Below are 57,671 nucleotides of genomic sequence, written 5' to 3'. Positions count from 1 at the left end.
CGAAGCCAGCGATAGGCCCAGGCTTCCGGTATAGGCAGGCGCGCGCTCAGATATTCCGGAAAGCGCGTGTGATAGCTTGTCGTGAACGGCCGGCCTGCCTTGCGGCAATAGCGCCGCGCCATGATACCGAGCGGGCCTTCGGTGACGATATGGATATGATCGACGTTGCGCGCTTCGATCAGGCGCTCGACGCGGCCTGGCGTCGTCAGCGCCAGCCGGATGTCCGGGTAGGTCGGCAGCGGCAAGGTGCGAAAGATATTCGGGGTCAGGAAGTCGGTCTCGACGTCGAAGGATTTCAGGGTTTCTGAAAGCCGTTCCAGCGTATGGACAACGCCGTTGACTTGCGGGCGCCAGGCGTCGGTGACCATCAGGATGCGCATAGCAGGCCTTTGCTTGAAAGGTCGTCGGTTTCCTTGATGCGAGGCCGCAAAGCCGAATCAATCAGGATCACGCGCTTCATGCGCGCTCTTCAGCATGGTTTCGTGACGGGCCGATGAAGGCATAGCCGATGGCCGTCTACAACCACCTGAAAAGCACGATGCGTAGGTTCAAAGTGTTAGAGCGTCTAATTGGACGCACGTCGCTATAATCAGGCCGGAACCTTGATGATGGCGCGCAAGCCGCCGAGCGGGCTCTTGTCGAGCATGATGTCGCCGCCATGGCTGCGGGCGATGTCGCGTGCGATGGCAAGGCCAAGGCCGGTGCCGCTGGCGTCGAGGTTGCGGGCCTCATCAAGCCGCACGAAAGGCTTGAACACGTGCTCGCGCTTTTCGGGCGGAATGCCCGGACCGTCGTCGTCGATGGTGACGAGCAGCGTGCCGCGGCCGTGGTTGGCGTTGATCTCAACCGTCTTGGCATAACGGAAGGCGTTGCCGACGACATTGGACAACAGCCGGGCAAAGGCGTGCGGCCGCACATGCACATTTGGATCGCCGGCGAGCGAGGTCGACAGTTTGCGCTTGCGCAGCGTCGCCTCCTCGCCGAGCTTGTCGAAATAGGCTTCAAGGTTGAAACGGCCGGCGTCTTCCGTCGCCTCGCCGCGGGCGAAGGCGAGATAGCCTTCCAGCATGGACTGCATGTCGTCGATGTCCTGGCCGAGCGCCTCGGTGTCGGCCTTGGTCCCGGTCAGCGCAAGCTGCAGCTTGAAGCGGGTGAGGATTGTCCTCAAGTCGTGACTGACGCCGCTCAGCATGGCGGTGCGCTGTTCGAGCTGGCGTTCGATGCGTTCGCGCATCTGGATGAAGGCAAAGCCGGCGCGGCGAACCTCCTCGGCGCCGCGCGGACGGAAATCGAGCGGCATCGGCCGGCCCTTGCCGAAACTTTCGGCGGCCTCGGCCAGCGTCAGGATCGGCCGGATCTGGTTGCGCAGGAACGGGATGGCGATCATCAGCAGCACCAGCGAGGTGCCGACCATCCAAATCAGGAAAATGTGCGTGTTCGAGGCGTAGGCCTGGCTGCGGCGGACGAAGGCGCGCAGCACCTTGCCCTCAAGCTGGACGCGGACCTCGATGATGTTGGAATTGCCGACCGTATCGATCCAGAACGGACGGTTGATCTGATGGGTGATCTCGGACGAGAGAATTTCGTCGAGGATCGAGAAGAACGGCTTTGGACCCGGCGCCGGCAGCGGATCGGGCGGCAGCAGGTCGATCTTCAGCTGCATGCGATCCTGCGCGATGCGGATGATGTTGGCGTAGTCGGCGTCGTTTGGATAAGTTTCCACCAGGTCGACAATCGCCGCAATGTCGCGGACCGTGGCCTGCGACAGGCGCTGCGTCACGGTCTGCCAGTGGCGTTCCATGAAGACAAAGGCGAGCACCGATTGCAGCAGGATCATCGGCGCGATGACGATGATCAGCGAGCGGGCATAGAGCCGCTTCGGCATGTAAAGCGAAACGAGGCGCCAGAACCGTTTCCAGGCAAGCGGCACGGCCTTCAGCGCCCGCCTGGCGCGAGCGCTCAAGCCGCGATCTCCCGGCCGTTCCAGTTGCGTGGTCGCCATTCGCCCTTTTTGCTCATCTGCAGCCACTCGACAAGGGGCTGCGGGCGGCAGTCTATTCCACGCTGAGCCGATACCCAATACCGCGCACGGTCTGCAGCCAGACCGGATTGGACGGATCGCGCTCGATCTTGCGGCGCAGTCTGTTGATCTGGACGTCGATGGTGCGCTCGCCGACTTCGGACTCGTCGCCGACAAGTTCATGACGCGGAATCGTTTCGCCGGCCCGCGCCGCAAAGATCGCCAGGATCTCCTGCTCGCGGTCGGTCAGCTTCAGAGCCTCGCCGCCGCGCTTGAGCTCCCGCCTGGCGATCTGGAACGTGTAAGGCCCGAAAACCAGTTGCTCGACCTTGGGCGTCGTCGTCGGACCGCCGCGGCGCAGGATGTTGTTGATGCGCAGGATCAATTCGCGGGGATCGAAAGGCTTCGGCAGATAGTCGTCGGCGCCGGCCTCGAGCCCGGTGATCCGGCTGTCGGTCTCGGAGAGCGCGGTAAGCATCAGGATCGGCACGTTCTTGGTTGCCCGCAGCGCCTTGGCGAGATCGACGCCGGTTTCGCCCGGCATCATGATATCGAGCACCAGCAGATCGAAATCGAGGCCGGCGAGCTTGCGCCGCGCTTCGCCGGAATTTCCGGCAACGGTGACGCGAAAGCCGTTTTCGGTCAGATATTGTTTGAGAAGATTGCGGATACGGGTATCGTCATCGATCACCAGCAGATGCGGCGCGTCGTCGTCCGGTGCTGCCGGCTGATCAACCCTGTCAATGGTCTCCATGGCTTTTCCCTGACGTTTTTGCGGGCACAATGTCGATCTGCGCCCTTAGTTCCGGATTGACCATCGCTTCCAGGAAGCGCTCGATCAAGGCGCGTTCGGTGGCTCCGGAATCTTCCAATGCAGCATGGATGCGGCGTGACTGTGGCCGTGCCAGCGCCAGCGCCAGGGCGCGGCCCCTGGCTGTCGGATAGAGCTCGCGCTGGCGGCGGTCGCGCGGACCCTGCAACTGGACGATGTGGTCGGTGTCGATCAGCTGCTTGAGCACGCGCGCCAGGCTCTGCTTGGTGATCTTCAGCACGTCGAGGAGTTCGGCGACCGTCAGGCCCGGCCTGCGATTGACGAAATGCAGAACCCGGTGATGGGCGCGGCCGAAGCCATAGTCGGACAGGATCTGGTCGGGATCGGAGGTAAAATCGCGATAGGCGAAGAAGAACAGTTCGATGATGGCAAAGTCGATGCCGTCCTCGTCAGTGATCGCCGTCCTGATCGGTTTGCCGGCTGGGTGGCTGCGATCCGTCATCTTTTCTCCGTGCGAAAGGGAATTATGTCAGTACTATTGACGTAATTTCCCGGCAATGGTAATTTTTGACAAGCTTTTCGGCGGATTGCGAACGAAAAGGCAAGGGGAAGCCGTTTTTCCGGAACTTCCTGAGTTTGCCAGACCTTATATATCCGCCTACGCTTCGAGATACCCGCCGCCCGGTGCGGCGGACAAGAAACGCAACGACACAATAATGTGCGGGCGGCCGCCCGCGGGAGGTTACCATGGCATCCGTTCCCTTTGACCAAATGGACGGCTTTATCTGGACGAACGGCGAGTTCGTCCAATGGGCCGACGCCAAGATCCACGTGCTGACCCATGGCCTGCACTACGCCAGCGCGGTGTTCGAGGGCGAACGCGCCTATGGCGGCGAGATTTTCAAGCTGACCGAACACAGCGAGCGCCTGCACGAATCGGCACGCCTGCTCGGCTTCAAGATTCCCTATTCGGTTGCCGAGATCGACGACGCCTGCCGCACGCTGTTGAAGAAGCAGGGTTTTCAGGATGCCTATGTCCGGCCGATCGCCTGGCGCGGCAGCGAACAGATGGGCGTCTCGGCGCAAAACAGCCGGATCAACTGCGCCATCGCCATCTGGCAGTGGCCCAGCTATTTCGATCCGGCACAGAAGCTGAAGGGCATCCGCCTCGATCTGGCCGAATGGCGCCGCCCCGACCCGCGCACCGCGCCGTCGAAATCGAAGGCTGCCGGCCTCTACATGATCTGCACCATGTCCAAGCATGCCGCCGAAGCCAAGGGCTATGCCGACGCCATGATGCTCGACTGGCGCGGCCAGGTTGCGGAAGCGACCGGCGCCAACATCTTCTTCGTCAAGGACGGCAAGATCCACACACCCACCCCCGATTGCTTCCTCGACGGCATCACCCGCCGTACAGTCATTGGTCTTGCCAAGGATCGCGGCTTCGAGGTGATCGAGCGCACCATCATGCCGGAAGAGCTCGAAGGCTTCCAGCAGTGCTTCCTCACCGGAACGGCGGCCGAGGTGACGCCCGTTTCTGAAATCGGTCCCTACCGATTCGAGGTGGGCGAAATCGCCAAGACTCTGATGAACGACTATTCTGCGGCCGTTCAACCCAAGCATGCGATTGCTGCAGAATAACGAAAGTCACAACTTTTTTAACAAGTAGGGGCGGTTTTCGGACTGCCCCTTTTATTTAAGCCCTTCTGCATTTGACTTTCGCCCAGTTCGGCGTCTCATGATGCTGTCGGCCCGGGAGGCTGGCAGCTATGGAGGGACTGGTAATATGGACATGAACACGCTTCTTCAGATCATTGTTCAGGTGATTATGGGTGTCATTGGTGGCCAGGCGGTGGGCGCGGCGCTCAAAACAGCGGCAATGGGGCAGCTTACCAAAATCCTCGGCGGCGCCCTTGGCGGCGTCGGCGGCGCGGCCATCCTGGGCAGCCTGCTCGGCGGCGGCACGATCGATCCGGCTGCGGCCGCAGCGGTAACGGGCGGATTGGGCAGCGCGCTGAATGTGCAGAACATCCTCGGCGGTGCCGGTGGTGGCGCCATTCTGACAGCCATCATCGGCGCGGTGATGAATGCGACGAAGAAGTAAGCCTGGCGGTTTCGGGCTTTAGCGTGGGCGGCTTCGGCCGCCCATTTCATTTTTGCGTTGTCGCGACAGCCGGATGCGGTGGACGATGTTCGCGTGTGTCTCTAAATCAGAAGCGACACAGCGAAAGGACGATCATGGGTCAGCTCAACGCCGGCATCGTGCCGGTCACGGCGTTCCAGCAAAACTGCACCATCCTCTTCGACATGGACGACAGGCAAGGCGTCGTCGTCGATCCCGGCGGCGACATCGACAAGGTGCTGGCAGTGCTCAAGGACAATGCGATCGATGCCGGCGCGATCTGGATCACGCATGGTCACATCGACCACGCCGGCGGCGCCATGGGGCTAAAGGAGGCGCTCGGCATCGAGATCATCGGTCCGCATGAGGCCGACCGCCCGTTGCTTGCCAATCTCGAGAAGCAGGCGAAACACTACGGCATCACCGATCCGGTGCGCAACTGCGTGCCCGACCGCTTTCTCAGCGAAGGCGATACCGTCTCGTTCGGCCAGCACGTGTTCGAAGTCTTTCATTGCCCGGGCCACGCGCCCGGCCATGTCGTCTACTACAATCGTGCTGCGAAGTTCGCCCATGTCGGCGACGTATTGTTCCGCGGCTCGGTCGGGCGCACCGATCTTCCGGGCGGCGACCACGCCGCGTTGATCGCCTCTATCAAGGACAAGCTTCTGCCGCTCGGCGACGACATCGGCTTCATCTGCGGCCATGGTCCCGGTGGCCGCTTCGGCGAGGAGCGCCGGAGCAATCCATTCCTGATTTAAACGCGTCGTGGCTGCGGAGCCTCACGCGATGCGCGCATCAGTCTCTTGCCTTACAGTAAATCGTGTCGCGATTTAAAATGGCCTCGTATCCGGCAGCTTTGAAGCAGTTTCTGCATTCGGTTGGCTCGAACAGGTGGCAGAGATCGCCAAGAGCTGCGCAGAGCGCGTCGCGCCCCTTAGCGAACCAGTTGAGCGGCGCGCTCGTTCTTGTGGAATTTAGCTGCACAACGAGGAGAAATCTAAATGCCTAGGGCCTTGATCGTATGGGGCGGCTGGAGTGGTCACCAGCCGCAGGAGTGCGCCGATATCGTAAGGAACATGCTCACGGAAGACGGTTTCGATGTTCGCGTCGAGGACACGACTGCCGCGTTCACAGATGATAAGCTCGCGGATATCGATCTTATCGTGCCAATCGTCACGATGTCGACGATCCAGCAGGACGAGGTCAAGGCCCTGTGCAGGACCGTTGAAAACGGAGCGGGCCTCGCAGGCTTCCACGGCCAGATGGGAGATTCCTTCAGAGACGCAGTCGAATATCAGTTCATGGTCGGCGGGCAATGGGTTGCGCACCCAGGCGACATTATCGATTACAAGGTCGATGTCGTGTGTTCCCAGGATGCTATTATGGAAGGCATCGAGAGCTTCCCGTACCGATCAGAACAATACTACATGCACGTCGATCCATCCAATGAGGTCCTTGCGACCACGACCTTCTCTGGCGAACATGCAAGCTGGATCAAAGGTGTGGTCATGCCTGTCGTCTGGAAACGCCGCCATGGAAAGGGTCGGGTTTTCTATTCGTCACTCGGCCATGCAGCTAGTGAATTCGAAAACGCCTCTATGCGCACCATCATGCGCAGGGGCTTGAATTGGGCCAGCAGATAGCGGCCGGATCTCATCAATCCACACCAGTGTGACCGAAGTTGAAACCGAGGTTTGATCGGGTTCGGAATGTTTCGATCCCAGGTCGGACGCATGCTCCGCGCAAGGGTCCCCTTGTTGACGATGATAAACAGCGGCCCAATCCTCGGCCCTTCAAGTTATCGTCACCAGAGAACATTAATCCCGCCGGCGGTGTGCCCTAGATGTTCGATCCCGTCCATGGCTCGGTGGCCTGACATCGCGGGACAAAGCATCGCTAATCCGCTGACAGGCATCTGGGGGACGCGCAATCGCGACGCTTTAATTCATGCCGACAACAAAAAAGCGCTGCCTTGCGGACAGCGCTTTTGTTCGCGGGCAGGGAAGCCTCAGTTCGCGGTGCAGAAATGCTGTTCGCCGTCATAGCCGGTGAACGTGCCGGTGTGGGCGTTGAAAGAGCGATAGCGATCCGAACAATATTCATACCAGCCGCGGGTCCATGGCTCGGCATAGCCGTCATTGTAGACGACCCGCGGTTGCGCGTAGTAGCGGCGCACCGGGGCGGGCCGTCGATAACGACCATAATCGTCATAGCCAGAGTCGTAATAGCTGGGCTGCGGGTTGTTGAGCGCACCAACGATCAGGGCGCCGGCCGCGAGGCCAAGGACGCCTGCCGCGATCGCATCGCCATTGCCACGATGATGGTGCCGGTGGCGCCAGTCACCAGCGCTGGCCGCTGGCAAGGTCGCGAGCGTGGTTGCAACGATCGCGGCGGACAGGACGGCGGTCTTGAAAATTCGGTTCATCTCGGTCTCCTTCATGCCGGCCCGGGTAATCTGCGGCCCGGGTAATCTGGGGGATGCGGTCCGGCTTTACCGAAGATTAGTAGGCGACCGTGGCTGAACGGGGACTGAACGAAGTTGGCGGGCTGGGACCAGTCGATTCATCGATCAGGCATGGCGCAAGGCACAAATATCGTGTGCTCAACAAGGAGCGGAACTGCGCCAGCGGATCGCCCGACGCTGTCTCGAACTCGGCTCAGCCGATCGACAGGTTGACGGCTTTCGGACCCTTGCCGCGCTTGTCCGGCTCAGTGTCGAATGTTACCTTCTGCCCATCCTCAAGACCGGGAAGACCCGACGCCTGCACGGCCGAAATATGGACGAAGACATCCTTCGCGCCATCATCCGGCGTTATGAAGCCGAAGCCTTTGGCATGATTGAAGAATTTGACGATGCCGGTCTGCGGCATGGGAAGCTCCTTTGATCCCATCAAGTCCAGTCTCGGGCCGGCAAATGCCCGAGTGGAAATTTGTCGTTTATTTTAGCGCCATCGGCAAGAGAAAGTTTTGCGAGCAGTGGCTTGCCGCCGTGCCACGAAAAAAGGCGCGACGAAACCGCCGCGCCTTCGAAACTCGGGTCCGGCGCTGAAAGCCGGGTCAAGGCCTTTGGAGGGGCCTCGGGCTCATTCCTGGCACCCCCGGGCGGACATGCGTTCCTGGCATGTCCGGCCTGGCATGCGCGGCGACGGTTCAGTCCGCGCGGAGATTGACCGCCTTCGGTCCCTTGCCCATGCGGTCGGGCTCGACATCGAACGTGACCTTCTGGCCATCGACGAGCGTGCGCAGGCCCGAAGCCTCGATCGCGGAGATGTGGACGAACACATCCTTGGCGCCGTCATCTGGCGTGATGAATCCGAAGCCTTTGGTAGCGTTGAAGAATTTAACGGTGCCGGTCTGGGCCATTGGGGAAACTCCTTCACCCGTGTCAGTCTTTGTGGTTTGCCCGCCGCCTGACGCCGTGGGCAAGTCCCGGTGGTTGCTTCGGCAGTCATGCATGGCGCATGATTAGAACCCCCGCCGAAAAACGGGGCCGTCAGAGATTCACAGTATCGGGGAAAGGTCGTCCAAAACGTTCCGCTCTCCGGGTCGCAAATGCCCGAACACAAAATTTATCGCACGGAAACGCGATGGTTGCAAGGTAGCGCCAACGGCCGCTCATGGACGCATTCGCACACATGGCATCGACAAAGCGGGGATGCTCGCCCGGTGGTCATAAGCCATAGCCCGGCCACGCATGGTCCAGCCGGCTGGGAACCTGCAAACAGGGGTTGCATTCGGCGGGTGGAATGGCGAGGATCGGCTGGGCGTATTTTGCATTTTTTGCGCATATGTCCCAAACCGCCCGCACCCTCGGGTCGGGGCCCCGCGGGCATGCCTTTGGGTGACGTGCATTGGAGCGGGGGCTCGAGGGAGGTCTGGTGATGAAGTTTCTTGCGGCAATCTTCTCGCGGCAGGGTTTTGCCATCCTGTTGCTGTCGGCAGTTCTTGCAGCCTGTACCGCGGTGGTGGTGGAGGAGGACGGACCGGGGTACCGCCCGCCTCGGCCCGAGCCGCAATTTTGCACCAGACAATATGATCCGGTCTGCGCCCGGCGCGGTGGCGACCGCCAGACCTTCGCCAATGCCTGCCTTGCCGAGCGGGCCGGATATCGGATCATCAGCGGCGGCCAGTGCCGCGACGGTGGCGGTGATGGAGAACAGACGTTCTGCACCCGCGAATACCGCCCGGTCTGCGCCCGCCGCGGCAGCGCGTTGCGCACCTTCCCCAACGCCTGCGAGGCTCGCGTCGCCGACTATCGCATCGTTGACGACGGTCCCTGCTGAGAGGCTGGTTTTATCCCCGCCTCCAGGCGGGGAGGGGCTCATCCATCAACTGGTGAACATGGTGGCGACGGTTGATGGGTGGCTAGCTGTTTGGATCGTCGGCCACTTCGAGATTGTCTTCCGTGGTGACCCGCTCATGGGTCTCCTCGTCGCTGCGGATGCGGTATTGCGGCGAGCCGTCCTTGACCGGCAGCTTGCTTTTGATCTGGAACAGCTCGGCGGTCTTCTGAACAAGGCCGGTGCGGCTCTTCATGCGAACGATCTGGCCGATCGCGAAAAGATGCGCAGGCGTGTCGGTGCGCGGGCGTGCGTTCTGCTGGAAGCGGATCATGCGGCATTCTCCTGGTCGCGCCTCAGCGCGGTTTCGAGTTCGGCGAAGTCGATTGCGACCAATTGGCTGGTCTGGCTTTTCACCGTCCTTGCCGGCAGATGGATGAATGTGGCGACACGGCGCCAGGCAAGCCACGAGATGCCATCGACAAGCTCCTCATCGTGGTCGATGTCGTAGTCGCCGGCCGGCAATTGTCCGTCCAGGCCGCCAATCATGAAGGGTGCCTCGAAATGCGCGATGGAATGGGTAGTTCGGCCAGACATTCTCGTGCCTCGAAGTGTCGTCCCGGCTTGAATCCGATAAGGTGGTGCCCGCTTCGCGGCACCGGGACTTAAGGTCGTGGGTCCCTGTTCGGCAATTTGGATATCGGCAATTTGGGTATCGGCGATCTGGAATGAGTTTGGCGGGTCGAGAACTTCTGACGCCGCGAGATGCCAAGCTTGGCCCAAAAAACGATCTCAATTCACTAATCCCAAATTGCGGTTTATTCAAGAAGATTCCCGCCTGTCGCCGACCTTGCCGTAAAATTACTTTTCTAGGGCTATTTGGGAAATGGTGATACGATCCGGAAACTTCACAAGAATTGTTTGAAATTGTGCCGGAAAAATTCATCCTGGCATCGATTTTTATTTACATCTGAAAGGAAAAACCATGGTTTCCGTGAAAACACCTGATGGTTCGGCCGTAACAATCAAGCCGATTGTCAAGCAGGTCGCCGGGCCTGCGAAAGTCATGTCGGCACGGCTGACGATACGAAGTGACGAGGCAGCAAGGCGCAAGATCGCCGATACTGACGGCACGCTGCGGCGGGCCAGACAGGTTGCGGAGACCAACCGCCTGATTTGACATGGTCGGGCCATGAACCCTAGGATTTCCGGTAAGCTGGCCTGCGAACCCTTGAACCTGCCGCGCCGATGGCCTAGATCGCGACAGGCGGACAAAACACGGCAGGTTTCCCATCAACAGAGATCCGAGAAGACCGGCAGGCGCGGGCGCCAATTTCAGCTCAGGCGGACAGCCGCCGCTGGGGCTCGACCAGCGCGTGCAGCAGGCACTGCAATTGCATCAGGCGGGGCGCCGGCAGGAAGCCGAGATGCTCTACCGGCAGGTGCTGGTGCAAAAGCCCAATCATGCGGCGGCAGCCCATTTCCTCGGTTTGCTGCTGCATCAGACCGGGCGCAGCGCCGAAGGACTTGATCTGCTCGAACAGTCGGTGCGCCTGCAACCCAAGAATCCAGATTTCCTCAACAATCTCGGCACGGTGATGCGCGACCTCGGCCGTGTCGGTGCAGCCGTCGATTTCTTCCGTGGCGCGGTGGCAATCCGGCCGGACCAACTCGCGGCGCGCGACAATCTCGGCTCCTCGCTGAAGCAACTCGGCCAGTTCGAGGGCGCGGAGGAGATTTATCGCGGCACCATCGGTCGCAACCCGTTCCATGTCCGCGCCCGCATCGGGCTTGCCGAAACGCTGCAGGAGGCTGGGCGGCTCGACGAGGCGCTCGCCGTCTTCCGCGAAGCATTGGCAATTCGGCCGAAGGACGCCGATCTGCTGCACGGTCTCGGCGTCGGGCTGATGGAAAAGGGCAGCCTCGCAGAGGCAGCGGAGCATTTCCGGCAGGCGCTGGCGGTCGATCCCGGCATGGCCAGGGCCTGGCTGATGCTCACCCAGGTCAAGCGCCAGCAGGAGCGCGACGCCGAGCTTGCCGGGATGGAGGCGCAGCACGCCAAGGCGCCGGAAGGCAGCCTGGCGCGTATGCAGCTTTCGTTCGGCCTCGGCAAGGCCAATGACGATCTGAAGGATTATGGCCGTGCCTTCGATTATTTCGCCGAAGGCAATGCCATCCGCCGCACGGGCATCGACTATGATGCGGACAGGACACGCGCCGAATTCGCAACGATGAAGGCGGTGTTCGACAAGGCCTTCTTCGACAAGCACAGACCGAGCGGGATTGCCGACGCCACGCCGATCTTCGTCGTCGGCATGCCGCGCTCCGGCACCACGCTGGTCGAGCAGATCATCGCCAGCCATCCGCAGGTCTATGGCGCGGGCGAGCTCAGCATATTGAAGACAGCGGTGGGAAAACAGTTTCCGCCTGGTATGAAGGGCGGGTTCCCCAGCGGGATCGCCGACATGCCCGACAAAGCCTTTGCCGAGGCAGGCCAGGCCTATCTAGACCTGCTGCACGCCCGCTATCCGGGTTTCCGGCATGTCACCGACAAGATGCCCGGCAATTTCCTTTTGGTCGGCTTCATCCATCTGATGCTGCCCAAGGCCAAGATCATCCATTGCGCGCGAGATGCGGCGGCGACCTGCCTGTCGATCTACAAGGTGCATTTCCGCGGCGACAGCCACCGCTACGGCTACGACCTCGGTGAGCTCGCCGATTTCCACAATCTCTACACCGACATGATGGCGCATTGGCGCACTGTTCTGCCTGGTGTCGTGCATGATGTGCGCTACGAGGATTTCGTCGCCGACCAGGAAGGGCAGACGCGGGCGCTGATCGCCCATCTCGGCCTGCCATGGGACGATGCGGTGCTGTCGTTCCACGAGACCGACCGGCCGGTGCGCACAGCGTCAGCGGCGCAGGTGCGCCAGCCGATGTACCAGGGCTCGGTCGATCTGTGGAAGCGCTATGGCGACCGGCTCAAGCCACTGCTCGACCGGCTGGCGTAATGCGTTGCGGGCCTACAGCTCGACGAAGGGCTGAAAGCCGCCGAAGATCATGCGCTTGCCGTCGAACGGCATCGCCGACCAGTCGGATTTCAAGCGTGGGTCGGCCATCACCTTGGCCATGACCGCATCGCGGCTCTGCCGCGATTCATAGACGGCCCATGAGAAGACGACGACTTCGTCGTCCTTGGCCTGCACGGCGCGCGGGAACGAGGTGACCTCGCCATAGGGCACGTCGTCGCCCAGGCATTCGACAAAGGCGAGCGCGCCATGCTCCTTCCAGACGGCGCCGGCTGTTTCTGCCAGCTCCTTGTAGGCGTCGAGATTTGCCTTGGGCACGGCAAGTACGAAACCATCGACATAGGACATTTTGTTTCTCCTTGTTGGATTTTTCCTTCTCCCACAAGGGGAGAGGGAAGAAGGCGCTAGGCGGCCTTCACGGGCGCGTTCATTGCCCACTCGACACCGAACGGATCGCGCATGTTACCCCAGCGATCACCCCAGAACATCACTTGCAAAGGCATCACTTCCTGGCAACCAGCATCGATGGCGCGCTTCCACCAGGCGTCGATGTCGTCGCTGCCGAGATGCAGCTGCATGGTGAACCCCTGCGGCTTCACCGGGGCCATTCCGTGCTCGGGATAGAAGTCGGAAATCATCAAGGTCGAACCGTTGATGTGGAGATGGATGTGCATCGTCCGGCCCTGCTCGTCCGGTGGATAGAAGAAGACCTGCTCGGCGCCGAAGGCCTTCTTATAGAATTCCGAAGCCTTGAAGGCGCCGTCCAGCTGAAGGTAGGGCGTCAATCCGCCGAGGACTTTCGCTGCAGGCTGGGTTTGGGGCTGGTCGTTCATCTTTTTGCTCCTCTCTGCGTTTGGTTTTGACCTGCGGACCACAGGACGAATGAAGCGGCGGCGATCCTACACGTCAGATGCATTTTTTAATGCCGGGACCAGATGCGCCGGGCCGTCGGCGGTTGGAGTGACCCTGGGCGACGCGCAAGGCTGATGACGGCGCCGCTGCGGCCGGTTGGTCTCTTCAACTTGCCTCGGATCATCTTGCCTCGGACAGAGAGATTGCAATCCGGCGGCTGTTTTGCGCGTCGATGACGATCTCCGGCCAGCCGATGTCCTTGCGCAGTTCGATCGGCAATGAAAGCAGGGCGCGCTCGCTGCGGTAACGGGCGCGAGCCGCCGAGTAACGGGTCGCGATGCGACCAACGGATAACAGAATGGACATGATGCTCTCTCCTCGATTGGCGCCGGCATCACCGTGTCGGCATCCCAAGGACGTGGCGCGCGGCCATGATCCGACAGGACTGGCGAAATTTTTTGGCGCAAAGCTTCAACCGCCCGTTTCTGCCACCGATCGGAAGAAATCCTCCGGGCTGTCGACCTCGGCCAGCCGCCGCTTCTCGATCAGCCAGAAGCGGTTGCCGATCGCCCTGATGAAGGAGCGGTCGTGCGAGGCCAGCACGCAGCTTGCCTGATGAGCGAGCAGTTCCGCTTCCAGCGCCTCCTGGCCATCGATGTCGAGATGATTGGTCGGCTCGTCGAGCAGGTAGAAATTGGGATTGGCGAGCCTGAGCCCCAGCATCATCAGCCGCGCCTTCTGTCCACCCGACAGCACGCCGATCCTGCGCTCCTGCATGTCGATGCCGACGCCTGCACCCGCCAGCAGCGAACGGGCGCGCTGCTCGCCGACATCGAATCTGCGCGAGAGCATCGCCAGGGGCGTGTCGTCGCCACTGATGCCCGACAATGCCTGGTCGCTGTAGCCGAGCACCGTCGACGGCGTCACCTTCACGCCTTGCGCTGCCGTCTCCGGCTCGATGATGGCGTTCCTGATCAGGCTGATCAGCCGCGACTTGCCGACACCGTTGCGGCCGAGCAGCACGATGCGGTCGCCCTGGCAGATGTGGCGCTTGCCGGTCCTGAACAGCAGCGTGACGTCAGGAGTCTCGACCGCCACGTCGTCGAGCGTGATCAGCACCTTGGCATGGGTCCCGCGATTGGCGAGCCTTATCGCGCCCGCCGATCTTTCGCGGTGCGCCGGCGCTGCGACCTCCTCGAGGCGCTGGGCGCGCTGGTCGAGCTGCTTGGTCTTGACCGTCAGCAGGTCGCTGCCCGAATTGATGCCGATATTGTTGAGCTTGGCCGCCTGCCGGCGCAGTTGCTGCGCCACCTTCATGTCACGCTGGAATTTGCGCTCGGTCGAGGCGTCGACTTCGCTCAACGCGTGGCGCGCCCGCGAATAGGGCAACGAAAATACCGGCGACTGTTCGGGGCGCAGGAACAGCGTCCGGTTGGTCGTTGCGTCGAGGAAAGCCCGGTCGTGGCTGGCGATCACCACCGGCACCTCGCGCGACAGTGCGTTCAGCCAGGTTTCGAGCTGGCTGATCTTGGCGAGGTCGAGATGGTTGGTCGGCTCGTCGAGAAGCAGGACGTCGGGATCGGTGACCCAGACGCGGGCGATCAGCGCCAGCCTTTGCCAACCGCCGCTCAAGGCCCGCATCGGCCGCTCGCGCATCGGTTGCGGTACGTCGAGTGAATCGAGAACCACGTCGACGCGCCATTGCTCGCTTTCAGCCTGCTCGGCCGGCAAGGCGTCGGCCACCACCTGCTGAAAGCCGTGCTCGGCCAGCGCCGCAGGAACGGCTTGCTCGACAAAGCCGACGCGCAGGCCGCGCGTGCGGGTGATGTCGCCTGATGTCGGCTCCATCTCGCCGGTCAGGCATTTCAGCAAGGTGGACTTGCCGCGGCCGTTGGCGGCGACGATGCCGAGCCGGTCGCCGGTGCCGATGGTGAGATCGAGGTTGGAAAAGAGCGGCGCACTCATGGTGACGCCGAGGGACTTGAGGCTGATCAGGGCCATGTTGGTTTCTCTGGTCTGCGCGGAGTGAAACTCCGGTTCGATGCACTTTGACGGTGCGCAGGCAGGCCATCAGGCTCGGCGTTGCAGCACCACGAAGGGCAGACCAAGAAAATCGAAGCGGGAGAACCCGGACCGTCCCTGGTCAGCCCTGCAAGCAAGCTCGCAGGGCAGGGACAGGGCCGCGCTGACGGTGGTGGGAAAATAACACGCAGCCCTCCTTTCAAGACGTTTGGGTTGTAGTGAGACTGGCTACACCAGGGGAGGGGCGGATGGCAAGTGGGCGTGTAAAAGTGAGCTAAGCGCTGAAGTTGCCAATCTCCCCCACTTGGGGGGAGATCGGCTGTGGCTTGGTCGGCACTTTTCCCTCAATCGGCTTTTCGGTCCGGCGCACCGTCATCTCATCCAGCGAGTTCTTCTTGAACAGCGGCTTGGTTGGCTCGCCGGGGATGCCGAAATCGGGGCCGTGCGCCTCTTCGGCCGACTGTTTCTTGAACAGCGAGCGCGACACCGCACCGGCGGGAGTCGGCATATCGGTGCCCGGGCCCATGGCGTCGAGCGAGGGTTTTGCGAAGAGCAGCTTCTTGACCGGCACGGCGCCGTCGGCGCCCATCTCGTCGAGCGCGGGCTTGCGGAACAGACCCTTGCCGTCTTCGTCGACCGTGCGGTGGATGGCGCGGCCCTTGTTGTGCTTGCCCTTTTCGCGGCCCGAAACCGGGCTTTCCATGTCGGCATATTTGGCAAGCGGATCGTCGGAGATGGACAACTCCATCTCGCGCAGCCGCTTGATCTCGTCGCGGATGCGGGCCGCCTTCTCGAAATCGAGATTGGCGGCTGTGTCGCGCATCTGCTTGTCCATCGCGTCGAGATGGGCTTTAAGATTGTTGCCCATCATCGCGCCGGCGCTGTCGGTGAACTGCGAGATGTCGGCGCGGACGTGGTCCTTCTCGTAGACCGAGTCGAGGATGTCGGAGATGCGCGACTTGACCGATTCCGGGGTGATGCCGTTGGCCGCGTTCCACTCCATCTGCTTTTCGCGACGGCGGTTGGTCTCGGCCATCGCCCGCTCCATCGAGCCGGTGATCTGGTCGGCGTAGAGGATGACCTTGCCGTCGACATTGCGGGCGGCGCGGCCGATGGTCTGGATCAGCGAGGTTTCGGAGCGCAGAAAACCCTCCTTGTCGGCATCGAGAATGGCGACGAAGCCGCATTCGGGAATGTCGAGGCCTTCGCGCAAAAGGTTGATGCCGACCAGCACGTCGAAGGCGCCGAGGCGCAGGTCGCGCAGGATCTCGATGCGCTCCAGCGTGTCGATGTCGGAGTGCATGTAGCGGACGCGAATGCCCTGCTCGTGCAGATATTCGGTCAGGTCCTCGGCCATGCGCTTGGTCAGCACTGTGACCAGCGTGCGGTAGCCGGCCTTGGTGGTTTCGCGGATTTCGCCGACGACGTCGTCGACCTGGGTCTTGGCCGGACGCACCTCGACCGGCGGATCGATCAGGCCGGTCGGGCGGATGACCTGCTCGGCAAAGACGCCGCCGGACTGCTCCATCTCCCAAGCGCCGGGCGTCGCCGAAACCGCGACCGAAAGCGGGCGCATCGCGTCCCATTCCTCGAAACGCAGCGGCCGGTTGTCCATGCAGGACGGCAGACGGAAACCGTACTCGGCCAGCGTCGCCTTGCGGCGAAAGTCGCCGCGATACATGCCGCCGATCTGCGGCACGGTAACGTGGCTTTCGTCGATGAAGACCAGCGCATTGTCGGGGATGTACTCGAACAGGGTCGGCGGCGGATCGCCCGGCTGGCGGCCGGTGAGATAGCGCGAATAGTTCTCGATGCCGGCGCAGGAGCCGGTGGCTTCCAGCATCTCGAGGTCGAATCGGCAGCGCTGCTCCAGCCGCTGCGCCTCGAGCAGGCGTCCTGCCCGTTCGAGTTCGACCAGCCGCTGCTTGAGCTCTTCCTTGATCGACTTGATGGCCTGATTCAATGTCGGGCGTGGCGTCACATAGTGCGAATTGGCGTAGATCTTGACGCTCTTCAATTCGCCGGTCTTCTGGCCGGTCAGCGGGTCGAACTCGGTGATCGCCTCGATCTCGTCGCCGAACAGCGAAATGCGCCAGGCGCGGTCCTCAAGGTGAGCCGGAAAAATCTCGATCGTGTCGCCGCGGACGCGGAACGAGCCGCGGACGAAGTTGATGTCCTGCCGCTTGTACTGCTGGGCGACGAGATCGGCGAGCAGCGCGCGCTGGTCGAGCCGGTCGCCGATCTGCATCTGGAAGGTCATCGCCGTGTAGGTCTCGACCGAGCCGATACCGTAGATGCAGGACACCGAGGCGACGATGATGACATCGTCGCGCTCCAGCAGCGAGCGCGTCGCCGAATGACGCATGCGATCGATCTGCTCGTTGATCGATGATTCCTTCTCGATGAAGGTATCCGTCCGGGGCACATAGGCTTCCGGCTGGTAGTAGTCGTAATAGGAGACGAAATACTCGACGGCGTTTTCCGGGAAGAATTTCTTGAATTCGGAATAAAGCTGGGCGGCCAGCGTCTTGTTGGGGGCGAGGATCAAGGCAGGGCGCTGCGTCTCCTCGATCACCTTGGCCATGGTGAAGGTTTTTCCCGAGCCGGTGACGCCGAGCAGCACCTGGGTGCGGTCGCTGTCGTTGACGCCTTCGACCAAATCCTTGATCGCCGTCGGCTGGTCGCCGGCCGGCTCGAAATCCGACACCATCTTGATGGCGATGCCGCCTTCGGATTTTTCGGGCCGGGCCGGGCGATGCGGCGTCCACAGCACGCCGTCCTTGTGCAGCGGGTTGCCGGATTCGATCAGCGCCGACAGCGCCGCAACGGTGGCGGTGACGCCGCCGGAGGCCATGGTCTCGGCTTCCTCCAGCGAAACATCGAGGCCGGCGACCGGATTGAGGCCGGCCGCGGTTCGCTCCCGCGCCGAAGCCGCGCCACCCATCGAAGTGCCGCGTGCCGTGCGGCCGGGGGAGGAGGAGCGTTCGGGGATTTTTTTCGCCTTGGCGCCTTCCCTCCCCCTTGAAGGGAGGGTGGCGGCGGAGCCGCCGGGTGGGGTCGGTGCGGCAGCGCTCGGCGTGCCCTTATGTTGAGCGCTTCCTTTGCCGATCCCCTCTGTCGCCTTAGGCGACATCTCCCCCTCAAGGGGGGAGATTTGGCGCCCTTCCTTTTCGGCCTCCTGCTCGATCTGCTCGGCCCAATCGACGATCGAGCCGGTCACCGGCGTGCCTGACAATTCAGCCTGCGGCGCCTCGGCAAAACCGCGCTTGTGCAGCGGCTCCGACGCATCGAGGAAATCGGTCAGCGGGCTGCGCCGCTTGGGCGGCGAAGCGCGATCGTCACGCGCCGGCGGCGGCGTTTTTTTGTCAGGAAGTTTGGCCATGCCCCAAATATGGGAGGTATCGGCCAAAATGGAAAGAGCGGAGTGGCGCGCGGTGCGAGACGAAACCAGGCTCCTGACACAAGGGTGTCAAGAGCGATGTTGAACGCGCCATCAGTTGAACCACAGCGCAAAGGTCAAAAACCCGGCGCCGCCGAACTGGCGCCGGATCTGATCGAACTCTTCGCTGGTGAGGATCTTTCCGCTCTCGAGATAGGGCGCGATGGCCGGGCCGGTGATCGACAGCACCAGATCGAAGGGCTTTGGCTCGTCGAAAAAGCGCTTCATGTTGATGCCTTTGTCGGCGAAGCGGAAATGCGACAGCAGGATGCGGCCTTCGAGCAGGTCCTCGGCCATATCAAGCGCGGCGTGCCAGGCCTGGACCTGCTCCTCGCCGACCTCCAGGCCGGTGAGCGGGCTGGCGCCTTTCTGTTGCGGGCCGGGCAGCCATTCACGGTCGTTGTCGGTCTCGGCGCGGATCGCCTTCCAGTCTTCGCGGGACAGCCGGATCATCTCCATGAGATGGCGACGCGCCGCCTGCCGGCGCTCCGGTTCGACCACCGGCCAGTTGACCAGATGCACCAGCGAGATGAAATCGGCGATGCGCCATTCGGACGACAACATGCCGCCGCTCATGCCGCCGTCCAGCGGCACGAGCGTGTCCTGCAGCGGCAGTTTGGCGCGCGGAAACAACATGTGGAACGAGCCGTCGAAGGCGTTGCTGAAGTCATGCGCCAGCCAGAAATCCGCCTGCGCCATCAGGAATTCGGCATAGCCCTGCAGCCAATAGCCGTCAGCGCGGTCGAAGCGGAAGGTGAGGGCGGGTGCGGCCGGGTCTGGCGCACCGCCGCCGCGTGACAGCCACGCCATGATCGCGGCGGCACTTTCGTCCGGCGCGATCTGGCCGTCCTCGTTGAGATCGATGCCGAGGCGGGTGAGGTCGACCTCGATGCCGATGTCGGCATCAGCAGGCACGGATCCAAGCGTGGCGGCGGACTTTTCCAGACGATCGCGGAAGGCGATCAGGATGGCGCGGAAGCCGTCGTAGGTCAGCGGCGCGGGATTGGGATTGTCCGGCACCGGCAGCCGCATCAGCGGCAGTATGAAGGATTGCGGGCTTTCGAAACCGTGGCGGTGCAGGCCGCCGGCCAGCATCTCCAGCGCGGTGAAGAATTGGCCGGCGCCGGCGGCGTAGGCCGACGCAGGATCAGTGGGCGCAGCGGCTTCCAGCGCGGTAAGCGTGCTGTCGCGGTCGGCTACGGTTTTTGCCTCGAACAGGGCGGCCGGTTCGCGGGCCGCGGCACCGGCGGAAGCAACCGGCAGCAGCAGAAGAAGGGCGGATGCCAGCAGGCTCGGAAATCGCGTCATCTTTGTCCTCCGGTATGCCGTTCGGCGGCAACCATATACGCATCTTGTGTGTTGCGCCTACTGCGGGGCATCTGGCCGCACGATTGCGAACGGAGGCGCTTCGCTATATCGGGCGCATCGTCTACCGTGGCCGTTCATCCCGGTGCAGGCTGCGCGTGTCGAATTATCCGCTTTCCTACAAATTGTCCTGGCTGCCACGCTTCTTGAAGCCGTCGCTCAGCGGCGATCGACAAGGCTTTGCGCCGGCGGCAGGAATCATGATCGAGCCGCCACCGGCGCGGACGGTGCGGCTCGCCTTTGTCGGCGATATCTCGGCGGTGGCCAATCGCAGCGCGCCGCAATGCGACCCGGCGATCGCCACGCTGCTCGCCTCCGCCGATCTGGTGGTCGGCAATTGCGAAAGCCCGGTGGTGGAGCGGCCGAGCGCGGCGATGGGCACGAAGCTTGGCACCCATCATGCCATGACCGAGCGGTTCCTTGCCGAGGCGTTGGCCGCCGTCGGCATCTCGCGCGATAAACTGGTGCTGTCGCTCGCCAACAACCATGTGCTCGACCAAGGCGTCGAGGGCTTCGACGAGACCGTGGCAGCGCTAGAACGGCTTGGCATCCGCAACATCGGTACCGCAGCCGCCGGTCCGGTCGAATGCCTCGCAGTCGGGCCGCTGACAATAGGCTTTGCCGCTTTCACGCTGTGGCGCAACGCCGGCGCGGCGGTGTTCGCCGGCCGTGTGTCGATGCAGGGCGAGCCGGCACGATGGCCGTGCCGCGACGCCGTCGACCTTACCTGCGCCGTGCCACATTGGGATTGGGAATTCCGGCATTTTCCACAGGCTGAAACTCGGACATTGGCACGCCATTTGGCCGCGCAAGGCGCCGGGCTGATCGCTGGCCATCATGCCCATGTCGTGCAGCCGGTGGAGCGGATCGGCAAGGCGCTGGTCGCCTATGGGCTCGGCGATTTTCTTGGCACCGCCTTTGCGCGCCAGCCATGGCCCGGCCGCATCGGGGCCATCCTGACCGTCGATATCAGCGCTGACGGGGGCACGCGTGGCGCCGTTGCCGCCTATCGGCTGCATCCCTTCATGCGGCTGCGCGCCGGCGACCATGAGCGGCTGGTTCCGGTTGAGGCGCTGGAGGGCGCATTGAGGCAAAACGTTACGGACCGTTTCGTGGCGGTTTTTGGTAACCGGAATTGATGGCCACAGTTGACTGGCGGCTCGGATAAATCGTGTGGGCTCACCACCACCCCAACGCTGTGGTCGCGCGACTTTCCGCAAAATCGGCTATTGTCCGAGCTGGGTGTTCGGTCTCTCGACGGTGGGATGGCGATGGAAGCAGCGGATTTCTTGCCTGATGAAGCTGACATCGCCGGCATCAAGAGCAATCTCGCGGCCTACGAGGCCGAAAGGGCTTCGGCCTACCGGCAAGTCCGCTGGCGGGTGCCGCTGTTCATCGGACTGGTGCTGTTGTTCGTGGCACTCGTCGCCTGGCTTTTCAACAGGATCGCCGATCCATACGAGCGATGGTTCTCGACACCGCATGTGTTGCTCTATGTCGTCGGGTTGGTGGCGGCGATCCTGCTCTATTTCCAGGCGACCAAGCCGACGAGCAGGTTGCAGCACCGCAAGACACTGCTGCCGATCATCTTCGGTTTTATCAGGGATATGCGCTACCAGCATGAGGTGACGCCGAATTCGTTCGACCGGCTGCCGCGCGAGACGATCGGCACGTTCAACACCAAACGCTTCGACGACATCGTCTCCGGCCGCTACGAGGGATTTCCGTTCGAGCTTTACGAAGCCGATCTCCGGCAAGGCACGGGCGGCACGATAGCATTCAAGGGGATCGTCGTCGCCTTCGAGACTATGGTGCCGTTCCCCGGCATATTGGTGGCGGCGCGCCGGACTGACATGGCCGTCGGGTTCTTCCGCGGCATGTTCGCCAGCAAGATGCAGGAATTGTCATGCGGGGTGCCCGAACTCGATGCTGCCTACGACTTCCGCAGCGACAACATCGAGGCGGCGCAGCCGCTGGTGAGCGGCAGGCTGGCGCAGGCACTGACATGGCTCAAGGAGACATGGCCTGATGATCCGGCGCGGGTCGCGCTCAATGGCAGCGACGGCTTTTTACTCCTGCCGCAGACGAGGAATTTCTTCGAGCTGCCTGATATCTCGGTGCCCCTCGACTACGCCAAGCATGTCGCGCCTATCATCGCCGACATCGGGGCGATGCTGGCGACGGCGGCGCTGGTGCGCAAGATCGGCGCAAAGGACGCGGCGGCGGGTTAGCCCGAACGTGAGGTCTGCTGCCAGTTTCTGAACCAACACCAGGAAGCTTCCCTCCGGGCGAACCGCGTGAGACAGGCGGTCAAATCGCGAGAGCAGCCCAAAAAACAGTCGGCGCCGGGATTGCTCCCAGCGCCTCCCTGTCAGATCAGGACACGGCCGCGGCAGCAACTTCCGTAAAGACGTCGCGCCGTGCCGGCCTTGATGTTAACGGTCCTGCCAGTCACCGCCCGAGCGCAGCGTCCGTTCGGGACCTCGCCAGTCTCCACCCTTGCAAGCTTCGTCCAGCGCGCCATCGAAGGCTTTTGCCGTCCTTCATGGCAGCATCGGTCCGCCGTAGGCGTTCGCACGCTTTCCGCGGCCCCGTAGGTCTCGGTCCTCAAAACAGGCAAGCCTGCCTTCGTTCGGGGCCGTACGGGCCTCAGGAAATCCGCCGTTTCGCTTCGCCTTTCGACTTGGCAATCGGTAGCCGCCTGAGATGGGTTTAATGTACGCCGAGTAAGGGTTTGGCGAAACGGCTGCGAGCCTGTGGATAGCGGGATTATCGGGGACCAAGGCCTGCATTGGCGCGTTTATTTTGCCGGGATGCGGGGCGGGACACGCCCATCCTGCGGCGAGCTGCAGGATTCTGCCCTTGCCCCACACTGCGGCGCGGGCTTCAATGCCGGCGAAGGATTTTAGGACAGCAGTGTCGTTGCTGACCTTTGGGGAGGGCTATCTTGAAGGTCGGGGTGGTTCTCAATCCGATTGCCGGCGGCGGCTGGCTCAAGCGGCATTGGCCCGAGGTCAGCGCTTCGCTCAGGAAACATTTCGGCGATTTCGAGATGCGCGAGACGCAGGCGACCGGCGACGCCGAACGGCTGGCGCTGGTCCTTGCGGCAAGCGGCTTCGACCTGGTGATCGCGGCGGGCGGCGACGGCACCGCCAGCGAAGTCGCCGACGGGCTGCTGCAGGCGTTTGCGGAAAGCGGCCGGACGGCCGAGCTCGGCCTGCTGCCTTGCGGCGCCGGCATCGATTTCGCCCGCGGGCTCGGTCTTTCGGACGAGGTCGACTTGACGCTGAAGCGCATCGCCGAGGCCAAGGCCCGTAAGGTCGATGCCGGCCGCATCTCCTATGTCGACGACCATGGCGCCCTGGCCAGCCGCCATTTCATCAACATCGCCAGCCTCGGTCTGTCGGGCGCCACCGACCGCGCGGTCAACGCCGACAAGCGCAAGGGCAATGTGTCGGCCAAGGCGCTGTTCTACTGGCGCACCGTGTGGGAATTCATGCGCTACCGGTTCCAGGACGTCGTGATCACCGTCGACGATGGCGTCCCGGTCGAGGCGCGTGTCGCGCTGGTGGCGGTGGCCAACGGAAAGTTCTTCGGCGCCGGCATGATGATCGCGCCAGATGCCGAACTGGACGACGGTCAGTTCGACATCGTCATCCTGCGCGCGGCTGGCAAGCTGAAGCTGATCTGGGACATCCGTCTGCTCTACGGCGGCCGGCATCGCAACCATCCGGCGATCACCATTTTGCGCGGCAAGAAAGTGGTTGTCGAACCATTGGGCGATGTGCAGAAGAACGGCGCGCTGGTCGACGTAGACGGTGAATCGCCAGGGCGCATACCGGCGACCTTCGAGATCCTGCCGAGCGCGCTTACGCTGAGGTATTGAATCAACGCGCTGAGAGACTGATTCGGGTCGTTACGGGCGTGATTTCGGCGATCCAGTCAATGTACTGAAATCGCGTGACAATTACTTGATGTCAGACGTCGAGCTTGGCGGGGAAACCAGGCGCACGAAGGTCGGTCCCGACCGCATCTTCCAGAAGCTTGACGATCATGGTCGACCAGGCGCTGCCGCCGTAGGTGTCCCTGCCTTGTTCGAATATGGCGTTGACGCGCGAGGCAAGCTCGAGCGGCGCGCCGAATTTCTCGGCCATGCCCAGTGCGAAGCCCAGGTCCTTCAATGCGAGGTCCATGGTGAAACCGATGTCGTAGGAGCCGTTCAGCACCAGCTGGCTCTCGGTCTCGTGGACGAAGCTGTTGCCGGACGAGGCTGATATGGCGTGGTAGGACTGGGCAAGATCCAGCCCGCCCTTCCTGGCCAGCATGAGCGCTTCGCCGGCGGCGATAAGATGGATGAAGGCCAGCATGTTGGTGATGACCTTGATCACCGCCGCCGAACCGATCGGCCCCATCAGGAAAGACCTTGCGCACATCGCCTCGATGGCCGGACGGTGGCGCTTATAGAGTGCCGGATCACCGCCGACCAGTGCGGTGATCTTGCCGACGGCCGCCAGATGCACGCCGCCAGTAACTGGACATTCGAGCGTCTCGACGCCGCATGCCGAAGCCATGGATGCAAGGCGCACTATCTCGTCTTGGCCATTGGTCGACATCTCGATCCAGCTTCCGCCCTTGCGCAGGCCTTCGAGCAATCCGCCGGGACCGGCCAGCACGGCCTCGCTGATATCAGGCGACGGCAGGCATGTGATGGCGTTGCCGGCCAGGGCGGCTGCCTCGGCTGGGCTCTTTGCGGCGGTCGCGCCGAGCGTCAAGAGGCGCTCGACAGCCGCGGGATCGCGGTCGAAGACGGTGATGGTGAACCCATTGCGGATCAGGCTGGCGGCGAGGTGACCGCCGAGATGGCCAAGGCCGATGAAGGCGTAACGCTCGCGCGCGCTCACGGCGTCAACGGCGTCTGCATCATCTGCAAATGCAGCTCCGTGCCGGTCCAGGGATGCGCTTCGCAGACGGCTTCGTCGAGCTCGACGCCAAGGCCCGGTTCCTTCGACGGAATGACGTTGCCGTCCTGCCACTCGATCTTCTTCTTCAGCAGCTTCTCGTGAAAACCGTCCCACTGCTTTAGCGACTCCAGGATGAGGAAGTTGGGCAAGGTCACGGCAAGCTGGATGTTGGCCGCGCCGACGATCGGCCCGCAATAGCAGTGCGGGGCGATCTGGATGTGATAGGCCTCGGCCATCGCGGCGATCTTCTTGGTTTCGAGAATGCCGCCGGAGCGGCCAAGGTCGGGCTGCAGAATGGTCGCGGCGCGGTTCTCGATGACACGGGCAAACTCGAACTTGGTCGTCAGCCGTTCGCCCGTGGCGATCGGGATCGACGTGCCGCGCGCCACCTGCGCCATCACTTCGGGCATGTCGGGCGGCACCGGCTCCTCGAACCACAGCGGGTCGTAAGGTTCGATGGCGCGGGCCATGCGCAGCGCGCCCGATGCGGTGAACTGGCCATGCGTGCCGAACAGGATGTCGGCCCTTGTGCCGACCGCCGCGCGGATCGCCTTGATCATGCGGGCGGAGAGATCGATGTCGACGAGGCGCGGCTGGTGGCCGTCAAAGGCGGTGTAGGGGCCGGCCGGATCGAGCTTGACGGCACTAAAACCCTGCTCGACATATTCGAGCGCGCATTCGGCCGCCAGGTCGGGGTCGTTGTAGACGTTGTTGCCGCGGGCATCTTCCGAATGGACGCTGCCGCTGTGCGGATAGAGGTATGTATAGGAACGAAGCGTTTCGTTCACCTGCCCGCCGAGCAGCTTGTAGACCGGCTTGCCGGCCTCCTTGCCGATGACGTCCCAGCAGGCGATTTCGAGCGCCGAAAAACAGCCCATGCCGGACACGTCAGGGCGCTGGGTGAAGCCCGACGAATAGGCGCGGCGGAAGAAGTTTTCGATGTCGTGCGGATCGCGGCCGATGAGATAGCGCTCGGCCATGTCCTCGACCATCCTCGCGGTGACATCAGCCGAGAAGGTGGCATTGTAGGCCTCGCCATAGCCGACGACGCCGCCGTCGGTGGTGAGCTTGACGAAGATGAAATACTTGCCGCCGATGCCGGGCGGCGGATTGCCGACAACCCAGGTTTTTACGTCGGTGATTTTCATTTTTGATCCTCCAGAACCAGTTCGGCGCCCTTCCATCCGGTCATGATCGAGGCGGCGTTGGTGTTGCCGGCGATGTTATCGGGAAAGATCGAGGCGTCGATGACCCGCAAGCCTTCGAGGCCGTGAGCTCGCAGGCGCGGATCGACGACGGCGCGGGCAGCGTCCGGCCCCATGCGGCAGGTCGAGACCGGGTGGTAGACGGTGCCCGAACGTTTCCTGAAATCCTGCATCAGATCCGCGTCGGAGGTGATCGACGGGCCCGGCAACACCTCTTCCTCGATGATCTCGGCCATCGCCGGCATGGCGGCTATCTTCCTGACGAATTTCACCGCCGCCAGCATCTCGGCGACATCAGCCTCGGTCGAAAAGGCGTTGGCGATGATCCTCGGATAATCGCGCGGATTGGCGGAGCGGATCATGATCTCGCCACGGCTCGACGGGCGGCAATTGGACAGACCGATGGAAAAGCCCGGCCACGGGTCGGGCGTTAGAATCGGGCGCTCGCCGCTCTTCGGAATGACGGTCGAGAATGCCTGGAAATAAAGCTGCATGTTGGGCCGTGCCGCTGCCGGGTCGGTGCGGAAGAAGCCACCGGCATTGTTCATCGACAGCGACAGCGGGCCGGAGCGCAAGAGGACATATTGCATGCCGACCATGAGCTTGCCCCACCACGGGCGTAGAATCTGGTTGAGCGTCGGCAGCCTGCCCCTGAAGGTGTAGTTGATGCCGACATGGTCCTGCAGGTTTGCCCCGACATTCTCGTTGGCGTGGACGACGGCAATGCCGAGCGCGCCGAGCAGGGCCGACGGGCCGACCCCGGAAAGCTGCAGCAATTGCGGCGAGTTGATCGAGCCGCCCGACAGGATGACCTCGCGGCCGGCGCGGGTGGTTTTCGTCTCACCATTTTGGAGATACTCGATGCCGACGGCGCGCTTGCCCTCGAACAGGATCCTGGTCGCCAGCGCGTTGATCTCGACGCGGAGGTTTTTGCGCTTCATCGCCGGGCGCAGGAAGGCGCGGGCGGCCGACATGCGGCGGCCGTTTTTGGTGGTGATCTGATAGATGCCGGCGCCTTCCTGGGAGGCGCCGTTGAAATCCGGGTTGAACGGCAGGCCGGCCTGACTGGCGGCCGCCAGATAGCGTTTTGTGAGCGGATGGACCAAGGTCGAGCAGTCGGTGATATGCAGCGGGCCGCCAACGCCGCGCCATTGGTCGGCGCCGGCCTGATTGTCCTCGAGCGCCTTGAAGACGGGCAGCAGGTCATCGAAGCCCCAGCCGGGATTGCCGGCCGCCGCCCAAGCGTCGAAATCCTCGCGCGCGCCCCTGATCCAGACCATGGCGTTGATCGAGCTCGAGCCGCCGAGCAGCCTGCCGCGCGGCCAGTGGTCGACATTGCCGGCGAGGCCGGGCTCCGGCTCGGTCTTGTAGTTCCAGTTGACCGCAGGGTCGAAGAAGGTCTTGCCGTAGCCGAGCGGCATCTGGACGTAGAAACGCCGGTCGCTGCCGCCGGCCTCGAGCACCAGAACCGAGAAGCGGCCCGAGGCCGAAAGTCTTTCGGCCACGACCGAGCCGGCCGAGCCGGAGCCAACGATGATGAAATCATAGGTCTGCATGATGGCTGCGGTCGGCTCCGAAATTTCGCTCAACCTAGACGCCGCAAGCCGCCGCGATCACCGGTGCTTCCGGCATCGCCTGTGAAAAAAGCGACCGGTACCTTCGTTTGCATTTGGTGCCCTGCCCGAAGCGGCCTTTGCCTCACGGATAAGCGTCGGAGCATCATACGCCATCATCAGCATTTTGCTTGAAATCATAACGCATGATCGGGCGGGCTGGCACCCTGCGAGCGACGACCCTGAACCTGGCGCGAGCGAAGGTGGAGGCGTATCCACTGCCGGATGCGCTCGGCGATACGTCGGCATCAAAAGGATAGGCCTCAAGTGCAGGGGCGTTAGCCCGCCTTGCAGCTTCCAGCGCCGCTGCGATCAGGTGAGATGTGATGCCTTGCCGGCGGTATTTTTTTCGTACGTAGAGGCAGGACAAGGACCAGACCGGCACGTCATCCACTCGCTTCAACTGCCACAGCCGATCGAGCCAGGGCACGGCATCGCGGGGCATCACCTGGCACCAGCCGACAGCAGTACCGCCGTCGAAAGCGAGTACGCCTGGAGGCGGACCATGCTCGATGGCTTGCCGGAACGCAGCCTTGTTTTCCTCGCCTGGTCGCTTTCGATAAGAACTGCCGATACGCCCGTACATACACCAACAGCGACTGCAGACGGCGCTCTCACCGAACAGTTCCTCGAGCGCGGGCCATAGATCTGATGTCAGAGGCGAGAGCTAAGTTTCATGTCTGCCTTTCTCAACGCACTGTGCGCAGTCTAGCACCTGGCTGTGCGCGTTGACGCATCGGTGCCATCCCGATACGGGAGAAGATCGATATCGAGGGGATTTGTCGCATGGTGCATTACGCGGACGGGCGGCCGATTGGCGATCTGACGCTGAGGACCTTGGCCATGCCTTCGGACGCCAATGCGGCGGGCGACATTTTTGGCGGCTGGGTGATGGCGCAGATGGACCTGGCCTGCGGTATCCGCGCCGCCGAGCGCGCCAAGGGCCGCGTGGTGACGGCAGCGGTGAAGGAAATGTCGTTCGCCAAGGCGATGAAGATCGGCGACACGCTGTGCATCTATACGCATGTCGAGCGCGTCGGCCGCACCTCGATGACGCTCAAGGTCGAGGCATGGGCGCAGCGCTACCTCTCCGACCTGATGGAAAAGGTCACCCACGCCGACTTCGTCATGGTGGCGCTGGACGGCGAAGGCAAGCCGAAGGCGGTTCCGGCGGAGGCCTGAGTTAACCTTCTCCCCTTGTGGGAGAAGGTGGATTGGCGCGCAGCGCCAAGACGGTTGAGGGGTGTTGGAAGGATCGTCGTTGGTGCCAAGCTGGAACACCCCTCATCCGACCTCGCTTCGCGAGGTCACCTTCTCCCACAAGGGGAGAAGGACGGCGAGACAAACGGCTCGCTGCCGCAAAGCCTTGCAGCGCAAGAGTTTCAGGCATGGATCTCATCGAACTTTTCGCGCGCGGCCTTGACCCGCTCGGTGTTCTTGCGCGCCCATTCGCCAAGCGCGCCGACCGGCACAAGCAACTCGTAGCCAAGGTCGGTCAGCTCATAATCGACGCGAGGCGGAATTGTCGGAAACACGGTGCGGGTGACGAAGCCGTCGCGCTCCAGCCCGCGCAATGTGGTGGTCAGCATCTTCTGCGAAATGCCGCCGACGGCGCTGCGCAATTCGTTGAAGCGCAGCGGCCCGTCACCGAGCTTGCCGACGACGAGTACGGTCCATTTGTCGCCGACGCGCTGCAGGATTTCCGAGATGGCGCGGCAGTCCTCGGTGCGGTGCGGGTGCCTTGGTATCAAAAAGGTGCCTCCTTGCGCCTCGTCGGCACAGTCACTCATATAGCTCAGGTATCTAAACGATACCAGAAATTCGCCTGAAGGAGAGCCCCTCTATGTCCAAACCCAAAATCGCCATTGTCGTCGGATCGACCCGCGCCGCACGCTTCGCCGACGTTCCGACCCAGTGGATCGCCAAGATCGCCAGGTCGCATGCCGACATCGACGTGGAAGTGGTCGATCTGCGCGACTTCCCGCTGCCGTTCTTCGACGAGGTCGCCTCGTCCGCCTGGGCGCCGTCGCAGAATGAAGTGGCAAAGCGCTGGCAGAAGAAGGTCGCCGAGTTCGATGGCTTCATCTTCACAGCCGCCGAATACAACCATGGCCCGACCGCCGTGCTGAAGAACGCGATCGACTACGCCGCCAATGAATGGAACAAGAAGCCGGCCGGCTTCGTCGGCTATGGCAGCGTCGGCGGCGCGCGTGCCGTCGAGCAGCTCAGATTGCATGCGGTCGAGCTGCAGATGGCGCCGGTCAAGTCCGCCGTCCATATCGCCTGGGGCGATTTCCTTGCCGTCCGGCAAGGTGAAAAGAAGCTCGAGGAGCTCGAGCACCTGAACCAGGCGGCGACCGCGCTGGTCAACGACGTTGCATGGTGGGCCAAAGTGCTGAAGGCGGCGCGCCAGGCCGACGCGGTGGCCGAGGAAGTCAAGGCGGCCTGAACCGCAGACCAGAACAATCCTCCCAAAGATTCATACCTAGAAGGATTCCGGGGGCGGCGCTTGCGTCGCCCTTTTGGTTCAGGCGATGGCTGGTATTCAGGCGATGGCTGGCGGGCGCGCCTGCCGAGGCCTGATGATACAGTCGGCGAGGCGGTCCATCTCGTTCAGCTCATCCGCATGGTGCTGGCCCCACTCACAGAGCGCCAGAAGGATAGGCTCGAGGCTGAGGCCGAGGCGCGTCGCCGAATATTCGACGCGTGAGGGAATCTCGGCAAAGATCTCGCGTCTGGCAAGGCCGTGTTCCTCCATTTCGCGAAGCTGCTGGATCAGCACTTTCTGGGTGATATCAGGCACCAGCGTCTTCAGCGCCGACAGCCGCCGGGGGCCGTCGAAGAGATGATAGAGAATGACAGCCTTCCATCGGCCCGAGATCACTTTCAGCGCGCGTTCCGCCGGCAGCAGAGGCAGTCTCTTGAGCAGCCTTTTGGTCGGCCCCCTTTTGGTCGGCATTGTCATGGTCACCTCCTGGTCAGCAGGGGACAAATGAGTGTGTAGTCGCGATCAGGCAGATAGTGGCAAACAGCAGCCGATGCCATAGCGATGGGTGCATGCCATGAGAGCCATTCAGCTGAACCGTTTCGGCGGTCCCGAGGTCCTGGACGTCGTCGAGATGCCGAAGCCAGAGCCGCAAGCAGGCGAGGTGCTGATCCGCGTTCATGCGGCCGGCGTGAATTTCTTCGAAGTGTTGATGCGCGGGGATCGCTACGCGGTGACGCCGGACTTGCCTGTCATCCTCGGCGTCGAGGCTGCCGGCACAGTAGAGGCGCTTGGTCAAGGCGTGGACACCTCGCTGACCGGGAGACGCGTGGCGGCGCCGCTGTTCGCTTCGAAGCGCCCGTTTGGCGGCTATGCCGACTATGTGACGATCGACGCATCGCTGGCCGTGCCTTTGCCCGACGCGCTCTCATTCGAAGACGCGACGGCGTTGATGGTGCAGGGACTGACGGCTTTTCATCTGCTGCGGCAAAGCCCGCCAGCCGGCAAATCGGTGCTGGTCACTGCAGCCGCGGGCGGTGTCGGCTCGTTGCTTGTCCAACTTGCCAAACGCCAGGGCGCCAGCACCGTGATCGCGGCCGCCGGCAGCAGGGCCAAGCTCGATCTTGCCCTGTCGCTTGGCGCCGATGCCGCGGTCGACTACAGCGCGTCGGATTGGCCGATGCGTGTGCGGGAGGCGGCTGGCGGCGCCGGCGTCGATGTCGTCTACGACATTGTCGGCGGCTCGATGACTGCGGCATCGCTGCAAGCTCTCGCGCCTTGCGGAGAGCTGGTCTTTGCGGCGCTGGGCAGATACGCGATCGGCGCCTCGGACCTGGAAGCGGTGATTACCCGAAACCAGTCCCTGCGAGGTTTTGCCCTGCTTCCGCTGCTCTCTGCCGATGGCCTCAGGGCCAGCCTGTCGGAGCTTTTCGAGCTGGCCGCCAGCGGCCAGCTTGCCGTGACGCAAGGCGGCCGCTACCCGCTCGACCAGGCCAACGAAGCGCACCGCTCGCTGGAGGAGCGCCGCTCGACCGGCAAGGTCGTGCTGATTCCTTGAGTGGTGGTCGATTAACTGCGCACTGGCCGATCGTGGAACCTGTCCGCTTTGCGCCACCTCCCGGTCGTAGAAGTCAGCCTCCGTCTCCGACCCCGGGAAGTGCTGAGTACGCTCGAATGTTCAGCTTCCTGAATGCATTCCGCCGCCCGGATGGGTCGTTGCTTCGCGGACGGTCCGATCATCCATGCCGCTTGCGCGACGACAATCGGTCGGATCTTTCAGAACGCGATTAAGCGGCCTTCAGTGGACTTTCGCGTAGGCGATGTTCCTGGCCAGCCAGCAGCCAACGACGAGGCCGCGAATGCCTTCTGCAGAGTCCTGTACGATCTGGATGGTCCAGTCGCCTGGCGCGGGAGCGTCCATCGAACGCTGGCAAGACAGGACGAAGACATCCCGCCCTACCGGGTAGATCGTGTGCATGGGGCCGCGACCCAACAGGCCTTCGAAGCGGCCAAACAGCGCGGTGCCGGCCCTGTCGATCTCCAGCCAAGCGTCCAGTTCGCTGGAGAAGTATTTTCCTTCAAGCCCTGGGCTGGCCTCCCCAGTGACGCGGACCGCACGAGCGCTGAGATTTTCACCTGCGCGGTTCAACCGGACGGCGTCGCCATCACGCGTCAGCGTCATCGAGGGCGCCTCGGCACTGTTCTTGGAGTTGAGACGCAGTCGGTCGGACGCGGTGGCATAGTGTGCATCGAGCATGGCGCCATCCGTCTTTACACTGAGCAGAAGGCCGTTCGTCTTGTCCAGATAGTGGCCGTTCCAGGTCGGATCGGCTGGGTGGTCGGAAGCCGGGATCTCATCATGACCAAGGACCGCGCGGAGCACCATGCGCGCCGCCCCATGGGCATCGGCCTCATGGTTGAACAGGACGACCACCGACAACCGCTTCGACGCCGCATGCATGCGCTGCAGGCGGAAGCCGCGCAAGGCACCCCCGTGCCCCGTCACGGCGACGCCGTCCACCGTCTCGTGCGCAAGGCCATTGCCATAGAGCGCAGGTGCGCCGTCGCTGAACGTCTGCGGCAGCGACAAACGCCGATAGAGGCCGTCATCCTCGTCGCGGGTGTCATCGATATGGCGCTCCCACGCCAGCATGTCGTCCAGCGAAGCCGAGATGCCGGCATCGCCGGTCCAGAAGATGCGATTCGTGGCGGGAAAGAAGCCGACCTGGTCGGTGCCTTCGTAGCCAATCACGCCATCCACAGGCTTGCTGGTGTCGGCAGTCAGAAGCGCGGTTTCCATGCCCGCAGGTCCAAACAACCGGTCGGCGTAAAGCTCAGCCAGCGAACGGCCCGCGAAATCTTCCAGCAGGTCGGACAGGATGCGGAAATTGCTGTTGGAATAGGAATAGCTGCTGCGGGGCTCGAAGTGGGTGGTACGCATGCGGGCGAGAAGCGGCTTGGCGTCGTCGCGGCCGAAGACGCCTTCGGGCTGCGCGCCATGCACGACGGTCAGCGCCCAGTAGTCCCGCAGGCCCGATTGCATGTTGCAGAAGTCCGCCACACGCGGCAACCGGCCCTCGAGGCGCGGCAGGAACTCCTCCACACGGTCGTCGAAGCGAGCAGGGTCGCCCACAAGATCCAGAAGCACGCCGCACGTGAACTGCTTGCTGATCGAGCAGATCGGCAGCCGGGTGGCGGTCGTCATTGCTTGGCCGCTCGCCAGGTCGGCATATCCCCATGCCTGCCGGGCCAGCACCTCGCCGTCGGCCACGACGCCCACGACGCCGCCCGGACCCTTGAACCTTTCAGGCAGGGCGTCGAGCGACCGCTTCAGGGATGAAAGATGGACCTTGCTCGCCACCGCGGGACTCCCGATGCTGTTGCCTGAGACGGAGCGTATAGTCGATACCGGGCGCCGGAAGTCAATTTCTCATCTTGGCGACCGTCGCGTAGTCGCTAGCGGCCCGGGGCTCATCGTCAATGGCGAGGAGTTGACACCCGCCTGCGCTTTGCGCATGAAAACTGCCATGCCCAAAGCGGAAGTGAGCATCATGCGCAATTCCAGCCACATGCCCTTCTATGAGAACCCTGAGGACTACTACCGCGTGCTGATCGACTTCCTGTCGCGTCACGGGGCGAAGACATGAAGCACTGAACATTGGAACGGTGAGACATGCATCGGTACAAGTTTGTCCTCTATCGCCCGATCCAGCTTGTTCCGGTCCTGTTCGGCGTCAGCGTCGTTACCTTTGTCCTGGTCCGGCTCATTCCTGGCGACCCCGCCCGCGTTCTGCTCGGCGCCCGCGCCACCCCCGAAGCGATCGCCCGCATCCGCGCGCAGTACGGCCTCGATGAGCCCATGCTCGCCCAGTATTTCTACTTCCTGCGCAACCTCGCGGACGGCGAGATGGGGCGCTCGATCCTCTACAAGATCGATGTGCTGAAGCTGATCACCACGCGCATCGAGCCCACTATGACGCTGGTGCTTTGCAGCGTTGTGCTGTCGGTATTGATCGCCGTGCCAGTGGCGGCGATCGCGGCGCGCAATCAGGGCAGGCTGGCCGACCAAGTAATCCGCATCGTTTCCACCTTCGGCATCGGCTTCCCGCCCTTCTGGCTCGGCCTGATGCTGATCATCCTGTTCAGCGTCGAACTCGCCATTCTCCCGGTGTCCGGTTACGGCAACACGCTTTCTGAAAAGCTTGCACATCTCGTGCTGCCGAGCCTCACTGTCTCGCTGTCGCTGTCGACCGTTCTGGCGCGCAGCTTGCGTGCGGCGATGGTCGAAGGCTTGAAGTCCGACGTGGCCACTGCCGCGCGCGCGCGCGGCATGCCGGAGAGCATCGTGTTCTGGCGCCACGTGCTGCCAAATTCGTTGGTGCCGACCGTCAACCTTCTCGCCGTAAACATAGGTTGGCTGCTAGGCGGCACCGTCGTGGTGGAGACCGTTTTCGCGCTGCCCGGCATGGGCCAGCTGCTGGTGCGCGCCATCTTCTCGCGCGACTACATGGTCGTGCAGGGCGTGGCGATGGTCTTCGCCTGCGCCACCGTGCTGATCAACTTCCTGGCTGACATCGTCACGGTGGCTCTCGATCCGAGGGTGAAGCTGTGAGCGACCCCTTGGCCGCGCCCGCGCTCGGCAGGCAGGGCCGCTTTCGCCGCCGCGGTACGCTGGCGGCCGGCGTCTTCCTGCTTGGGGCGTTCGTCGTCCTCGCGCTCGGCGCGCCGCTGATCGCGCCCTACGATCCGATCGCCCAGGATGCGACAGCACGGCTCCAGGGGCCGTCCTGGCTGCACCCGTTCGGGACCGACAATTTCGGCCGCGACATCCTCTCGCGCGTCATCTGGGGCACGCGCATCGACCTCAAGATCGCCGTCATCGGCGTTGTCTTTCCCTTTCTCATCGGCACCACGCTGGGCACGGTAGCCGGGTTCTTCGGCGGGATAGTCGACGCCATCTTCATGCGGCTGGTCGACGTCATCTTGGCCTTCCCGTTCCTGGTATTGATGCTGTCGATCATTGCGATCCTCGGGCCTGGCCTGGCCAGTTTTTACATCGCCATGGCCCTCGTCGGCTGGGTTTCCTACGCGCGGCTCATCCGCGCCCAGATGCTCGTGCTCAAGAACCACGACTACGCGGTTGCGGCGGTCAGCCTCGGCTTCAGCCGCATGCGCATCATGTTCCGTCACCTCCTGCCCAATGCCGCTGCCGGCTCGGTCGTCTTCGCGATGTCCGACGCGGTCCTCGTCCTGCTGAGTGGCGCGGCCATTAGCTATCTCGGGCTGGGCGTGCAGCCGCCAGTCGCTGAGTGGGGCGTGATGGTGGCGGAAGGCCAAGCCTTCGTCACCACCGCCTGGTGGATTACACTGTTCCCGGGGCTTGCGATCGTGACGCTCGCCTTCGCCTTCAGCATGATCGGCGACGGGCTGGCCGATTTGTTCGGGCTTCACGAGTGATCGCGGCGCTGCTCAAGGTCACCGACCTGACGGTCGTCCATGACGGTGACGGCGGGGAGCGTACCCTGCTTGATGCCGTGTCGCTCGATCTCGCCCCGGGAGAAGTGCTCGGGCTGGTCGGCGAGAGCGGGTCGGGCAAGAGCCTGCTCTGCCGCTCACTTGTTAGGCTGCTGCCATCGAGCAGGCTCAGGATCAGCGGTGGCTCGATCACACTTTCCGGGCGTGAGCTGACGACCGCGCCGGAAGCCGAGATGCTCGCGGTGCGCGGCGGTGAAATCGGCATGATCTTTCAGAATCCGAGCAGCCATCTCGACCCGGTCATGAGGATCGGCGACCAGATCACCGAGGGCATCCGCTTTCACCAGCGGCTGGACCCCAAGGCGGCGCGCGCCGCGGCGGTGGATATCCTCGCCCAGGTCGGGTTTCCGGATCCGGATCGGCAATACGATAGCTACCCGCACGAATTCTCCGGCGGCATGCGCCAGCGCGCCATGATCGGCGCGGCGCTATCGAGCAATCCCAGGATCCTAATCGCCGACGAGCCGACGACGGCACTCGACGTGACGATACAGGCTCAGATCCTGCGGCTTCTGATGGACATCCGCGCCAGGCGCGGACTCTCGGTGATCCTGGTCACCCACGATCTCGGCATCGTCGCCCAAGTCTGCGACCGCATCGCGGTGATGTGGCAAGGTCGACTGGTGGAGATTGGAGAGAAGCGCGGTCTGCTTGCGGCGCCGGCGCATGCCTACACCCGTTCGCTGATCGCCAGTCATCCCTCGCTGCCGGAGGAGGACATGCCGGCAAAGGCTGAGAAGCTCCGGGCACCCGGAGCGGTCCCGGTGGTCGACATCGAGAAGCTGCACGTGCGCTTCGCTACGGGCCGCCTGTTCTGGCGAGGCGCGGTTGATGCCGTCAATGGGGTCACACTCCGTGTCATGCCGGGCGAAACGGTCGGCATTGTCGGCGAATCCGGAAGCGGCAAGAGCACTCTGGCGCGCGCCGTCCTTGGACTTACGCCGGTCTCGTCAGGCACGATACGGTTCGATGGGACGGACATCGCATCGGGTCGCGCAGTCCTCGGCATGCTGCGACGTCAAACCGCCATGGTTTTCCAGGACCCCTACAACGCCCTCAATCCTCATCTCACCGTTGGCAAGATGCTGGCCGAGGTCCTGCGGGTACAGGGCAAGATCGGGACCGCGCAAATTCCGGCACGCTGCGGCGAACTGCTCGACCTGGTCGGCTTGGGGCGCGCGTTCCTCGACCGCAAGCCGCGCTCGATGAGCGGCGGCCAATGCCAGCGGGCCGGGATAGCTCGCGCGCTCGCCGTCGACCCGAAACTTATCATTGCGGACGAGTGCGTGGCCGCCCTCGACGTCACCATCCAGGCGCAGATCGTGGAGTTGTTCCGCGAACTGGTGGAACGTATGTCGCTCACGCTGATATTTATCGCCCATGATCTCGCAATCGTTCGCAATCTCTGCCAGCGTGTTGTGGTGATGCACCGCGGCGTGATCGTCGAGGAAGGTCGTTCGGAGGAAGTGTTCTCCCGGCCGAAGCATGCCTACACCGCCGCGCTGATTGCCGCCGTTCCGCATATCGATCCGGACAAGCCGCTGCTTGTTCCCTCGAAGATGGCGACCCCGCAGGCCGACGGGATCGCGAACTGAAACCAAAGGCAAACCAGAAGGGGAATACCGATGTTAAGAAGCAAATGGATGTGCATCGGCTTGGTCACCGTTATGACCAGCCTGTCCCTGGGGGCGACGCTCGCAGAAGCCGCCGGCGTACTCACGATTGGCCGGCGCGAAGACTCGACCACCTTCGATCCGATCAAGACCGCCCAGAACATCGACCTGTGGGTGTTCGCCAACGTCTATGACGTGCTGATCCGCGTCGACAAGACGGGCAAAAAGCTGGAGCCCGGTCTCGCCGAGAGTTGGGAGGTCAGCCCGGACGGCCTCACCTATACGCTCAAGCTGCGCGACGCCAAGTTCTCGGACGGCTCCGACCTGACGGCCGACGACGTGGTGTTCAGCCTCACCCGCATCAGGGATGACGAGGGCTCGCTGTGGGCGGATCCTTTCAAGGTGATGGATACGGTCGAGGCAACCGATCCAAAGACCGTCACGATCAAACTCAAGCAGGCGACCGCGCCGTTCCTGGCGACGCTGGCCTTCCCGATCGCCTCGGTTCTTTCCAAGAAGGGCTTTGAGGCGCTCGGTCCGGAGAAATATGCTGAAACACCCATCGGCTCTGGCGCCTTCACCATCACGGAATGGAGGCGCGGCGATCGTGTCATCCTGGCGAAAAACCCGCATTTCTGGGAGGCCGATCGTGTCAGCCTCGACGGCGTCGAGTGGATCTCCGTGCCGGACGATAACACCCGCATGCTGAACGTGCAGGCCGGCCAGCTCGACACCGCGATCTTTGTGCCGTTCTCTCGCGTCGCCGAACTGCAGAAGGATTCCAACCTCACCGTCCATCTCGACCCGTCGACCCGCGAGGATCACCTGCTGATCAACCACGAGCATGGCGCGCTGGCGAAGAAGGAGGTGCGGCAGGCCCTCGACATGGCCATCGACGAGCAGGCTGTGGTCGACACGGTGACGTTCGGCTACGGCGAGGTCGCAAACTCCTACGTCCCGAAGGGCGCGCTCTATCACTACGCCGACAATCTGAAGCGGCCCTACGATCCGGAAAAGGCCAAGCAGATGCTGGCAGATGCTGGCGCCGCCGACCTGACGCTGAACTATGTCGTGAACGCCGGCAACGAGGTCGACGAGCAGATCGCGGTCCTGTTGCAGCAGCAGCTTGCCAAGGCCGGAGTCACCGTCAACATCCAGAAGGTCGACCCGAGCCAGGAATGGGACATGCTGGTGGCCGGCGATTATGACGTCTGTGTCAACTACTGGACCAACGACATCCTCGACCCAGACCAGAAGACCACCTTCGTTCTCGGCCACGACGCGAACATGAATTACATGACCCGCTACAACAACGAGAAGGTCAAGGAGCTGGTCGCGGCGGCGCGCATCGAGATGGATCCGGCCAAGCGCGAGCAAATGTACACCGATCTGCAGAAGATGGCCAAAGAGGACGTCAACTGGATCGATCTGTATTACAGCCCGTTCATCAACGTCTCGCGTAATAACATCGAGAACTTCTACCAGAATCCGCTCGGCCGCTTCTTCTTGGAAGACACGGTCAAGAACTGAGATTGCACCCTGCTGCGCGGCGGTTCCATTCCGCGCCGCAGGGCCTTGGCCAGAGGCGGTAGAAATTGCAGCGGACCTTTAGCCTGCCATTGGTCCGTACAAGCGTGAGCTTTTCAAGGCTGCGTGACGCCTGCAAAGATAAGCAAGTCGGCGAACGTAAACGTCCCTGACACCTTCGACGGCAGGATTGGCGTGAATCCGCCATTCACATTCAGGAACGAGTTGCCGTCGCGCTTGAGCATACGGACGAATGTCCGGGCAACGATGCGGCCGCCGACTGGTCCGAGGCGGTCGCCGCCGCCAAGCACTGCGGCCTCACGCAGGACGTAGTACCAGAGCGGCGTCTTCTTGAGCAGCACTTGGCCGCCCGCGTTCAACGCGGCGATTTCGTTGGCCGGTAGACCTTGCGTGAGCTGCGCCGATGTCATTGGTTGAACTCGGAAGTGCTTCGCCATGCCCTGACCGCTCGGCAAGCCGAGCGCTAGTCCGCGCTGCAGGTTGCGACGCGCGAGGACCTTCATGATCCCGGTAAAGCTGGGCAGGTTCTCGAGTTCGGACGCCAGCACGCTGTCGATGCGGCGGGCCTTATTGTTGAGGGTGGCGATGGTCTCGCGGATGTCTTCCGGCAACTTGGCGATCGGACCGCCGCGTCGCTGATGCGGTTCACCGCGTCATACAGTTGCGCATCGCTGACCGTCGGCTTCAGGTTGAACTCGCGGACGCGTGCCGACACTTCCTCGGGCGACATCGCGGCCTTTCTCGCGGCGCCGGACGGAGTGGCTGAGTCCGAGAGCTGAGCCGCGAGAAACGGCTGCGGACTCTCGATGCCGTTCACCGTAAAGGCCTGAACACCCTTTGGTTTTGCAGCGCGCGGTGTTTTGCTGGGGACTCGAGACTTGTTCGCTATCTGACCCTCCTGTCCGACGGAGCGACGTATCAAGCGTGCGGTCGTAAGCCAACCCAGTTAGCTTCGACAGCGCCTGGGACGAGACTGCATCTTCGATAGCCGATGCCCCGGAACTCCTCCAAGCTCATGTCGCAGCCGACGCATGAGCAACTGCCTCTCAACTAAGATACCACAATTAGCGTGCCGAGCCATCTTCCGCGGCTCTCCTGAAAATAGAGGCGGCTTTCCTCCGAATGGAGGATGCGTGGGCCTCTGAATATGCACCGGAGTGCCTCCGGCACCGTGCGAACGCGGCCCCTGTTTGAGCCACCCGGCAGAGGCAGGTGTGCCATTTGCCAAACTGCGGACTGAACTAGGGTTCCTTGGGGCACTAGGTCGCGGAGAACGACGGTGATCAGAATCCCTATGTCAGCCTGCGCTCGATCAGATACCAGGTGACCATCCGGCCTTTCCTTTGATTTCGAGCGTTCCGCGCAGTTCGAGAACAAACCCGTCCTTGAGCCGCTCATAGAGTCCTGTGACACCTGGATCCTGCCCCCTTCACCGGTCGATCACCAGCGGCCTTCTGCAATGTCCCTCTCAAAACGCCGGAACAGGTCGACGGCTTCGAAGGAGAGGGCGTCGGTTGCCTTCTGAGCCGCCTCCGCCTGCAGCTCGGCAACACGGGTCATTACTATGGTATTCGTTGCCAAGCGAGACGCGTGCGCCACTGATGGCTTGTAGCCCGGCGTAGGCTTTGGCCTGTGACTTACCCTTACTAAGCGCTTGGGCAAACACCTCGTGTCGCGCGTTTTCAAGACGATTCCTTACCACCTGACAAACAGTGCTGAGTACGCATGAAGCATGCAGTTGTGTTGCCATGACGTTGCCAGGAATGGCATCATGTGACTGCGTATGCGAAGAATCCTTTAATAACTGCACACAGCAGAGCTAGCCCAAGCGGTTTACTAGGCGAGTTGGACAAGATGAGACATAGTTAGCGAGCGGTGAGATCTGCTGCCGCCCATTGAACCGTGAGCCGCGGGCAGCGATTGGAGGGATATCATGGCAGGAGGCAATTGGGACCCCATACAGAATATAACTAGTGGACGCGTGGACTTTTCAACAGGGCCGTTGGATCTTACTGGCCTTCCTGGCAACCCGACGCCGAGGTGGGTCGACGCTTGGATTGTCCAGTCGAGCACGGGTAGCGCCCAGACCTACCACGGATCGAGAGGCAGCGGCGCTTTTGCGGTGGCGGGCCACTGGATTGCGAACGTCCGACTCTACAACCGGGGAACATTCCTGCCGGGACCAGCAGTGGGAATAGCTCTTGTTTATTGGAAAGACACCAATAGCAGTAGTAAAGGGTACCTCTGGTGGTCTGAAGATCCAATTGAACTGCAGTAGGCACATGTGTCGGTGTAGGACGAGTCGCGGCTTCGGATAGGCGGCTCAGTGACTTTAATCCGCTCGTCACCAGCCGCGTGTCTGCCCAGTCTCCGACATGGAAGAGGAGGATGCAGAATGAAAGATGTAACGATTACAATGGTGAAGTCGGAAAAAGGCGGCTATCGTATGATAGTCAACGATGACACTGAGACCGAGGAAAATGCCAAGGGGTCGAAAGGCAATGAATCCTTCTTTACTTTCGACAACAAGAACGACGTCAAAGAGAAGCTCGACGAAATCTTCGGAAATCTCGAATAGCTGGCTCGCGGCAATCGTTCTAACGAGAACGATACGCCGAGGGCGGTCGAATGGTGCTTTCCGAAGGCTCCAGCCTGAGCAATTATCCCTCTAACCATAACCGAGTCGCGGATGCGGAGACGAGGTTTCTCTTGAGTTGGTAGAGACGCAGCGCCTCGGAGGCGGAATTGACCGCCTCGTCCCCGCGTCCTGAAGCCCTGAACACATGCGACAGGTCCATCAGCGCGTCCGCCCGGTGGTTGATGAAGTCGGTCGCTTCGGCGAGCACCACAGCCTCGCTAGCGAGCGCCTCGGCCTCCTCGATCTGCGCACGCCTCGCAAGCACCCGAGCACGAACGCCGCGCCAAAGGATCTGCGAGAGCAGGTCGCCCTTCGCGGCCAGTTCAGCGCTCTGCTTCGCCAGGTCCTCGGCCTCCTCGTCGCGCCCCTGTTCCAGGACGGCCCGCGCGAGGAACGCAGCGGTTGTCGGCAGAAACATGCGGTCGCCCATCTCCTGAAGCGCCAGATATCCCTTGCGCAGGCTCTCCTCGGCCGCAGCTGGATTCCCGGCGAGCAGCTCGACGACGGCTTCGTTCTGGGATGTTGCCGCGTCGAGCGTGACCTCGAGGTCAGCGTAAACGGCATTGCTCGTTGCAAGCAGCTGCCGGGCGAGGTCGAAGCGGCCAACCATCGCTTGCAGACCACCCAGGTGACGGAGGATCGCTGCCTCGAACTCTGGGCTCTCACGGACGTCCTCGCGTATTAGCTCGCAGCGCCGAATTCCTTCGTCGGCCGGTGTCGGACCGAACCACAGCGAGGACGCGATCCACGTCAGGATCTCGTTGTAGAGATGCCTATTGCCTGCGACCAAAGCGTGCACGGCCGCGCGTTTCCACGCTTCCGCTGCCGCCTCGGCGCGTGCCTCGTTCCAATAGAACAACGCTTCGAGCCGCCGCGCGTGGCACAAGCCAAGGCTGTCCTTGAAGCGCTCGAATTCCGGAATCACCAAGCCCGTTGCCCGCGCAGCTTCCTCTATCCCGCCCTTCTCGACGTGGAGGAGCCGGAGTAAGTGCTGCTGGACGAGCACGTGCGACGCTGCGCGCTCATCGTTTGCGACAGCAGCCAGCTTCTCCGCCTTCCCGAGCACGTCCTCAGCGTCGGCGAGCCGCCCGCACTCGATCAGTGCTGCGGCTAGTTCGGGAAGAACCATTCTTTGCCGTGAATCCTCGCTGAGCAGTTCGCACACTCGCTGCAGTAGGGCAATCGCGGCGGACCGGTGGCCGCGGGCGAATGCCCGCCGGGCCGCGGCCTCGAACCGCGCGGCTGCCTGGGCCCGGAGCGAAGCAACGCGCGAGTCGCGCGGTTTAAGCGCGGAGCGGCACTCAATGGCCTTCTCGAGGTGATAGCCAACAATCTCGTCAGATTCCCGCAGATGCTCCCTTGGCTTCATCTCAAGCCAGGCGGCGAAGCGTTCGTGCAGGTCGGCCCTCACGTTCTTCGACAGTGAGTTATACGCAGCATCACGTATCAGAACATGACGGAAGCGGTAGGCCTCCTCACCGGAGGGGTCCGAAGCGTCTTGGCGGATTAAATCGCGATGTACAAGCGCGAGCAAGCCATCATCAAGCACCGAATCGAGAGCCGGGCGAGCGAGCTCGGCGACTGCACTCCGATGAAACACCGCGCCTTCGACGGCTGCCGTCGTCAAGATCGCTCGTTCATCGACTGGGAGGCCCTCGAGACGGACGGCTAAGAGCGCGCTAATTGTCGACGGGACTGGCAGCTCGGAGAGATCCGAGCGAGCGACCCAGCCGTTCTCCTTGCGCGTGATCAGCTCCTCATCAACGAGCATTGCCACGAGCTCTTCTACAAAGAACGGGTTACCCGCGGCGGCGCTTGTGATCTTCAACTCGACTGCGGGTGATAGCGGCACATGGTCGAGTAGATTTGAGATCATTTCGCGGCATTCCGCTTCACTCAACGGTTCAAGCTTGATTGTCGTCGCGTTCGGCTTCCCGGCACCCCAACCTTTGCGCTTTTTGCCGTTGCGCTTTTTGAGCAATTCTTCTCGTGCCATGCCGACGATCATTATGGGGAAATCGAGTGAGATATCGACGAGATACTCGATCAAGTCTAGGAACGTCGACTCGGCCCAGTGGAGGTCGTCCACCACGATCACCAGCGGTCGTTCTCCCGCTAGCACCTCGAATAGTCGTCGGACGGCCCAGAAAGTCTCCTCACTGAACGCTGGTTCTTTGCCGCCGAACCCCAGCAACTCAGCTACGCGCTCGGCGATGAGCTCGGCCTCGTCGCCCCCACCGAGGCTCTCTGCAATCCTCGCTGCAGACTGCTTGCGAGGGTCCATACCCTCAGCTCCCGTGATATCCCGAATAATATCTGCAAGCGGCCAATAGGTAATGCCCTCGCCGTAGGGCAGGCAGCGGCCGCGCGCGACAATCACATCGTCCGAAAGACTTCCGGCGAATTCCGAAACAAGCCGCGACTTTCCTACGCCCTTCTCGCCCAGCACGGTCAACAGGCGGCAGGTTTTATTTTCGAACACGTCCCGACGAAAAATGGTGTCGATCCTCGCACGCTGGCGCTTGCGTCCGACGAACGGCGCCTCGAAGCGGCGTTGAAAGCCGGCGGCGCGGGCGATGACGTTTACCACGACAATGGCAGGGAACTTCTCGCCGTGCTTGAGCGCGCGCGGGCTGCTAGGCTCTACGACAACGGCGTGGCCTACCAGCTTATGGGTTGCCTCTCCAATCAGGATTTCGTTGGGCGCCGCGGCCTCCTGCAGACGCTTGGCAATACGCACAGCCTCGCCAGCGAGAAATCGATGTCCCTGCCTGTCGTCGCCAGTAAAGACCTCCCCGGTGTTGAGGCCAATCCGATGAGCCAGCTGAACGCCCCAAACCGTCTCAAGCTCGTGGTTGAGTGTCGCAAGTGTGTCGCGCATCTCGACAGCGGCGGATACCGCCCGTAGGGCGTCATCCTCGTGAAGCATCGGCACGCCGAACACGGCCATGATCTCGTCACCGACGTACCGCTCCACGATTCCACCGTGCCGCTGGATAATGGAGCTCATCTCGTCAAAGTATCGGGCGAGCAGGTTCTGGAGCGCCTCCGGATCGAGGGTGAGGCTAAGGCGTGACGAATCTACGATGTCGGCGAAGAGAATTGTTATCGTCTTCCGAACGTCTTGTGCCGGCTTTCGCTCAGGCTCAGGCCCGGCCATCACTATGGCCCTCGGCTCGGTAAGATTTCGCGCTCGGCTGTCTGATCGCTAGCCATTCCACCAACTCGCGCGCTTCCGCCTCGGCGGATTTCAAGCTTATCATAAGCTCCGGGATGTTAAACTCCATGTGAGCCTTCGATCTGTTCGAGGGCTCCGGGGGTACGCTAGCACCCGTTCTCCTAGCATTCCAGCGGCGTGTGCCTGGTGAGCGCTGGGCAGATACGCGATCGGCACTACGGAACTGGAAGCGGTGATCACCCGAAACCAGTCCTTGCGAGGTTTTGCCGCTGCCGCTGCTCTCCGCCGATGACCTCAGGGCCAACCTGTCGGAGCATTTCCAACTGGCCGCAGGCGGCCGGCTTGCCGTGCCGCAAGGCGGCCGCTAGTCCGCTCGACTAGGCCAACGAAGCGCATCGCCTGCTGGAGGAGCGCCGCTCGACCGGCAAGGTCGTGCTGATACCTTGAGTGGTGGTCGATTACTGCGCACAGGCCAATCGTGGGACCCGTCCGCTTTGCGCCAAAGATCGGACGTCGAGATCAGCTTTGACGCCTCCTGAAAGCCAATGTCCGAGTGACCGAGTTGACGGTGTCTCTGGCGCTAAAAGCAGCCATCAAAGGGTGACAGGTCAGCGCTATTTGTCATCTGTCCAAAATCTGCCCCTGCTGATAACCGGCGCTTGCATACATGCCAGTGGTCCTGAATTCTGTCGGACTGACCCCGAAGCCACGTCGGAATACCTTGGCGAAGTAGTTGGGATCCTCGAAGCCGCACATGCCGGAAATATCCTTCACCGGAAGGTCGGCGGACATGGTCAGCAGCTTTGCGGCGCGGTCGAGGCGTCTGTTGAGGACGAACTCAGCCGGAGGAATACCTTCATGCGCCGCGAACACACGCGAGAAATGCGCGCGACTGAGACCGGAAAGCCGCGCCAACTCATCGACCGGCAACGGCAGATGCAGATGCGCGTCGATATAGTCAGTCACCTGACGCACTACCGAATTCTCCGCCACGTCATTTCCGTGCAGTTCGAACACGTCGTCATAGAGTGCCATGGCCGCCTCGTAGGAAATTGCCGAGGCGCGTGCCGGCGTTGAGCCGTCGCCTTTGACCAGCCGGTAGGCGCAGTCGGCCAGATTGTCGACGGTCGCTGCCCGCAGCCTGAACACCGGTCCTTTCGTTGCCAGGACCTCTCTATGGATGCGCAACGCTTCCGCCCCATGCATCGATATCCAGAAAAACTCCCAGCGCTCGCCCTTTTCGACCCAGTAGCGGTGCGAATGCGGAACAACCAACAGCATCGTCTCGCCCGCAGCGATGCGGTAGGACCTGGTTCCGTAACGCAGGTTTCCGGTGCCGCTGATGGTGTGCTGCATCACTGTGAACGGCGTCTGCCCGCGCCTGCGGCCATCCCAACTGTAGCCGGCATCCGATCTCACGTCGTAGCCGGTGCTGGTCGGCATGGTGTGCAATCGCTGCCGAGCGCGCGGCAGAGAAATCATCTTCATCACAGGTCCAAGGTCGACGAGTTTTTGCAGCACAAAATTACCCTACAAAGCACATCTACGCCCTACCGGAGGGACGTGATTTTACGCATACTGACCAAAAAGCAAAAGAGATGAGGATGAAATCGCGGTTGCACGCCGCTTGGTTGCGTGTCTTCCGAATAACACGCCTAGACCGGATTTCCACGAACCGATTTTACCTATCGGTCCAATCCGTTTGCGGAGAAGGTTCGAATGAGCAGATTAAAGATCGCAATCATTGGCGCGGGCAGCGTCGGTTTCACCAAGAAGCTGTTCACGGACATTTTGTGTGTGCCGGAGCTACGCGACATCGAGTTCGCACTGACCGACATCAGCGAGCACAATCTCAAGATGATCGAGTCCATTCTCCTGCGGATCGTCAAGTCGAGCCAGTTTCCTGCACAGGTGACCGCGACGACGGACCGCCGCAAGGCGATCGAGGGCGCGCGCTACATCATTAGCTGTGTGCGCGTCGGAGGTCTCGCCGCCTATGCCGACGATATCCGCATCCCCTTGAAATATGGCGTCGACCAGTGCGTCGGCGATACGATCTGCGCCGGTGGCATTCTCTATGGCCAGCGCAACATCCCGGTCATTCTGGATTTCTGCAAGGACATTCGCGAACTGGCCGAGCCAGGCGCGAAATTCCTGAACTATGCCAACCCGATGGCGATGAACACCTGGGCGGCGATCGAATTCGGCAAGGTCGATACGGTCGGTCTCTGCCATGGGGTCCAGCATGGGGCCGAGCAGATTGCCGAGATCCTCGGCGCCGGGGAAGGCGAGCTCGACTATGTCTGCTCCGGCATCAACCACCAGACCTGGTTCGTCGACGTTCGCGTCAAGGGCCGCAAGATCGGCAAGGATGAGCTCGTCGCCGCCTTCGAGGCGCATCCGGTCTTCTCACGGCAGGAGAAACTCAGGATCGACGTGTTGAAGCGCTTCGGCGTCTATTCGACCGAAAGTAACGGCCACCTGTCGGAATATCTGCCCTGGTACCGCAAACGGCCTGAGGAGACTGCCAAGTGGATCGACATGTCGGACTGGATCCACGGCGAAACCGGTGGTTATCTGCGCTATTCGACCGAAACCCGGAACTGGTTCGAAACCGAATTCCCGCAATTCCTCGAAGATGCCGGAAAGCCCTTCGATCCCGGGCGCCGCTCGAACGAGCACGCCAGCCACATACTGGAGGCGCTCGAGACCGGTCGGGTCTATCGCGGGCACTTCAACGTCAAGAACGAAGGCGTCATCACCAATCTTCCGTCCGATGCAATCATCGAATCGCCTGGTTTCGTCGATCGCTTCGGCATCAACATGGTGGCCGGCATCACGCTTCCGGAAGCCTGCGCCGCGACCTGCATTTCGTCGATTAATGTCCAGCGCATGTCCGTCCATGCGGCAATCTCCGGCGACATCGACCTCCTGAAACTGGCCGTGCTGCACGATCCGCTGGTTGGCGCCATCTGCACGCCGGAAGAGGTCTGGCAGATGGTCGACGAGATGGTTGTGGCGCAAGCGCAATGGCTGCCGCAATTCGCCCATGCGATCGACGGCGCCAAGCAGCGGCTGAGCCGCGCGACGGTGAAAACGCGGGAGTGGAAGGGCGTCGCCCGCCGCGAGGTTCGCTCGATGGAAGAGATCAGGGCCGAAAAGGAAGCCATGAAATTGCGCGCGGCCGGCTGAGACATTGGTTGCGATAAGCCAATGTTCCGGAAAACCGGGCGGACAGGATCGTGCCTCGGCGAATGCGCCCGGGCAGCACGGCACTGTCATCTGAGAAAGCGGAATACCGCTTCTGAGAAAGCGGAATACCGCTTCGTTCGATGCTTGTAGGAGGAGAGCCATGCCATCGCGGCAGGCCCGAAGCATAAGGGAGAAACCAGGACAATGAGCATTTTTGGCTGCATGAAAACCGCCGCGCTTCTGTTTGGCGTATCGGCGTTCGCGATCCAGGCCGTGGCCTCCGAGCCGACGATCGTGCCGGAACAGCCGCCGTTTCCGGCGCAAGGCAACATCAATTACGTGCCGCGCGACTCGATCCTCGAGTTCAAGACGTTGCCGGAATATCGCGAGCCGGAGTGGGTCACCGAAAAATTCGTCAAGACCGGGAAACTGCCTCCGTTGGCCGAGCGGCTGCCGAAGGAGCCGATGGTCTTCAAGACAGGCAACATGCCCGACGGGACAGGCGTCTATGGCGACACGATGCGCCACGTCGTCGGCGGCCGGCCGGAAGGCTGGAACTACAGCGCCGGGCAGACGCAAGGCTGGGGCGGCATTGACATTGCCATGTTCGAATGCCTGACACGCACCGCGCCGCTCTTCCAGGTCGATGCCAAAGACGTCGAGCCGCTGCCCAATCTTGCCCAGAGCTGGGGGTGGTCGGAAGACGGCCACACACTGACGATGAAGTTGATCGAAGGCGCAAAGTGGTCCGACGGAGATCCCTTCGACGCCGATGACGTGATGTTCTATTGGGACGACAATGTCGTCGATCCGAACGTCTCGCCGCTGAACGGTGCAACACCGGAAACGTTCGGAGAAGGCACCACCCTGAAGGCGATAGACAAATATACGATCGAATGGACTTTTAAGGACGCGTTCCCGCGCCAGCATCTCTATGCGATGGCCTATGGAACCTTCTGCCCCGGCCCCTCGCACATTTTGAAGACCAAGCATCCGAAATATGCAGGCACCACCTATGACGAGTACAAGAACGGCTTTCCGCCGGAATACTTGAATATGCCCGTCATGGGCGCCTGGGTGCCTATCGAATACCGTTCGGACGACGTCATCGTGCTTCGCCGCAATCCTTACTATTGGAAGGTGGACGAAGAGGGCAATCAGCTGCCCTATCTCAACGAACTGCACTACAAGCTTTCGACTTGGGCCGATCGCGACGTGCAGGCGATCGCCGGGTCCGGCGATATCTCGAACCTGGAGCAACCGGAAAATTTCGTGGAATCGCTGAAGCGCGCCGCACAGGAAACGGCTCCCGCGCGGCTGGCCTTTGGCGCCCGGCTGATCGGCTACAATCTGCGCATGAACTTTTCAGCCAATGGCTGGGGCGAGCCGGACGAGCGGGCGCAAGCCGTACGCGAGCTCAACCGCAACGTCGATTTCCGTAAGGCCGTGACCATGGCCATCGATCGCAAGAAACTCGGCGAATCCCTCGTCAAAGGACCCTTCACCGCGATCTATCCCGGCGGCATTTCCTCTGGCACGAGCTTCTATGATCGCGCCTCGACGGTGTACTACCCGTTCGATCTGGAAGGCGCCAAGGCGCTGCTGGAGAAGGTCGGGTTGAAGGACACGGACGGCAACGGCGCCGTCAACTTCCCGGCCGGTACAGCTGGCGGCTCGGACGTACAGATCGTGCTTCTCGTGAATTCCGACTACAGCACCGATCGCAATCTCGCGGAAGGTCTGGTCGGCCAGATGGAACAGTTTGGCCTCAAGGTCGTGCTGAACACAATCGATGGCGCGAAGCGCGACGCAACGCAGTACGCCGGCCGCTTCGACTGGCTTGTTCGCCGCAACGAGCAGGAACAGACCTCGGTCGTGCAGAACACGACCCAGCTTGCCCCGACCGGTCCGCGCACGAGTTGGCATCACAGGGCAGGAACGGACGGCACGGTCGATCTGATGCCGTTCGAGCAGGAGATGGTGAACATCGTCAACAAGTTCATTTCCAGCAACGACAATGACGAGCGGGCTGATCTGATGAAGCAGTTCCAGAAGATCTCGACGACGAATCTCGATACGATCGGCCTGACAGAATATCCGGGTGCGCTCATCATCAACAAGCGCTTCTCCAACATTCCGGAAGGCGTGCCGATCTTCATGTTCAATTGGGCGGAGGACACGATCATCCGTGAACGGGTCTTCGTCGCCGCCGACAAGCAGGGCGACTACGAGCTGTTCCCCGAGCAGCTTCCCGGCAAGCCCGGTGAAGGCGGCCCGATCAACTGACGGCAGTCGATTTCTCCTCCGGTGGGCATCCGCCGGGGGAGAGGTTCCGAATTGAACCGTGGAGATACCGCGCCTCGTGAAGGAGCAGATCGCCACGCGCCACAAGAGAAGCAAACACGATCATGTTCAGATTTCTGCTTGTGCGTATCGCCTCGGCGGTTCCTGTCCTGTTCGTCCTGAGCGTCGTGACGTTCGCGATCATCCAGGCACCCCCCGGCGACTACAGCGACTATATCCGGTCGCAAATGATCAACCAGGGCGGCGCGTCCTTCGAGGAGGCTGACGCCCAGGCGCAGGTCTACAAGATCGCGCACGGCCTCGATAAGCCCTTGCCTGTCCAGTACGTCAACTGGATCACCGGCATCGTCACCCGCGGCGATTTTGGTCACAGTCTCTTCTATAACAAGCCTGTCGCCGATGTGGTCGGCGAACGTCTGCCCCGCACGCTGGCGCTGGCGCTCGTCTGCCATATCCTGGCATCGGTGATCGGCATCACCTTCGGCGTCTTGGCGGCAACCCGGCAATATTCCTGGGTGGACAGCGTGCTGTCGGGGATCTCGTTTCTCGGCATGACGGTACCGCGATTCCTGATGGCGCTGATCATCGTCTATATCCTGGTGTTCCACTTCAATGTCACTGAGATCAACAGCTTCCATTCCGCCCGCTATGGCGCAGTCCCCTGGTCGTGGGGCAAGTTCGTCGATCTGGTCAAGCATGTCTGGCCGGTCATCGCGATCGCCACCTTGGGCGGACTCGCCTACAACATGCGCGTCATGCGGGGCAATCTTCTCGATACGCTGAACGCCCAATATGTCGAAACGGCTCGGGCCAAGGGCCTGAGCGAGGGCGCGGTGGTCATGCGCCACGCCGTGCCGAACGCGCTGCATCCGCTCGTCATGTATCAGGGCGTCGTGATGCCCTACATGCTGACCGGCGAGATCGAAACCGCGATCATCTTCGCCCTGCCGACGGTCGGCCCGGCCATCGTCGGCTCGATGTGGGTCGGCGACGTCTATGTCACGGCGACCTTCATGCTGGTTCTGTCGGTGACGCTGATCGTCGGCAACATCATCGCCGACATGCTGCTTGCAGCGCTCGACCCGCGGGTTCGCCTTGGGGGAGGGGCCGACGCATGAAAGCCGACGTCCAATCCGTAGTCTGCGCCTCCGTGCCCCCGGCCAAAGGCAATGGCAACGAAACTTATACCGCGCTCGTCTGGCGCCGTCTGAAGCGATCCTGGACCGGCATGATAGGGCTGATCCTTGTCTGCCTTCTGATGATCATGACGATATTCGCGGAGTTCTTCGCACCCGTCGATCCGAAGCTGACCGGCGTCGGTTTCGCGCCGCCGCAGACCATCAGCATGACGGACCGGGACGGCAATTTCGTCTTTCCGCCGCGCACCTATCAAATTCGTGAGACAGAAGAACTTGATCCCGTCACGTTCCAGCCGATCGTCGGCCCCGACTACGAAAACCCGCAGACGCTCGGCTTTTTCGTCAAAGGGTTCGAATACAGGCTTTTCGGACTGATCCCGGCGCAGCGGCATTTCTTCGGCGCCACCGACGGAAGCCCGGTCAATTTCCTCGGCACCGACAAATTTGGCCGCGATGTGCTGTCGCGCATCATCTACGGCTCGCGCATTTCGCTGATGATCGCCCTGACCGTGGTGTTCATCATCACGGTAGTCGGCACGACGGTCGGCATGGTGTCCGGATATTTCGGCGGAAGGTTCGACGCATGGGTGCAGCGCTTCGTCGAACTGGTGCTCGCCTTTCCGCAACTGCCGCTCTATCTCGCGCTCACCTCGCTGATCCCGGTGACGGCGCCGACCAACGTCTTCCTCGCCTTCGTCATCTTCGTCATGTCGGCGCTCGGCTGGGCGCAGATGTCACGCGAGGTCCGTGGCAAGACGCTGGCGCTGGCGCGGATCGACTATGTGCGGGCGGCGATGGCGATCGGCGCAACCGACCGCCGGATCATCTTTCAGCATATTTTCCCCAACGTCATGAGCCACGTCATCGTCGCCGTCACGCTGGCGATCCCCAATGTCGTGCTGCTTGAATCCTTCCTCGGCTTCCTAGGTTTTGCGGTGAAGCCGCCGCTGATCTCCTGGGGGCTGATGCTGCAGGATACCGCGACATACTCGGTCATTGGGTCCTATCCCTGGATCCTTGCCCCCGTGGGTTTCGTGCTGGTCACCGTCTTTGCGTTCAATGCGCTGGGCGATGGTCTTCGCGACGCCGTCGATCCCTATTGAGAAGGCCGACACCATGGCTCTGACGGAAAAGACTTCGATGGCGCCGGACGAACGTCACGATCATGCGGTGAGGACCGGCAGTCCGATCATCGACGCCCGCAATGTCGCGGTGACCTTCAAGGTGGAAGGCGGAACGGTCGACGCGGTCAAGGATGTCTCGTTTCAGCTCTATCGCGGCGAGACCATCGCTGTGGTGGGTGAATCCGGCTCCGGCAAGTCGGTGACGGCGCGCACAATCATGGGCCTGCTCACCAAGCGCGCCACCGTGGCCGTGCACTCGCGGATCGAATATGATGGCAAGAACGTGCTGAAATTCTCCGACCGGCAGCGCCGGGCGCTGCGCGGCGACCGTATTTCGATGATATTCCAGGAGCCAATGAGCTCGCTCAATCCGGTCTACACGGTCGGCGCGCAGATCATCGAGGCGATCCGCGTTCATCAGAAGATGAGCCGCAGGCAAGCCGCGGAGCGTACGCTGGAGCTGTTGCGGCAGGTGCAGATTCCGGACCCGGAAAGCCGCTTCAACCAGTATCCGCACCAGCTTTCAGGCGGTCAGCGCCAGCGCGTCATGATCGCCATGGCGCTCGCCAACAATCCGGACGTACTCATCGCCGACGAACCCACGACGGCACTCGACGTCACCGTGCAGGCGCAGATCCTCAACCTCATCCGTGATCTGCAGCAGAAGCTCGGTATGGCGGTAATCCTGATCACCCACGACCTGACAGTCGTTCGCCAGTTTTCCGACTACGTCTATGTCATGAGCCAGGGCGAGGTAAAGGAGCACAACACTACTGAAGCGCTCTTCAAAAACCCGCAGCATCCCTATACGCGCCATCTTCTGGCGTCCGAACCAAAGGGCATGGCCAATCCGACGCCGGTGGACTCAGCCATCATTCTCGAGGGCAGCAATGTGCGGGTGTCGTTCATGCTAAAGCATGGCGGGTTCTTCAAGCCGCGGCTCAAGGAACTCGTCGCCGTCGACAGCCTCAGCCTAAAGCTTCACCGGCACGAAACGCTGGGGCTGGTCGGCGAATCCGGGTCCGGCAAGACGACGTTCGGGCAGGCGCTGGTGAAGCTCCTGACGGCCGACGGCGGCGAAATCTTCTTCGACGGCGAACCGATCCACGCAAGGACACGTGACCAGATGCGGCCGCTCAGATCGCGCATGCAGGTCGTCTTTCAGGATCCGTTCTCCTCGCTCAATCCGCGCATGTCGGTCGGCCAGATCATCGAGGAGGGGCTGATCGTCAATCGGCTCGGCGTCAACAAAAGTGATCGGTTGCAGCGCGTGGAGCAGGCGCTTGTCAGCGCCGGGCTTCCGCACAACATCCTGTCGCGCTTTCCGCACGAGTTTTCCGGCGGACAGCGCCAGCGCATCGCTATTGCGCGGGCAATCGCACTCGAACCGGAATTCATCCTGCTCGACGAGCCGACATCGGCGCTCGATCTCTCCGTTCAGGCCCAGATCATCGACCTCCTGCGCAAACTGCAGGACGAGCGCGGCCTGAGCTATCTCTTCATTTCCCACGACCTCAAGGTCGTACGCGCGCTCTGTCATCGGGTCGTGGTGATGCAGCACGGAAAAATCGTCGAGGAGGGACCCGTCGACGAGGTTCTTTCCCATCCGAGGACGGCCTACACCGAACGGCTCGTCAAGGCCGCGTTCGAGGTAGCCGCATAAATCGCAGACAAGAGGCGCAATTCATGATGAGACAACCCAAAATCACGTTCATCGGGGCCGGTTCCACCGTCTTCATGAAGAATGTCATCGGCGATGTGCTGCAGCGGCCGTCTCTTTCGGGCGCTACCATCGCGCTGATGGACGTCAATCCGCAGCGCCTGGAAGAAAGCGAGATCGTCGCCGGAAAGCTTGTCATGACGCTTGGCGCTGCGGCGACCATCGAGACGCATTCCAGCCAGCGCAAGGCCCTGGAAGGCGCGGACTTCGTCGTCGTTGCCTTCCAGATCGGCGGCTACGAGCCCTGCACGGTCACTGATTTCGAGGTGCCGAAGAAATACGGCCTGCGCCAGACGATCGCCGATACGCTCGGCGTTGGCGGCATCATGCGGGGTTTGCGCACCGTGCCGCATCTCTGGAAAATCTGCGAAGACATGATGGCAATCTGCCCCGACGCCATCCTCTTGCAATACGTCAACCCGATGGCGATCAACACCTGGGCGATTGCGGAAAAGTATCCGCTCATCAAGCAGGTCGGTCTCTGCCATTCGGTGCAGGGAACGGCTTTCGAGCTCGCCCGCGATCTCGAAATCCCGCTCGAGGAAATCCGTTACCGTGCCGCCGGCATCAACCACATGGCCTTCTACCTGAAATTCGAGCATCGGCAGGCCGATGGCAGCTACCGCGACCTTTATCCGGATCTTGTGCGCGGCTATCGCGACGGGCGATTTCCGAAACCAAGCCACTGGAATCCGCGCTGCCCGAACAAGGTGCGTTACGAGATGCTGACACGCCTCGGCTATTTCGTCACCGAAAGCTCGGAGCATTTCGCCGAATACACGCCCTATTTCATCAAGGACGGCAGGCCCGATCTGATCGAGAAGTTCGGCATTCCGCTCGATGAATATCCCAAGCGCTGCATCGAGCAGATCGAGCGTTGGAAAGGGCAGGCGGCCACCTACCGGAGCGCCGAGAACATCGAGATCGAGGAGAGCCATGAATATGCTTCCTCAATCATGAACTCGGTCTGGACCGGCGAGCCCTCGGTTATTTACGGCAATGTCCGCAACAATGGCTGCATCACCTCGCTGCCGGAAAATTGCGCGGCCGAAGTGCCATGCCTGGTCGACGCGTCCGGCATCCAGCCGACCTTCATCGGCGCCTTGCCGCCGCAACTGACGGCGCTCATCCGCACCAATGTCAATGTGCAGGAACTGACTGTCGCGGCCTTGATGACGGAAAACCGCGAGCATCTTTATCACGCGGCGATGATGGATCCGCATACCGCCGCCGAGCTCGATCTCGACCAGATCTGGTCGCTGGTCGACGACCTGCTCGCCGCGCACCGCGACTGGATTCCGGAGTGGGCGCGGATCTCGAAAAACGTGCAGGCAGCGTAAGGACGAAACGGTTTTGGTTTGGCTGCAAGCACTGGCGGCCGGGCTCAAGCTAGATGTGGAGCCTTAACAGGTTGTCCTCGGCGAGGGCGAGTCTGCTGATGGGCGGTTTTGATTTTAGGCTGCACGCGTCCGGATAGGGCAAACGTCGCAACTACGCCGGTCCCAAACAGTGGCGGCAATTAGGTTGACGTCCTGGATTGGGTTTAGGTTAGACGTTCGTCTTCGGCAAGATTGTCACAATGTGGTCATTCGCTGCCAAATTGCCGAATGTCCGCTATAAGCCGGACACGGCGGCATGCGGGCTATCCGCCGAGGAGGTCTTTTTCTCCTGAAGCTTCCGGTCGCGTCCGGCCCAACGCTGTTGGTCCGCAATGCGTCGCATGTCTGCCCTTGAGGCGATCTTTGCGATTGCCGGATAACTGACGCTGCCGGCGACCACCTGGACATCTTATTGCGCCAGAAGCAGACATTTCTGATCGCGGGGCAGGTTGCCCGGATGGGTCGCTACTTCGGCATTGGGAGGAGACTTCTGAAGTCCCGATCCCTCTCCGCCCCCAGATCGGTATTGATGTACCGACACCGGGTAGTCATACTTACGGGGCAAGTGAGGAGAAAACGAAACACAATGCGTCTGCTGCCAAATCTGCTCTCCCGTTTTGTAAAAAACGGGCGCCTGACTGTCATATTCGAGGACGGTTTCAGGCAAGCCTTCGGCAGTGGACAGGATGGGCCCGACGTGACGATCCGCCTAACCGACAAAGCGGTCGAACGCGAGATCTTCTTCAATCCGGAACTGAAGGCGGCCGAAGCCTACATGGATGGCCGCCTGGTGATCGAGAACGGTGGCAAAGCATTTGACCTCTTGTCACTTTTTTCCGTCAACCGCACTGGGTTGGCAGCCCACCCTGTTCAGAAGGCGTTGCGGAAAGTCTGGCGTGCGTTGCGCCGTCGCCAGCAGAACAACAAGCTCGGTCTCGCCGCCAAAAACGTTCAGCATCACTACGACATCCCGACGAAATTTTATGAGCTATGGCTCGACGAGACAATGGCCTATTCGTGCGCCTATTACACGGCACCGGACAACAGTCTGCAGCAAGCGCAGATCGACAAGCATCGCCACATTGCCGCGAAGCTCAAGCTAGAGCCAGGCATGCATGTGATGGAAATCGGCTCAGGCTGGGGCGCTCTCGCCATCTATCTCGCCAAGTATTGCGACGTGAAGGTCACGGCGATCAACGTTTCGACGGAGCAACTGGCGGCGTCTCGGCTTCGAGCGATCGAGGCCGGGGTCGCTCATCAGATCGATTTTCGCGAGGTCGACTATCGCGAGGTCAGCGGACAGTTCGACCGTGTTGTCTCGATCGGAATGATGGAGCACGTGGGCGTCGTTCATTTCGACAGCTATTTCACGATCATTGGTAGATTGTTGAAGGAGGGCGGCTTCGCATTGGTTCATGCGATCGGACGCATGTCACCGCCTGGTACGACGGCGCCGTTCATCCGCAAGTATATCTTTCCAGGTGGGTATGTGCCGGCTTTGTCAGAGGTGTTTGCCTCGTTGGAGCGCACGGGGATCTGGTGCGCCGACTGCGAAAATATGCGGCTGCACTATTACTGGACGATCCACGATTGGCGTCTCGGTTATGAGGCCAGGCGCGAGGAGGCAGTCGCCATGATGGGCGAACGCTTCTGCCGTATGTGGGATTTCTATCTGGCGTCGGCCGAACTCGGCTTCCTAAACGGTTCAAATTTTGTCTTCCAGATACTGATCTCGGCTTGCCGTGACGATGTCCCAATCATCCGCGATTACATTGTCGAAGAAGAGCGACGCCTACTGAACTCGATGCAGGCGAGTGCGTAGTTTCGCTACCTACGCCGCGGGCCCGGTCCGCTGGTTAGCCCGCCCTGCAGGACTCGGATGACATCATCCCGCCGGTCAATCTTCGTCCGACAGAAGCGCCAGTGCAACCAATCGACAAGTCCGCAGGTCAAAGCGGTCGGCCACGAATGACAGCTTTGCGCCTAGGCCGACATCGGGCCTTGCAGGTCGAATGTCCGCTATCGTTATCCCCTGCACCGCAAGCCGACCGACCGCTAACGTGAAGAGTTTCGGGCGCCGGCAGGCGTACGAAAGTCCCCGAGGAAGGAACCCGCGGGCCACGGGCGATGGCTATG

The 57,671-nt window shown here is 61.9% G+C and carries 49 protein-coding genes and 3 pseudogenes (1 of these 52 running past the window's edge); 27 read left to right on the top strand and 25 right to left on the bottom strand.

The features are described 5' to 3' along the window. From AC0L16_RS15215 to AC0L16_RS15200, 4 genes are all read right to left on the bottom strand, one after another. A protein-coding gene (locus AC0L16_RS15215; RefSeq protein WP_473621675.1) for a glycosyltransferase family 4 protein crosses the window boundary here: on the bottom strand, positions 1-380 show its start. Its footprint begins 706 nt before the window's first position; 380 of the gene's 1,086 nt are visible here — the first part of the coding sequence; its start codon is at positions 378-380; its stop codon lies off the left edge, out of view. 209 nt (positions 381-589) lie between these two features. Then, positions 590-2,002 carry an ATP-binding protein gene (locus tag AC0L16_RS15210; protein WP_473621673.1) on the bottom strand — a complete coding sequence of 471 codons (1,413 nt, stop codon included), beginning with the start codon at positions 2,000-2,002 and terminating at the stop codon, positions 590-592. A 52-nt stretch (positions 2,003-2,054) separates the two neighbouring features. Beyond that, positions 2,055-2,774: a response regulator gene (locus AC0L16_RS15205; RefSeq protein ID WP_473621672.1), complete on the bottom strand. Its 720-nt coding sequence runs from the start codon at positions 2,772-2,774 to the stop codon at positions 2,055-2,057. Beyond that, positions 2,761-3,294, bottom strand: coding sequence for a MarR family winged helix-turn-helix transcriptional regulator (locus tag AC0L16_RS15200; RefSeq protein WP_473621670.1), 534 nt, complete (start codon positions 3,292-3,294; stop codon positions 2,761-2,763). Before AC0L16_RS15200 ends, AC0L16_RS15205 begins: the two co-directional genes overlap by 14 nt. A 245-nt stretch (positions 3,295-3,539) precedes the next feature. On the opposite strand from AC0L16_RS15200, the gene AC0L16_RS15195 reads away from it, so the two are divergent. The 4 genes from AC0L16_RS15195 (at position 3,540) to AC0L16_RS15180 (ending at position 6,557) form a co-directional block, all read left to right on the top strand. Continuing rightward, positions 3,540-4,433, top strand: coding sequence for a branched-chain amino acid aminotransferase (locus tag AC0L16_RS15195; protein ID WP_473621669.1), 894 nt, complete (start codon positions 3,540-3,542; stop codon positions 4,431-4,433). 145 nt (positions 4,434-4,578) lie between these two features. Beyond that, a complete protein-coding gene (locus tag AC0L16_RS15190) occupies positions 4,579-4,896 on the top strand; it encodes a hypothetical protein (protein WP_473621668.1) in 318 nt (105 codons plus the stop codon). A gap of 134 nt (positions 4,897-5,030) precedes the next feature. After that, a complete protein-coding gene (locus AC0L16_RS15185; RefSeq protein ID WP_473621667.1) occupies positions 5,031-5,672 on the top strand; it encodes an MBL fold metallo-hydrolase in 642 nt (213 codons plus the stop codon). A 243-nt stretch (positions 5,673-5,915) separates the two neighbouring features. Beyond that, positions 5,916-6,557 carry a ThuA domain-containing protein gene (locus AC0L16_RS15180; protein ID WP_473621665.1) on the top strand — a complete coding sequence of 214 codons (642 nt, stop codon included), beginning with the start codon at positions 5,916-5,918 and terminating at the stop codon, positions 6,555-6,557. 365 nt (positions 6,558-6,922) lie between these two features. Here the strand turns inward: AC0L16_RS15180 and AC0L16_RS15175 are convergent, their stop codons facing one another. The 3 genes from AC0L16_RS15175 to AC0L16_RS15165 form a co-directional block, all read right to left on the bottom strand. After that, on the bottom strand, positions 6,923-7,339 hold the full coding sequence (locus tag AC0L16_RS15175) for a BA14K family protein (protein WP_473621763.1): 417 nt from the start codon (positions 7,337-7,339) through the stop codon (positions 6,923-6,925). A gap of 232 nt (positions 7,340-7,571) precedes the next feature. Further along, a complete protein-coding gene (locus AC0L16_RS15170; RefSeq protein WP_473621664.1) occupies positions 7,572-7,784 on the bottom strand; it encodes a cold-shock protein in 213 nt (70 codons plus the stop codon). Between the two features lie 280 nt (positions 7,785-8,064). Then, positions 8,065-8,277 carry a cold-shock protein gene (locus AC0L16_RS15165; RefSeq protein WP_023799871.1) on the bottom strand — a complete coding sequence of 71 codons (213 nt, stop codon included), beginning with the start codon at positions 8,275-8,277 and terminating at the stop codon, positions 8,065-8,067. Positions 8,278-8,795: 518 nt separating this feature from the next. Between AC0L16_RS15165 and AC0L16_RS15160 the strand changes: the two genes are divergently transcribed. Beyond that, the gene (locus AC0L16_RS15160) at positions 8,796-9,197 is read left to right on the top strand and encodes a Kazal-type serine protease inhibitor family protein (RefSeq protein ID WP_473621663.1); all 402 of its coding nucleotides are present in this window, start codon (positions 8,796-8,798) and stop codon (positions 9,195-9,197) included. 82 nt (positions 9,198-9,279) lie between these two features. Here AC0L16_RS15160 and AC0L16_RS15155 read toward each other — a convergent pair whose 3' ends face one another. After that, the gene (locus AC0L16_RS15155; protein WP_473621662.1) at positions 9,280-9,528 is read right to left on the bottom strand and encodes a hypothetical protein; all 249 of its coding nucleotides are present in this window, start codon (positions 9,526-9,528) and stop codon (positions 9,280-9,282) included. Then, the gene (locus AC0L16_RS15150) at positions 9,525-9,791 is read right to left on the bottom strand and encodes a hypothetical protein (RefSeq protein WP_023799865.1); all 267 of its coding nucleotides are present in this window, start codon (positions 9,789-9,791) and stop codon (positions 9,525-9,527) included. The genes AC0L16_RS15155 and AC0L16_RS15150 overlap by 4 nt, the downstream gene beginning before the upstream one ends. Positions 9,792-10,179: 388 nt before the next feature. Between AC0L16_RS15150 and AC0L16_RS15145 the strand changes: the two genes are divergently transcribed. Next, positions 10,180-10,374 carry a hypothetical protein gene (locus AC0L16_RS15145; RefSeq protein ID WP_077379952.1) on the top strand — a complete coding sequence of 65 codons (195 nt, stop codon included), beginning with the start codon at positions 10,180-10,182 and terminating at the stop codon, positions 10,372-10,374. A gap of 196 nt (positions 10,375-10,570) precedes the next feature. Further along, a complete protein-coding gene (locus AC0L16_RS15140; RefSeq protein WP_473621660.1) occupies positions 10,571-12,205 on the top strand; it encodes a tetratricopeptide repeat-containing sulfotransferase family protein in 1,635 nt (544 codons plus the stop codon). Positions 12,206-12,217: 12 nt separating this feature from the next. Here the strand turns inward: AC0L16_RS15140 and AC0L16_RS15135 are convergent, their stop codons facing one another. The 6 genes from AC0L16_RS15135 to AC0L16_RS15110 form a co-directional block, all read right to left on the bottom strand. Next, on the bottom strand, positions 12,218-12,571 hold the full coding sequence (locus AC0L16_RS15135; protein WP_077379948.1) for a DUF1428 domain-containing protein: 354 nt from the start codon (positions 12,569-12,571) through the stop codon (positions 12,218-12,220). 56 nt (positions 12,572-12,627) lie between these two features. Further along, positions 12,628-13,056, bottom strand: coding sequence for a VOC family protein (locus AC0L16_RS15130; protein ID WP_473621659.1), 429 nt, complete (start codon positions 13,054-13,056; stop codon positions 12,628-12,630). Positions 13,057-13,255: 199 nt separating this feature from the next. Further along, on the bottom strand, positions 13,256-13,441 hold the full coding sequence (locus AC0L16_RS15125; RefSeq protein ID WP_473621657.1) for a hypothetical protein: 186 nt from the start codon (positions 13,439-13,441) through the stop codon (positions 13,256-13,258). 105 nt (positions 13,442-13,546) lie between these two features. Further along, positions 13,547-15,076, bottom strand: coding sequence for an ABC-F family ATP-binding cassette domain-containing protein (locus AC0L16_RS15120; RefSeq protein ID WP_473621656.1), 1,530 nt, complete (start codon positions 15,074-15,076; stop codon positions 13,547-13,549). A gap of 295 nt (positions 15,077-15,371) precedes the next feature. Then, positions 15,372-18,479, bottom strand: coding sequence for an excinuclease ABC subunit UvrB (gene uvrB, locus AC0L16_RS15115; protein WP_473621655.1), 3,108 nt, complete (start codon positions 18,477-18,479; stop codon positions 15,372-15,374). 111 nt (positions 18,480-18,590) lie between these two features. Then, entirely contained in the window at positions 18,591-19,844 is a 1,254-nt protein-coding gene (locus AC0L16_RS15110) for a hypothetical protein (protein WP_473621654.1), read from the bottom strand. Between the two features lie 155 nt (positions 19,845-19,999). Between AC0L16_RS15110 and AC0L16_RS15105 the strand changes: the two genes are divergently transcribed. The 3 genes from AC0L16_RS15105 (at position 20,000) to AC0L16_RS15095 (ending at position 23,787) form a co-directional block, all read left to right on the top strand. Beyond that, entirely contained in the window at positions 20,000-21,040 is a 1,041-nt protein-coding gene (locus tag AC0L16_RS15105; RefSeq protein ID WP_473621653.1) for a CapA family protein, read from the top strand. Between the two features lie 132 nt (positions 21,041-21,172). After that, entirely contained in the window at positions 21,173-22,132 is a 960-nt protein-coding gene (locus AC0L16_RS15100; RefSeq protein WP_473621762.1) for a hypothetical protein, read from the top strand. Positions 22,133-22,848: 716 nt separating this feature from the next. Then, on the top strand, positions 22,849-23,787 hold the full coding sequence (locus AC0L16_RS15095; RefSeq protein ID WP_473621652.1) for a diacylglycerol/lipid kinase family protein: 939 nt from the start codon (positions 22,849-22,851) through the stop codon (positions 23,785-23,787). Between the two features lie 91 nt (positions 23,788-23,878). Here AC0L16_RS15095 and AC0L16_RS15090 read toward each other — a convergent pair whose 3' ends face one another. From AC0L16_RS15090 to AC0L16_RS15075, 4 genes are all read right to left on the bottom strand, one after another. Further along, positions 23,879-24,802, bottom strand: a complete 924-nt coding sequence (locus AC0L16_RS15090; protein WP_473621651.1) for an NAD(P)-dependent oxidoreductase — start codon at positions 24,800-24,802, stop codon at positions 23,879-23,881. Continuing rightward, entirely contained in the window at positions 24,799-26,010 is a 1,212-nt protein-coding gene (locus AC0L16_RS15085) for a mandelate racemase/muconate lactonizing enzyme family protein (RefSeq protein WP_473621649.1), read from the bottom strand. Before AC0L16_RS15085 ends, AC0L16_RS15090 begins: the two co-directional genes overlap by 4 nt. Then, on the bottom strand, positions 26,007-27,623 hold the full coding sequence (locus AC0L16_RS15080; protein ID WP_473621760.1) for a GMC family oxidoreductase: 1,617 nt from the start codon (positions 27,621-27,623) through the stop codon (positions 26,007-26,009). Before AC0L16_RS15080 ends, AC0L16_RS15085 begins: the two co-directional genes overlap by 4 nt. Before the next feature lie 163 nt (positions 27,624-27,786). Further along, positions 27,787-28,266, bottom strand: a complete 480-nt coding sequence (locus tag AC0L16_RS15075; RefSeq protein ID WP_473621648.1) for a GNAT family N-acetyltransferase — start codon at positions 28,264-28,266, stop codon at positions 27,787-27,789. Between the two features lie 200 nt (positions 28,267-28,466). Here AC0L16_RS15075 and AC0L16_RS15070 point away from each other — a divergent pair, with 200 nt between their 5' ends. Continuing rightward, a complete protein-coding gene (locus AC0L16_RS15070) occupies positions 28,467-28,862 on the top strand; it encodes an acyl-CoA thioesterase (RefSeq protein ID WP_473621647.1) in 396 nt (131 codons plus the stop codon). Between the two features lie 200 nt (positions 28,863-29,062). Here the strand turns inward: AC0L16_RS15070 and AC0L16_RS15065 are convergent, their stop codons facing one another. Continuing rightward, positions 29,063-29,431, bottom strand: coding sequence for a winged helix-turn-helix transcriptional regulator (locus tag AC0L16_RS15065; RefSeq protein ID WP_167366537.1), 369 nt, complete (start codon positions 29,429-29,431; stop codon positions 29,063-29,065). Positions 29,432-29,523: 92 nt separating this feature from the next. Between AC0L16_RS15065 and AC0L16_RS15060 the strand changes: the two genes are divergently transcribed. Continuing rightward, complete coding sequence (locus AC0L16_RS15060; protein ID WP_077379930.1) at positions 29,524-30,129, top strand: NADPH-dependent FMN reductase; 606 nt, start codon at positions 29,524-29,526, stop codon at positions 30,127-30,129. 96 nt (positions 30,130-30,225) lie between these two features. Here the strand turns inward: AC0L16_RS15060 and AC0L16_RS15055 are convergent, their stop codons facing one another. After that, on the bottom strand, positions 30,226-30,645 hold the full coding sequence (locus AC0L16_RS15055) for a winged helix-turn-helix transcriptional regulator (RefSeq protein WP_473621645.1): 420 nt from the start codon (positions 30,643-30,645) through the stop codon (positions 30,226-30,228). 97 nt (positions 30,646-30,742) lie between these two features. On the opposite strand from AC0L16_RS15055, the gene AC0L16_RS15050 reads away from it, so the two are divergent. After that, on the top strand, positions 30,743-31,723 hold the full coding sequence (locus AC0L16_RS15050; RefSeq protein ID WP_473621644.1) for a quinone oxidoreductase family protein: 981 nt from the start codon (positions 30,743-30,745) through the stop codon (positions 31,721-31,723). A 240-nt stretch (positions 31,724-31,963) separates the two neighbouring features. Here the strand turns inward: AC0L16_RS15050 and AC0L16_RS15045 are convergent, their stop codons facing one another. Continuing rightward, positions 31,964-33,526, bottom strand: a complete 1,563-nt coding sequence (locus AC0L16_RS15045) for a D-aminopeptidase (RefSeq protein ID WP_473621643.1) — start codon at positions 33,524-33,526, stop codon at positions 31,964-31,966. A gap of 103 nt (positions 33,527-33,629) precedes the next feature. On the opposite strand from AC0L16_RS15045, the pseudogene AC0L16_RS15040 reads away from it, so the two are divergent. The 6 genes and pseudogenes from AC0L16_RS15040 to AC0L16_RS15015 all read left to right on the top strand — a co-directional run. After that, positions 33,630-33,812 (top strand): annotated as a pseudogene (locus AC0L16_RS15040) (alpha/beta fold hydrolase); the annotation flags it as partial. Positions 33,813-33,838: 26 nt separating this feature from the next. Next, positions 33,839-34,777 (top strand): ABC transporter permease, encoded by a 939-nt coding sequence (locus tag AC0L16_RS15035; protein ID WP_473621641.1) that lies wholly within the window; start codon positions 33,839-33,841, stop codon positions 34,775-34,777. After that, positions 34,774-35,622, top strand: coding sequence for an ABC transporter permease (locus AC0L16_RS15030; protein ID WP_473621640.1), 849 nt, complete (start codon positions 34,774-34,776; stop codon positions 35,620-35,622). Before AC0L16_RS15035 ends, AC0L16_RS15030 begins: the two co-directional genes overlap by 4 nt. Further along, positions 35,619-36,410: pseudogene (locus AC0L16_RS15025) on the top strand (ABC transporter ATP-binding protein); the annotation flags it as partial. The gene AC0L16_RS15030 and the pseudogene AC0L16_RS15025, both read left to right, overlap by 4 nt. A gap of 63 nt (positions 36,411-36,473) precedes the next feature. Next, positions 36,474-37,295 (top strand): annotated as a pseudogene (locus AC0L16_RS15020) (ABC transporter ATP-binding protein); the annotation flags it as partial. 48 nt (positions 37,296-37,343) lie between these two features. Then, on the top strand, positions 37,344-38,843 hold the full coding sequence (locus tag AC0L16_RS15015; RefSeq protein WP_473621758.1) for an ABC transporter substrate-binding protein: 1,500 nt from the start codon (positions 37,344-37,346) through the stop codon (positions 38,841-38,843). A 113-nt stretch (positions 38,844-38,956) separates the two neighbouring features. Here the strand turns inward: AC0L16_RS15015 and AC0L16_RS15010 are convergent, their stop codons facing one another. Then, positions 38,957-39,472: a hypothetical protein gene (locus AC0L16_RS15010; RefSeq protein ID WP_473621639.1), complete on the bottom strand. Its 516-nt coding sequence runs from the start codon at positions 39,470-39,472 to the stop codon at positions 38,957-38,959. Between the two features lie 1,784 nt (positions 39,473-41,256). Here AC0L16_RS15010 and AC0L16_RS15005 point away from each other — a divergent pair. Beyond that, complete coding sequence (locus tag AC0L16_RS15005) at positions 41,257-41,439, top strand: hypothetical protein (protein ID WP_473621638.1); 183 nt, start codon at positions 41,257-41,259, stop codon at positions 41,437-41,439. An 82-nt stretch (positions 41,440-41,521) separates the two neighbouring features. Here the strand turns inward: AC0L16_RS15005 and AC0L16_RS15000 are convergent, their stop codons facing one another. Together AC0L16_RS15000 and AC0L16_RS14995 are read right to left on the bottom strand one after the other, a co-directional pair. Next, on the bottom strand, positions 41,522-44,659 hold the full coding sequence (locus tag AC0L16_RS15000; RefSeq protein WP_473621637.1) for an ATP-binding protein: 3,138 nt from the start codon (positions 44,657-44,659) through the stop codon (positions 41,522-41,524). A gap of 639 nt (positions 44,660-45,298) precedes the next feature. Beyond that, positions 45,299-46,165 carry an AraC family ligand binding domain-containing protein gene (locus tag AC0L16_RS14995; protein ID WP_473621635.1) on the bottom strand — a complete coding sequence of 289 codons (867 nt, stop codon included), beginning with the start codon at positions 46,163-46,165 and terminating at the stop codon, positions 45,299-45,301. Positions 46,166-46,396: 231 nt separating this feature from the next. Here AC0L16_RS14995 and melA (AC0L16_RS14990) point away from each other — a divergent pair, with 231 nt between their 5' ends. From melA (AC0L16_RS14990) to AC0L16_RS14960, 7 genes are all read left to right on the top strand, one after another. Continuing rightward, positions 46,397-47,869 carry an alpha-galactosidase gene (gene melA, locus AC0L16_RS14990; RefSeq protein ID WP_473621634.1) on the top strand — a complete coding sequence of 491 codons (1,473 nt, stop codon included), beginning with the start codon at positions 46,397-46,399 and terminating at the stop codon, positions 47,867-47,869. 204 nt (positions 47,870-48,073) lie between these two features. Continuing rightward, positions 48,074-50,155 carry an ABC transporter substrate-binding protein gene (locus tag AC0L16_RS14985; protein ID WP_473621633.1) on the top strand — a complete coding sequence of 694 codons (2,082 nt, stop codon included), beginning with the start codon at positions 48,074-48,076 and terminating at the stop codon, positions 50,153-50,155. A 122-nt stretch (positions 50,156-50,277) separates the two neighbouring features. Next, entirely contained in the window at positions 50,278-51,291 is a 1,014-nt protein-coding gene (locus AC0L16_RS14980) for an ABC transporter permease (RefSeq protein WP_473621632.1), read from the top strand. Then, on the top strand, positions 51,288-52,415 hold the full coding sequence (locus tag AC0L16_RS14975) for an ABC transporter permease (protein ID WP_473621631.1): 1,128 nt from the start codon (positions 51,288-51,290) through the stop codon (positions 52,413-52,415). The genes AC0L16_RS14980 and AC0L16_RS14975 overlap by 4 nt, the downstream gene beginning before the upstream one ends. 13 nt (positions 52,416-52,428) lie before the next feature. Continuing rightward, positions 52,429-54,099 (top strand): ABC transporter ATP-binding protein, encoded by a 1,671-nt coding sequence (locus AC0L16_RS14970; protein ID WP_473621630.1) that lies wholly within the window; start codon positions 52,429-52,431, stop codon positions 54,097-54,099. 23 nt (positions 54,100-54,122) lie between these two features. Further along, positions 54,123-55,496: an alpha-galactosidase gene (gene melA, locus AC0L16_RS14965; protein ID WP_473621628.1), complete on the top strand. Its 1,374-nt coding sequence runs from the start codon at positions 54,123-54,125 to the stop codon at positions 55,494-55,496. Positions 55,497-56,121: 625 nt separating this feature from the next. Further along, positions 56,122-57,357 (top strand): class I SAM-dependent methyltransferase, encoded by a 1,236-nt coding sequence (locus AC0L16_RS14960; RefSeq protein WP_473621757.1) that lies wholly within the window; start codon positions 56,122-56,124, stop codon positions 57,355-57,357. The last annotated feature ends 314 nt before the right edge of the window (positions 57,358-57,671 follow it).

Source organism: Mesorhizobium sp. WSM4848 (genome assembly GCF_055811375.1).
Note: the sequence above shows the minus strand (reverse complement) of the source record. Positions and strands in the feature narration are given on the sequence as shown.

Bases quoted from the DNA above. Each gene is read 5' to 3' on its own strand.
- AC0L16_RS15210 (WP_473621673.1), bottom strand. From the start codon at position 2,002: ATGGCGACCACGCAACTGGAACGGCCGGGAGATCGCGGCTTGAGCGCT.
- AC0L16_RS15205 (WP_473621672.1), bottom strand. From the start codon at position 2,774: ATGGAGACCATTGACAGGGTTGATCAGCCGGCAGCACCGGACGACGAC.
- AC0L16_RS15200 (WP_473621670.1), bottom strand. From the start codon at position 3,294: ATGACGGATCGCAGCCACCCAGCCGGCAAACCGATCAGGACGGCGATC.
- AC0L16_RS15195 (WP_473621669.1), top strand. From the start codon at position 3,540: ATGGCATCCGTTCCCTTTGACCAAATGGACGGCTTTATCTGGACGAAC.
- AC0L16_RS15190 (WP_473621668.1), top strand. From the start codon at position 4,579: ATGGACATGAACACGCTTCTTCAGATCATTGTTCAGGTGATTATGGGT.
- AC0L16_RS15185 (WP_473621667.1), top strand. From the start codon at position 5,031: ATGGGTCAGCTCAACGCCGGCATCGTGCCGGTCACGGCGTTCCAGCAA.
- AC0L16_RS15180 (WP_473621665.1), top strand. From the start codon at position 5,916: ATGCCTAGGGCCTTGATCGTATGGGGCGGCTGGAGTGGTCACCAGCCG.
- AC0L16_RS15175 (WP_473621763.1), bottom strand. From the start codon at position 7,339: ATGAACCGAATTTTCAAGACCGCCGTCCTGTCCGCCGCGATCGTTGCA.
- AC0L16_RS15170 (WP_473621664.1), bottom strand. From the start codon at position 7,784: ATGCCGCAGACCGGCATCGTCAAATTCTTCAATCATGCCAAAGGCTTC.
- AC0L16_RS15165 (WP_023799871.1), bottom strand. From the start codon at position 8,277: ATGGCCCAGACCGGCACCGTTAAATTCTTCAACGCTACCAAAGGCTTC.
- AC0L16_RS15160 (WP_473621663.1), top strand. From the start codon at position 8,796: ATGAAGTTTCTTGCGGCAATCTTCTCGCGGCAGGGTTTTGCCATCCTG.
- AC0L16_RS15155 (WP_473621662.1), bottom strand. From the start codon at position 9,528: ATGATCCGCTTCCAGCAGAACGCACGCCCGCGCACCGACACGCCTGCG.
- AC0L16_RS15150 (WP_023799865.1), bottom strand. From the start codon at position 9,791: ATGTCTGGCCGAACTACCCATTCCATCGCGCATTTCGAGGCACCCTTC.
- AC0L16_RS15145 (WP_077379952.1), top strand. From the start codon at position 10,180: ATGGTTTCCGTGAAAACACCTGATGGTTCGGCCGTAACAATCAAGCCG.
- AC0L16_RS15135 (WP_077379948.1), bottom strand. From the start codon at position 12,571: ATGTCCTATGTCGATGGTTTCGTACTTGCCGTGCCCAAGGCAAATCTC.
- AC0L16_RS15130 (WP_473621659.1), bottom strand. From the start codon at position 13,056: ATGAACGACCAGCCCCAAACCCAGCCTGCAGCGAAAGTCCTCGGCGGA.
- AC0L16_RS15125 (WP_473621657.1), bottom strand. From the start codon at position 13,441: ATGTCCATTCTGTTATCCGTTGGTCGCATCGCGACCCGTTACTCGGCG.
- AC0L16_RS15120 (WP_473621656.1), bottom strand. From the start codon at position 15,076: ATGGCCCTGATCAGCCTCAAGTCCCTCGGCGTCACCATGAGTGCGCCG.
- uvrB (WP_473621655.1), bottom strand. From the start codon at position 18,479: ATGGCCAAACTTCCTGACAAAAAAACGCCGCCGCCGGCGCGTGACGAT.
- AC0L16_RS15110 (WP_473621654.1), bottom strand. From the start codon at position 19,844: ATGACGCGATTTCCGAGCCTGCTGGCATCCGCCCTTCTTCTGCTGCTG.
- AC0L16_RS15100 (WP_473621762.1), top strand. From the start codon at position 21,173: ATGGAAGCAGCGGATTTCTTGCCTGATGAAGCTGACATCGCCGGCATC.
- AC0L16_RS15085 (WP_473621649.1), bottom strand. From the start codon at position 26,010: ATGAAAATCACCGACGTAAAAACCTGGGTTGTCGGCAATCCGCCGCCC.
- AC0L16_RS15080 (WP_473621760.1), bottom strand. From the start codon at position 27,623: ATGCAGACCTATGATTTCATCATCGTTGGCTCCGGCTCGGCCGGCTCG.
- AC0L16_RS15075 (WP_473621648.1), bottom strand. From the start codon at position 28,266: ATGTACGGGCGTATCGGCAGTTCTTATCGAAAGCGACCAGGCGAGGAA.
- AC0L16_RS15070 (WP_473621647.1), top strand. From the start codon at position 28,467: ATGGTGCATTACGCGGACGGGCGGCCGATTGGCGATCTGACGCTGAGG.
- AC0L16_RS15060 (WP_077379930.1), top strand. From the start codon at position 29,524: ATGTCCAAACCCAAAATCGCCATTGTCGTCGGATCGACCCGCGCCGCA.
- AC0L16_RS15055 (WP_473621645.1), bottom strand. From the start codon at position 30,645: ATGACAATGCCGACCAAAAGGGGGCCGACCAAAAGGCTGCTCAAGAGA.
- AC0L16_RS15050 (WP_473621644.1), top strand. From the start codon at position 30,743: ATGAGAGCCATTCAGCTGAACCGTTTCGGCGGTCCCGAGGTCCTGGAC.
- AC0L16_RS15035 (WP_473621641.1), top strand. From the start codon at position 33,839: ATGCATCGGTACAAGTTTGTCCTCTATCGCCCGATCCAGCTTGTTCCG.
- AC0L16_RS15015 (WP_473621758.1), top strand. From the start codon at position 37,344: ATGTGCATCGGCTTGGTCACCGTTATGACCAGCCTGTCCCTGGGGGCG.
- AC0L16_RS15005 (WP_473621638.1), top strand. From the start codon at position 41,257: ATGAAAGATGTAACGATTACAATGGTGAAGTCGGAAAAAGGCGGCTAT.
- AC0L16_RS15000 (WP_473621637.1), bottom strand. From the start codon at position 44,659: ATGGCCGGGCCTGAGCCTGAGCGAAAGCCGGCACAAGACGTTCGGAAG.
- AC0L16_RS14995 (WP_473621635.1), bottom strand. From the start codon at position 46,165: ATGAAGATGATTTCTCTGCCGCGCGCTCGGCAGCGATTGCACACCATG.
- melA (WP_473621634.1), top strand. From the start codon at position 46,397: ATGAGCAGATTAAAGATCGCAATCATTGGCGCGGGCAGCGTCGGTTTC.
- AC0L16_RS14985 (WP_473621633.1), top strand. From the start codon at position 48,074: ATGAGCATTTTTGGCTGCATGAAAACCGCCGCGCTTCTGTTTGGCGTA.
- AC0L16_RS14980 (WP_473621632.1), top strand. From the start codon at position 50,278: ATGTTCAGATTTCTGCTTGTGCGTATCGCCTCGGCGGTTCCTGTCCTG.
- AC0L16_RS14975 (WP_473621631.1), top strand. From the start codon at position 51,288: ATGAAAGCCGACGTCCAATCCGTAGTCTGCGCCTCCGTGCCCCCGGCC.
- AC0L16_RS14970 (WP_473621630.1), top strand. From the start codon at position 52,429: ATGGCTCTGACGGAAAAGACTTCGATGGCGCCGGACGAACGTCACGAT.
- melA (WP_473621628.1), top strand. From the start codon at position 54,123: ATGATGAGACAACCCAAAATCACGTTCATCGGGGCCGGTTCCACCGTC.
- AC0L16_RS14960 (WP_473621757.1), top strand. From the start codon at position 56,122: ATGCGTCTGCTGCCAAATCTGCTCTCCCGTTTTGTAAAAAACGGGCGC.